The organism is Streptomyces sp. NPDC014882 (genome assembly GCF_043081325.1).
Taxonomy (GTDB): Bacteria; Actinomycetota; Actinomycetes; order Streptomycetales; family Streptomycetaceae; genus Streptomyces.
Genome location: NZ_JBIBWL010000010.1, coordinates 186,908 through 239,304, shown reverse-complemented (window position 1 = coordinate 239,304; position 52,397 = coordinate 186,908). Strand labels below are relative to the sequence as shown.

General features: G+C 73.1%; 50 protein-coding genes and 2 riboswitches. Of the genes, 32 read left to right on the top strand and 18 right to left on the bottom strand.

The window, feature by feature from the left end:
• Positions 1 to 198: 198 nt before the first annotated feature.
• Together ACF09K_RS23420 and ACF09K_RS23415 are read right to left on the bottom strand one after the other, a co-directional pair.
• Entirely contained in the window at positions 199 to 2,064 is a 1,866-nt protein-coding gene (locus ACF09K_RS23420; RefSeq protein WP_392246348.1) for a hypothetical protein, read from the bottom strand.
• A 134-nt stretch (positions 2,065 to 2,198) separates the two neighbouring features.
• On the bottom strand, positions 2,199 to 2,408 hold the full coding sequence (locus tag ACF09K_RS23415; RefSeq protein ID WP_392246346.1) for a hypothetical protein: 210 nt from the start codon (positions 2,406 to 2,408) through the stop codon (positions 2,199 to 2,201).
• A gap of 129 nt (positions 2,409 to 2,537) precedes the next feature.
• Between ACF09K_RS23415 and ACF09K_RS23410 the strand changes: the two genes are divergently transcribed.
• Positions 2,538 to 3,512, top strand: coding sequence for a carbohydrate kinase family protein (locus tag ACF09K_RS23410; RefSeq protein WP_392246344.1), 975 nt, complete (start codon positions 2,538 to 2,540; stop codon positions 3,510 to 3,512).
• A gap of 99 nt (positions 3,513 to 3,611) precedes the next feature.
• Here ACF09K_RS23410 and ACF09K_RS23405 read toward each other — a convergent pair whose 3' ends face one another.
• Positions 3,612 to 4,988, bottom strand: coding sequence for a cysteine desulfurase/sulfurtransferase TusA family protein (locus ACF09K_RS23405; RefSeq protein WP_392246343.1), 1,377 nt, complete (start codon positions 4,986 to 4,988; stop codon positions 3,612 to 3,614).
• Between the two features lie 293 nt (positions 4,989 to 5,281).
• Here ACF09K_RS23405 and coxB point away from each other — a divergent pair, with 293 nt between their 5' ends.
• From coxB to ACF09K_RS23385, 4 genes are all read left to right on the top strand, one after another.
• Positions 5,282 to 6,241: a cytochrome c oxidase subunit II gene (gene coxB / locus ACF09K_RS23400; protein ID WP_392246342.1), complete on the top strand. Its 960-nt coding sequence runs from the start codon at positions 5,282 to 5,284 to the stop codon at positions 6,239 to 6,241.
• Positions 6,238 to 7,974: a cytochrome c oxidase subunit I gene (gene ctaD, locus ACF09K_RS23395; RefSeq protein WP_392246340.1), complete on the top strand. Its 1,737-nt coding sequence runs from the start codon at positions 6,238 to 6,240 to the stop codon at positions 7,972 to 7,974. Before coxB ends, ctaD begins: the two co-directional genes overlap by 4 nt.
• Positions 7,971 to 8,369, top strand: a complete 399-nt coding sequence (locus ACF09K_RS23390) for a cytochrome c oxidase subunit 4 (protein ID WP_392246338.1) — start codon at positions 7,971 to 7,973, stop codon at positions 8,367 to 8,369. Before ctaD ends, ACF09K_RS23390 begins: the two co-directional genes overlap by 4 nt.
• A 130-nt stretch (positions 8,370 to 8,499) precedes the next feature.
• On the top strand, positions 8,500 to 9,756 hold the full coding sequence (locus ACF09K_RS23385; RefSeq protein WP_392246337.1) for an Ig-like domain-containing protein: 1,257 nt from the start codon (positions 8,500 to 8,502) through the stop codon (positions 9,754 to 9,756).
• A 62-nt stretch (positions 9,757 to 9,818) separates the two neighbouring features.
• On the opposite strand, the gene ACF09K_RS23380 is transcribed toward ACF09K_RS23385, so the two are convergent.
• Positions 9,819 to 10,241 (bottom strand): hypothetical protein, encoded by a 423-nt coding sequence (locus tag ACF09K_RS23380; RefSeq protein ID WP_392246335.1) that lies wholly within the window; start codon positions 10,239 to 10,241, stop codon positions 9,819 to 9,821.
• Between the two features lie 179 nt (positions 10,242 to 10,420).
• Here ACF09K_RS23380 and ACF09K_RS23375 point away from each other — a divergent pair, with 179 nt between their 5' ends.
• The 6 genes from ACF09K_RS23375 to ACF09K_RS23350 all read left to right on the top strand — a co-directional run bounded on the left by ACF09K_RS23375 (position 10,421) and on the right by ACF09K_RS23350 (position 17,556).
• Entirely contained in the window at positions 10,421 to 11,041 is a 621-nt protein-coding gene (locus tag ACF09K_RS23375) for a heme-copper oxidase subunit III (RefSeq protein ID WP_366062195.1), read from the top strand.
• A gap of 65 nt (positions 11,042 to 11,106) precedes the next feature.
• Positions 11,107 to 11,919, top strand: coding sequence for a c-type cytochrome (locus ACF09K_RS23370; protein ID WP_392246334.1), 813 nt, complete (start codon positions 11,107 to 11,109; stop codon positions 11,917 to 11,919).
• Positions 11,916 to 12,974: a Rieske 2Fe-2S domain-containing protein gene (locus ACF09K_RS23365; protein ID WP_382781821.1), complete on the top strand. Its 1,059-nt coding sequence runs from the start codon at positions 11,916 to 11,918 to the stop codon at positions 12,972 to 12,974. Before ACF09K_RS23370 ends, ACF09K_RS23365 begins: the two co-directional genes overlap by 4 nt.
• Entirely contained in the window at positions 12,971 to 14,593 is a 1,623-nt protein-coding gene (locus ACF09K_RS23360) for a cytochrome bc complex cytochrome b subunit (protein ID WP_392246332.1), read from the top strand. Before ACF09K_RS23365 ends, ACF09K_RS23360 begins: the two co-directional genes overlap by 4 nt.
• 139 nt (positions 14,594 to 14,732) lie before the next feature.
• Positions 14,733 to 15,797: an anthranilate phosphoribosyltransferase gene (gene trpD, locus ACF09K_RS23355; protein ID WP_392246331.1), complete on the top strand. Its 1,065-nt coding sequence runs from the start codon at positions 14,733 to 14,735 to the stop codon at positions 15,795 to 15,797.
• 118 nt (positions 15,798 to 15,915) lie between these two features.
• Positions 15,916 to 16,032: riboswitch (SAM riboswitch) on the top strand.
• 162 nt (positions 16,033 to 16,194) lie between these two features.
• Positions 16,195 to 17,556 carry an aminotransferase class V-fold PLP-dependent enzyme gene (locus tag ACF09K_RS23350; protein WP_392246329.1) on the top strand — a complete coding sequence of 454 codons (1,362 nt, stop codon included), beginning with the start codon at positions 16,195 to 16,197 and terminating at the stop codon, positions 17,554 to 17,556.
• Between the two features lie 37 nt (positions 17,557 to 17,593).
• On the opposite strand, the gene ACF09K_RS23345 is transcribed toward ACF09K_RS23350, so the two are convergent.
• Together ACF09K_RS23345 and ACF09K_RS23340 are read right to left on the bottom strand one after the other, a co-directional pair.
• Positions 17,594 to 17,875: an Lrp/AsnC ligand binding domain-containing protein gene (locus tag ACF09K_RS23345; RefSeq protein ID WP_363087174.1), complete on the bottom strand. Its 282-nt coding sequence runs from the start codon at positions 17,873 to 17,875 to the stop codon at positions 17,594 to 17,596.
• Positions 17,872 to 18,606, bottom strand: a complete 735-nt coding sequence (locus ACF09K_RS23340) for a rhomboid family intramembrane serine protease (protein WP_392246327.1) — start codon at positions 18,604 to 18,606, stop codon at positions 17,872 to 17,874. Before ACF09K_RS23340 ends, ACF09K_RS23345 begins: the two co-directional genes overlap by 4 nt.
• A 171-nt stretch (positions 18,607 to 18,777) precedes the next feature.
• On the opposite strand from ACF09K_RS23340, the gene ACF09K_RS23335 reads away from it, so the two are divergent.
• The 5 genes from ACF09K_RS23335 (at position 18,778) to ACF09K_RS23315 (ending at position 24,211) form a co-directional block, all read left to right on the top strand.
• Positions 18,778 to 19,017, top strand: coding sequence for a hypothetical protein (locus tag ACF09K_RS23335; protein WP_392246326.1), 240 nt, complete (start codon positions 18,778 to 18,780; stop codon positions 19,015 to 19,017).
• Positions 19,018 to 19,086: 69 nt separating this feature from the next.
• On the top strand, positions 19,087 to 20,430 hold the full coding sequence (locus ACF09K_RS23330; RefSeq protein ID WP_392246324.1) for an NYN domain-containing protein: 1,344 nt from the start codon (positions 19,087 to 19,089) through the stop codon (positions 20,428 to 20,430).
• A gap of 220 nt (positions 20,431 to 20,650) precedes the next feature.
• Positions 20,651 to 21,685, top strand: coding sequence for an NlpC/P60 family protein (locus tag ACF09K_RS23325; protein WP_392246322.1), 1,035 nt, complete (start codon positions 20,651 to 20,653; stop codon positions 21,683 to 21,685).
• Between the two features lie 225 nt (positions 21,686 to 21,910).
• Complete coding sequence (locus ACF09K_RS23320; RefSeq protein ID WP_392246320.1) at positions 21,911 to 22,954, top strand: NlpC/P60 family protein; 1,044 nt, start codon at positions 21,911 to 21,913, stop codon at positions 22,952 to 22,954.
• Positions 22,955 to 23,017: 63 nt separating this feature from the next.
• Positions 23,018 to 24,211 (top strand): hypothetical protein, encoded by a 1,194-nt coding sequence (locus ACF09K_RS23315; RefSeq protein WP_392246319.1) that lies wholly within the window; start codon positions 23,018 to 23,020, stop codon positions 24,209 to 24,211.
• A 62-nt stretch (positions 24,212 to 24,273) separates the two neighbouring features.
• On the opposite strand, the gene ACF09K_RS23310 is transcribed toward ACF09K_RS23315, so the two are convergent.
• Complete coding sequence (locus ACF09K_RS23310) at positions 24,274 to 25,500, bottom strand: glycosyltransferase 87 family protein (RefSeq protein WP_392246318.1); 1,227 nt, start codon at positions 25,498 to 25,500, stop codon at positions 24,274 to 24,276.
• Positions 25,501 to 25,634: 134 nt separating this feature from the next.
• Here ACF09K_RS23310 and ACF09K_RS23305 point away from each other — a divergent pair, with 134 nt between their 5' ends.
• Positions 25,635 to 26,777: a glycosyltransferase family 4 protein gene (locus ACF09K_RS23305; RefSeq protein WP_392246316.1), complete on the top strand. Its 1,143-nt coding sequence runs from the start codon at positions 25,635 to 25,637 to the stop codon at positions 26,775 to 26,777.
• 184 nt (positions 26,778 to 26,961) lie between these two features.
• Here the strand turns inward: ACF09K_RS23305 and ACF09K_RS23300 are convergent, their stop codons facing one another.
• Positions 26,962 to 28,758 (bottom strand): AMP-dependent synthetase/ligase, encoded by a 1,797-nt coding sequence (locus tag ACF09K_RS23300; protein ID WP_392246315.1) that lies wholly within the window; start codon positions 28,756 to 28,758, stop codon positions 26,962 to 26,964.
• A 295-nt stretch (positions 28,759 to 29,053) separates the two neighbouring features.
• Between ACF09K_RS23300 and ACF09K_RS23295 the strand changes: the two genes are divergently transcribed.
• The 6 genes from ACF09K_RS23295 (at position 29,054) to ACF09K_RS23270 (ending at position 34,428) form a co-directional block, all read left to right on the top strand.
• Positions 29,054 to 29,851 carry a metallophosphoesterase gene (locus ACF09K_RS23295; protein WP_392246313.1) on the top strand — a complete coding sequence of 266 codons (798 nt, stop codon included), beginning with the start codon at positions 29,054 to 29,056 and terminating at the stop codon, positions 29,849 to 29,851.
• 150 nt (positions 29,852 to 30,001) lie between these two features.
• Complete coding sequence (locus ACF09K_RS23290) at positions 30,002 to 30,442, top strand: SRPBCC family protein (RefSeq protein WP_392246312.1); 441 nt, start codon at positions 30,002 to 30,004, stop codon at positions 30,440 to 30,442.
• A gap of 185 nt (positions 30,443 to 30,627) precedes the next feature.
• Positions 30,628 to 31,788: an ArsA family ATPase gene (locus ACF09K_RS23285; protein ID WP_392246311.1), complete on the top strand. Its 1,161-nt coding sequence runs from the start codon at positions 30,628 to 30,630 to the stop codon at positions 31,786 to 31,788.
• Positions 31,789 to 31,845: 57 nt separating this feature from the next.
• Positions 31,846 to 32,355, top strand: a complete 510-nt coding sequence (locus tag ACF09K_RS23280) for a DUF5304 domain-containing protein (RefSeq protein ID WP_392246310.1) — start codon at positions 31,846 to 31,848, stop codon at positions 32,353 to 32,355.
• A 98-nt stretch (positions 32,356 to 32,453) separates the two neighbouring features.
• Positions 32,454 to 33,407, top strand: a complete 954-nt coding sequence (locus ACF09K_RS23275) for an ROK family glucokinase (RefSeq protein ID WP_392246308.1) — start codon at positions 32,454 to 32,456, stop codon at positions 33,405 to 33,407.
• 265 nt (positions 33,408 to 33,672) lie between these two features.
• Positions 33,673 to 34,428: an endonuclease/exonuclease/phosphatase family protein gene (locus ACF09K_RS23270; protein WP_392246306.1), complete on the top strand. Its 756-nt coding sequence runs from the start codon at positions 33,673 to 33,675 to the stop codon at positions 34,426 to 34,428.
• 129 nt (positions 34,429 to 34,557) lie between these two features.
• Here ACF09K_RS23270 and ACF09K_RS23265 read toward each other — a convergent pair whose 3' ends face one another.
• Positions 34,558 to 35,181, bottom strand: a complete 624-nt coding sequence (locus ACF09K_RS23265; protein WP_392246305.1) for a hypothetical protein — start codon at positions 35,179 to 35,181, stop codon at positions 34,558 to 34,560.
• Complete coding sequence (locus tag ACF09K_RS23260) at positions 35,174 to 35,953, bottom strand: alpha/beta hydrolase (RefSeq protein WP_392246303.1); 780 nt, start codon at positions 35,951 to 35,953, stop codon at positions 35,174 to 35,176. The genes ACF09K_RS23265 and ACF09K_RS23260 overlap by 8 nt, the downstream gene beginning before the upstream one ends.
• Before the next feature lie 252 nt (positions 35,954 to 36,205).
• On the opposite strand from ACF09K_RS23260, the gene ACF09K_RS23255 reads away from it, so the two are divergent.
• The 3 genes from ACF09K_RS23255 to ACF09K_RS23245 are packed head-to-tail and all read left to right on the top strand — an operon-like array spanning position 36,206 to position 38,904.
• The gene (locus ACF09K_RS23255; protein WP_392246301.1) at positions 36,206 to 36,982 is read left to right on the top strand and encodes a lysophospholipid acyltransferase family protein; all 777 of its coding nucleotides are present in this window, start codon (positions 36,206 to 36,208) and stop codon (positions 36,980 to 36,982) included.
• A gap of 24 nt (positions 36,983 to 37,006) precedes the next feature.
• Positions 37,007 to 38,230 carry a MacS family sensor histidine kinase gene (macS, locus tag ACF09K_RS23250; RefSeq protein ID WP_392246300.1) on the top strand — a complete coding sequence of 408 codons (1,224 nt, stop codon included), beginning with the start codon at positions 37,007 to 37,009 and terminating at the stop codon, positions 38,228 to 38,230.
• On the top strand, positions 38,227 to 38,904 hold the full coding sequence (locus ACF09K_RS23245) for a response regulator (RefSeq protein ID WP_392246299.1): 678 nt from the start codon (positions 38,227 to 38,229) through the stop codon (positions 38,902 to 38,904). The genes macS and ACF09K_RS23245 overlap by 4 nt, the downstream gene beginning before the upstream one ends.
• 312 nt (positions 38,905 to 39,216) lie before the next feature.
• On the opposite strand, the gene ACF09K_RS23240 is transcribed toward ACF09K_RS23245, so the two are convergent.
• Positions 39,217 to 41,106, bottom strand: a complete 1,890-nt coding sequence (locus ACF09K_RS23240) for an anthranilate synthase family protein (RefSeq protein ID WP_392246298.1) — start codon at positions 41,104 to 41,106, stop codon at positions 39,217 to 39,219.
• A 106-nt stretch (positions 41,107 to 41,212) separates the two neighbouring features.
• Positions 41,213 to 41,269, bottom strand: coding sequence for a trp operon leader peptide (locus ACF09K_RS23235; protein ID WP_078912442.1), 57 nt, complete (start codon positions 41,267 to 41,269; stop codon positions 41,213 to 41,215).
• Between the two features lie 175 nt (positions 41,270 to 41,444).
• On the opposite strand from ACF09K_RS23235, the gene ACF09K_RS23230 reads away from it, so the two are divergent.
• Both ACF09K_RS23230 and ACF09K_RS23225 read left to right on the top strand, forming a co-directional pair.
• Positions 41,445 to 42,800, top strand: coding sequence for a class II 3-deoxy-7-phosphoheptulonate synthase (locus ACF09K_RS23230; RefSeq protein WP_392246297.1), 1,356 nt, complete (start codon positions 41,445 to 41,447; stop codon positions 42,798 to 42,800).
• A 156-nt stretch (positions 42,801 to 42,956) separates the two neighbouring features.
• On the top strand, positions 42,957 to 43,181 hold the full coding sequence (locus tag ACF09K_RS23225) for a bacterioferritin-associated ferredoxin (protein WP_392246296.1): 225 nt from the start codon (positions 42,957 to 42,959) through the stop codon (positions 43,179 to 43,181).
• A 118-nt stretch (positions 43,182 to 43,299) separates the two neighbouring features.
• Here ACF09K_RS23225 and bfr read toward each other — a convergent pair whose 3' ends face one another.
• Positions 43,300 to 43,779, bottom strand: coding sequence for a bacterioferritin (gene bfr / locus ACF09K_RS23220; RefSeq protein WP_392246294.1), 480 nt, complete (start codon positions 43,777 to 43,779; stop codon positions 43,300 to 43,302).
• A gap of 174 nt (positions 43,780 to 43,953) precedes the next feature.
• On the opposite strand from bfr, the gene ACF09K_RS23215 reads away from it, so the two are divergent.
• A complete protein-coding gene (locus tag ACF09K_RS23215; protein WP_392246292.1) occupies positions 43,954 to 44,586 on the top strand; it encodes a sulfite oxidase-like oxidoreductase in 633 nt (210 codons plus the stop codon).
• A gap of 46 nt (positions 44,587 to 44,632) precedes the next feature.
• Here the strand turns inward: ACF09K_RS23215 and ACF09K_RS23210 are convergent, their stop codons facing one another.
• The 5 genes from ACF09K_RS23210 to thiO form a co-directional block, all read right to left on the bottom strand.
• On the bottom strand, positions 44,633 to 45,529 hold the full coding sequence (locus ACF09K_RS23210; RefSeq protein ID WP_392246291.1) for a deoxyribonuclease IV: 897 nt from the start codon (positions 45,527 to 45,529) through the stop codon (positions 44,633 to 44,635).
• A 60-nt stretch (positions 45,530 to 45,589) separates the two neighbouring features.
• Positions 45,590 to 47,539, bottom strand: a complete 1,950-nt coding sequence (gene pknB / locus ACF09K_RS23205; RefSeq protein WP_392246289.1) for a Stk1 family PASTA domain-containing Ser/Thr kinase — start codon at positions 47,537 to 47,539, stop codon at positions 45,590 to 45,592.
• Positions 47,540 to 47,785: 246 nt separating this feature from the next.
• The gene (locus ACF09K_RS23200) at positions 47,786 to 48,580 is read right to left on the bottom strand and encodes a thiazole synthase (protein WP_392246287.1); all 795 of its coding nucleotides are present in this window, start codon (positions 48,578 to 48,580) and stop codon (positions 47,786 to 47,788) included.
• 3 nt (positions 48,581 to 48,583) lie between these two features.
• On the bottom strand, positions 48,584 to 48,784 hold the full coding sequence (gene thiS / locus ACF09K_RS23195) for a sulfur carrier protein ThiS (RefSeq protein ID WP_392246286.1): 201 nt from the start codon (positions 48,782 to 48,784) through the stop codon (positions 48,584 to 48,586).
• Entirely contained in the window at positions 48,781 to 49,944 is a 1,164-nt protein-coding gene (gene thiO / locus ACF09K_RS23190) for a glycine oxidase ThiO (RefSeq protein WP_392246284.1), read from the bottom strand. The genes thiS and thiO overlap by 4 nt, the downstream gene beginning before the upstream one ends.
• Positions 49,942 to 50,053: riboswitch (TPP riboswitch) on the bottom strand. It overlaps the preceding gene by 3 nt.
• A 52-nt stretch (positions 50,054 to 50,105) precedes the next feature.
• Here thiO and ACF09K_RS23185 point away from each other — a divergent pair.
• The 3 genes from ACF09K_RS23185 to ACF09K_RS23175 all read left to right on the top strand — a co-directional run bounded on the left by ACF09K_RS23185 (position 50,106) and on the right by ACF09K_RS23175 (position 52,220).
• Entirely contained in the window at positions 50,106 to 50,456 is a 351-nt protein-coding gene (locus ACF09K_RS23185; RefSeq protein ID WP_392246283.1) for a hypothetical protein, read from the top strand.
• A gap of 32 nt (positions 50,457 to 50,488) precedes the next feature.
• Positions 50,489 to 51,730: an NAD(P)/FAD-dependent oxidoreductase gene (locus ACF09K_RS23180; protein WP_392246282.1), complete on the top strand. Its 1,242-nt coding sequence runs from the start codon at positions 50,489 to 50,491 to the stop codon at positions 51,728 to 51,730.
• A 124-nt stretch (positions 51,731 to 51,854) separates the two neighbouring features.
• The gene (locus ACF09K_RS23175; RefSeq protein WP_392246280.1) at positions 51,855 to 52,220 is read left to right on the top strand and encodes an Rv2175c family DNA-binding protein; all 366 of its coding nucleotides are present in this window, start codon (positions 51,855 to 51,857) and stop codon (positions 52,218 to 52,220) included.
• Positions 52,221 to 52,397 lie beyond the last annotated feature (177 nt).

Sequence of the window (52,397 nt, the reverse complement as noted above, 5' to 3'; positions counted from 1 at the left end):
TGGGGGTTTACTCTACCCACCCCCCCCGCGGGGGGGGCGGGGGGGGGGGGGCGCGCGCGGGGGGGGCGCCCCCCGCGGGGGGGGGGGGGGGGGGGGCCCCCCCGGGGGGGGGGCCCCCCCCCTTCCGCGTGTCCGGTTCCGCGTGTCCGGTTCCGCGTGTCCGGTTCCGCGTGTCCGGCACGGTCCGCCGGAGACGCCTCAGCGCGGCAGCCGCGCTCCCGGCTTCTCCAGGGGGACCTGCTTGCCGTCCGAGCCGACGACCGTCCGGTCGCCCAGCGGCTCGTCGAGCCGCACGGTGCGGTGGAAGAACTTGGCGATCTTGATGCAGATGGTGTCCGGCCACGGCGTCTCGGTCACGGTGACCTTCACCCGGTCCCCGCTCTCCACCGCCGTCACCCGGTAGTCGGAGCACACCCCGCCCGTGAAGGCGACGACCAGTTCGTCGCCCTCGGCCGTGTAACCGTCGACCTTCACGTCACGGGTCCCGGTGTCCGGGGTCGGCGCCCCGGACGGCGTGGCGGCCGGGGGCGCGCTCAGGAACCGCGGCTCGACCGCCGGGTGCGTCACCGTGTAGGCGCCCCCCGCCCCGGCCCCGCGCACCGAGAACAGCCAGGAGGGCACCAGCACCTGCCGGCCGCCCGAGGCGTGCGGGGCGAGCCCGAACACCGCCTCCTCGACCGTGAGCGTCTCCTTGTGGGACACGCCCGACGACGTCCCGCACGCGCCCTGCGGCTGTTCCTCCGCCGGCACGGGCGTGGCGCAGCCGCCGATGCCCGCACGGGGGTCGGCCCCCGGCGCCGCGTTCATCCGGTCCAGCGTCTCCCGCGCCCCCAGCACGGGGTACGTCGCCCCCTCGGCCGGCGCCTTCACCTTGCCGCTGCCGGCGACGATCCCGCCCTGGGCGCTCACGGTGACGCCGGTCGTCCAGCCGTAGGTCGGCAGGCCGTCGATCTCGGGGTCGGCGTTCACGACCCGCTGCGCGCCCATGACCTGGCTCGCGTCGATCTCGGCGGTGCCCTGCCCGACCGCCTTCAGGACCGGCGCCGCCGCCTTCCTCGCGGCCGCCTCGCCCACCGGGTCCGCGGACGAGGCGGTGGCGTCCGGTGCGCAGACGTCGGAGCCGCTCTTGCAGGAGTCCGTGCCGGGGACGTACCGGCTGAACGTCCACGCGCCCGGCGCGTCCCTCTCCACCCGGAGCACCGGGCCGGACCCGTCCTTCGCGGAACCGACCCGCCACGTCCGGCCCTCGGCCACCGCAGTGCCCTCGACCCCCAGCGCGTCCGCCAGTCGGGCCACCTCGGCCCGCGCGACCTCGCCCTTCGCCCAGTACACGGAGGCCGAGCCGGGGCCCGCCGGGAGGGTGCCGTCGGCCCGGTAGACCACCCCGTACGGGTTCGGCTCGCCGGGCGCGATGCCCTGCGGGCTCCCCGGGTCCGACGCCGGGGCGTGGTCGTCCAGCACGAGCGCCGGGGGAGTGCCGTCCGCCGCGGGCACCCGTCCGCCGCCGGCGCCGTCTCCCGCGCGGGAGGCGAGATAGGCCCCGCCCCCGCCGACGAGCAGCACGGCGGCGGCGACGGAGGCGACGAGGGCGACGGAGCGCCGGCGGCCGCCCGCGGCGGCACCGCCGTGCCGCTCGTCGGCGTGCCGCTCGGCGCCGGGGGAACGGGCCACGACACCGTCCTCGGCCTCGTCCCGCGGGCCGGGAGCCGCGGGATCGGCGGGAGGTGCCGGGGTGGCGGGAGCGCCGTCGTCGGCCACCGGACCGGCCGCGGGCTCCTCCGCGTCGGTCGCGCCGGACGTGCCGGGACTCCCCGCCTCCCGGGCCGGGCCCGGGGCTTCGGCGGACGTCCCGGGCTCGGCCCTGGACACGCTCTCCCCGGCCCCGGCCCCGGTCCCGCCGTCCTCCTCGGCCTTCCCGCTCTCCCCGCTCTCCGTGTTCTCCGTGTTCTCCTCGGACGAGGTCTCCTCCGCACGCGCCTCCCGCGGCGTACCCCGGTCCTGCGGGGTGCGCCCGTCCTCCGGCCCGCGCGCGGCGTCGTCGTTGTCGGGTCGCTCGGTGTTCACCGCATCGCTCCTTCGGCTGCGCCGCTGTCGTGTCCCACATCCCCTTCACGGGGACAGCGATGGGACGCAGCGGGGGCGCGCGCGGTTCCCCCGCTCGCGCCCCGGCCGGAAGAAGGACCCGCGGGAGCCCCGCGCTAGTTGCCGTACTCCGGCATCGCCTCCAGCAGCCGGGCCGAGGCCGCGGGGACGGTGACGCCGTGGAGCAGGGACAGCGGCACCGGGCGGGACGCGTGCTTCTCCGGGGCGCTCCAGTGCGGGGCCATCCGGGCGCAGTCGCCCCGCAGCGACGCCAGGTCGCCTTCGAGGTCGGCCGGAGCGGGCGCGTGGACCTTGAGGTTCGTCATAACGGCACCGTACGCACCGTCGGGGCCGCGAAGAAAGATCTACTATCGGGTAGTTTCGTCCGCTTCAGCGGTCACGGTCGACCGGGTAGCGTGAACTGTCAATCCCCCTCCTACAGGAGAGTCCACGCCGTGCGCATCGCAGTCACCGGCTCCATCGCAACCGACCACCTCATGACGTTCCCCGGCCGCTTCGCCGACCAGCTCGTCGCGGACCAGCTCCACACGGTCTCGCTCTCCTTCCTGGTCGACAAGCTGGACGTGCGCCGCGGCGGGGTGGGCGCGAACATCGCCTTCGGCATGGGGCAGCTCGGCACGAAGCCCGTCCTGGTCGGCGCCGCCGGCTCCGACTTCGACGAGTACCGGGCCTGGCTGGACCGGCACGGCGTCGACACCGCCTCGGTCCGCATCTCCGAGACCCTGCACACCGCCCGCTTCGTGTGCACCACGGACTCCGACCACAACCAGATCGGCTCCTTCTACACGGGCGCGATGAGCGAGGCCCGCCTCATCGAACTGAAGACCGTCGCCGACCGCGTCGGCGGCCTCGACCTGGTCCTGATCGGCGCCGACGACCCCGAGGCGATGCTGCGCCACACCGAGGAGTGCCGCTCCCGGGACATCCCCTTCGCCGCCGACTTCTCCCAGCAGATCGCCCGCATGGGCGGCGAGGAGATCCGCATCCTGCTGGACGGGGCGACGTACCTCTTCTCCAACGAGTACGAGAAGGGCCTCATCGAGTCCAAGACCGGCTGGAGCGACGAGGAGATCCTCGGCAAGGTCGGCCACCGCGTCACCACCCTCGGCGCGCGCGGCGTGCGCGTCGAGCGGGCCGGCGAGGAGCCGATCGAGGTCGGCTGCCCGCAGGAGGAGCGCAAGGCCGACCCCACCGGCGTCGGCGACGCCCTCCGCGCCGGCTTCCTCTCCGGCCTGGCGTGGAACGTCTCCCTGGAGCGCGCCGCCCAGATCGGCTGCATGCTCGCCACCCTCGTCATCGAGACCGTCGGCACCCAGGAGTACCGGCTCCGCCGCGCCCACTTCATGGACCGCTTCGCGAAGGCGTACGGCGACGAGGCCGCCGCCGAGGTCCAGAAGCACCTGAGCTGACCCGGAGTCCGCGGACCCGGCCCGCGCGAGGTCGGCCCGGACCCGGCCCGTACAGGGTCGGCCTGGCCCCGGCTCGTCCGGAACCCGCGCGGACCCGGTTCAGACGAGCCGGCGGACCAGATGGGCGGAGCCCCGGTCCGCCGGCTCCTCGCCGACGTACTCCTGCCCCCGCATCTGGCACCAGGCGGGAATGTCGAGCCGGGCCGCCTCGTCGTCGGCCAGGACCCGCACGGTGCCGCCGACCGGCACGTCGGCGATGACCTTCGCCAGCTCGATCACGGGGAGCGGGCAGAGCTTGCCGAGGGCGTCGAGGACCAGCTCGTCCCCCCTCGCGGCGGCCGCCGGCGCGGGCCCCCCGAGCTTGTCCCGCACCCCCGCCACCACGCCCGGCAGCACGGCGAGGAACCGCTCCACGTCCTCCCCGGACGTCCCCGGCGGCAGCGACACCCGCACGTTGCCCTCGCTCAGCACCCCCATCGCCCTGAGCACGTGACTCGGCGTGAGCGTGCTGCTCGTGCAGGACGAACCGGAGGAGACGGAGAACCCCTCCCGGTCCAGCTCGTGCAGCAGGGCCTCCCCGTCGACGTAGAGACAGGAGAAGGTGACGATCCCGGGCAGCCGCCGCTCCGCGTCACCCACCACCTCCACGTCCGGCACGACCCGCGCCACCCGGGCCCGGATCCGCCCGGTCAGCTCCCGCAGCCGCGCCGCCTCGGCCGCCGCCTCCGTCCGCACCGCCCGCAGCGACGCCACCGCGGCCACGATCGCCGGGATGTTCTCGAACCCGGCCGCGCGCCCCGACTCCCGCTCGTCGGCGGGCCCTTGAGGAGCGAACCGCACCCCCTTGCGCACCACCAGCAGCCCCACCCCCGACGGCCCGCCCCACTTGTGCGCGCTCGCCGCCAGCAGCGACCAGGGCCCCGCCACCGGCCCCCACCCGAGCGACTGGGCCGCGTCGACGAACAACGGCACCCCCGCCTCCCGGCACGCCTCGGCCACCTCCGCCACCGGCTGCTCGGTCCCCACCTCGTGGTTGGCCGACTGCAGACAGGCGAGCGCGGTGCCGGGCCGCAGTGCCCCGGCGTACGACGCGGCGGTCACCGCGCCGGACCGCAGCACCGGCACCCGGGTCACCGTCCCGCCGGCCGACTCGAAGGCCTCGGCCGAATGGAGCACGGAGGAATGTTCGACCGCTGACACGATCAGGTGGCGTCCGGCGCGTCGCCGGCCCGCCAGCGCGCCCGCGACACCGCTGTGCACGGCACGCGTCCCGGACGGGGTGAACACCACCTCGTCGGGCCGGCACCCCACCGCCTCCGCCGCCGCCTCGCGGGAGGCGTCCAGCAGCAGCCGGGCTCGGCGGCCCTCCCGGTAGAGCCGGGCGGGATCGGCCCAGCCCTCGTCGAGCGAGGCCAACAGGGCCTGACGGGCCACGGGATGGAGCGGGGCGGCGGAGGCGGCGTCGAAGTAGGGCACACGGCAACGGTAGGACGCGGGGGAGCGGCACGGCGGACCGGGGAACGGCGCGAGCGGTCACAAACCCGCACGCACGCGTCCAACAGAGCGCATCCCCGAGCGATTAGGGGCCCTCTCCCACCCCGGGGCATGACCCCCGGCGCGTTGCCCACCCCTCCCCGCGCGACCCCAAAACGCGTCCAGTAGGGTTTGGTCCGCATAAACATCCAAACCCCTGCCCGACGCAGGGCGGCGACCTACCAGCGAGAAGGCCGCAGCCGACCGCGCGGGCGAGACTCTCGGGAAGGCGCTACGTGAGTCCCAACGGCTCCGACCGCTCGCCGCGGCGCCCGATGCGGCGGAAGCTGCTGCAGGCACTGACCGCGGGCCTGGTCCTTGCGACCGCAACCGGTTGCACATACGAGGACTTCCCCCGCCTTGGTATGCCCACCCCGACCACGGAAGAGGCTCCGCGGATCCTCTCCCTGTGGCAGGGCTCATGGGCTGCCGCGCTGGCCACCGGCGTGCTGGTGTGGGGCCTGATCCTGTGGAGTGCTTTCTTCCACCGGCGCAGCCGCACCAAGGTCGAGGTACCTCCGCAGACCCGGTACAACATGCCCATCGAGGCCCTGTACACGGTGGTCCCGATCATCATCGTCTCGGTCCTCTTCTACTTCACCGCCCGCGACGAATCGAAGCTGCTCAGCCTCGACAAGAAGCCCGACGTCACGGTCAACGTGGTCGGCTTCCAGTGGAGCTGGTGCTTCAACTACATCGAAGGCGTCGACGGTTCCACCGGTGACGCGAAGTCCGACAAGAACCTGGCCGCGATCCCGGACCGGTACAAGAAGGACTTCCCGGCCGACGCGGGCGGTGTCTACACCTGCGGCACCCCCGGTGAGCGGAACCCGCAGACCGACAACCCCGGTCCGACCCTCTGGCTCCCCGAGGGCAAGACGGTCCGCTTCGTCCTCACCTCGCGTGACGTCATCCACTCCTTCTGGGTGGTGCCGTTCCTGATGAAGCAGGACGTCATCCCGGGCCACACCAACGCCTTCCAGGTGACCCCCAACAAGCAGGGCACCTTCCTGGGCAAGTGCGCCGAGCTGTGCGGCGTCGACCACTCCCGGATGCTGTTCAACGTGAAGGTCGTCTCCCCCGAGCGCTACGAGCAGCACCTGAAGGACCTCGCCAAGAAGGGGCAGACCGGTTACGTTCCCGCCGGCATCGAGCAGACGAGCCCCGAGAAGAACCGGGAGTCGAACATCCTGTGAGCATCCTCAACGAACCCCAGGGTGCCGCCGCAGCAGGGTCCCACTATGAGGACGAGCTGCCGGTCCGGCGCCAGCGCCGCGGCGAAGTCGCCGTCAAGTGGCTCACCACGACGGACCACAAGACGATCGGCACGCTGTACCTCGTGACGTCGTTCGCGTTCTTCTGCATCGGCGGCGTGATGGCGCTCTTCATGCGCGCCGAGCTGGCCCGTCCGGGCCTGCAGTTCATGTCGAACGAGCAGTTCAACCAGGCGTTCACGATGCACGGCACGATCATGCTGCTGATGTTCGCGACGCCGCTGTTCGCCGGCTTCGCGAACTGGATCATGCCGCTCCAGATCGGCGCCCCCGACGTCGCCTTCCCGCGACTGAACATGTTCGCCTACTGGCTGTACCTGTTCGGCTCGCTGATCGCCGTGGCCGGCTTCCTCACCCCCGCGGGTGCGGCCGACTTCGGCTGGTTCGCCTACTCCCCGCTCTCGGACGCGGTCCGCAGCCCGGGCATCGGCGCCGACATGTGGATCATGGGTCTGGCCTTCTCCGGCTTCGGCACGATCCTCGGCTCGGTCAACTTCATCACCACGATCATCTGCATGCGCGCGCCCGGCATGACCATGTTCCGCATGCCGATCTTCACCTGGAACGTCCTGCTGACCGGTGTCCTGGTCCTGCTGGCCTTCCCGGTCCTCGCGGCCGCGCTGTTCGCCCTGGAGGCGGACCGCAAGTTCGGCGCCCACATCTTCGACGCCTCCAACGGCGGCGCGCTGCTGTGGCAGCACCTCTTCTGGTTCTTCGGCCACCCAGAGGTGTACATCATCGCCCTGCCGTTCTTCGGGATCATCTCCGAAGTGATCCCGGTGTTCTCCCGCAAGCCGATGTTCGGCTACATGGGCCTGATCGCCGCGACCATCTCGATCGCCGGTCTGTCCGTGACGGTGTGGGCGCACCACATGTACGTCACCGGTGGCGTCCTGCTCCCGTTCTTCTCCTTCATGACGTTCCTCATCGCCGTCCCGACGGGCGTGAAGTTCTTCAACTGGATCGGAACGATGTGGAAGGGGTCGCTGAGCTTCGAGACCCCGATGCTGTGGGCGGCCGGCTTCCTGATCACCTTCACCTTCGGTGGTCTGACCGGCGTCATCCTGGCCTCGCCGCCGATGGACTTCCACGTCTCGGACTCGTACTTCGTGGTGGCCCACTTCCACTACGTCGTCTTCGGCACCGTCGTCTTCGCGATGTTCTCCGGTTTCCACTTCTGGTGGCCGAAGTTCACCGGCAAGATGCTCGACGAGCGCCTCGGCAAGATCACCTTCTGGACGCTGTTCGTCGGCTTCCACGGCACGTTCCTGGTCCAGCACTGGCTGGGCGCCGAGGGCATGCCGCGCCGCTACGCGGACTACCTGGCCGCCGACGGCTTCACCGTCCTGAACACGATCTCGACGATCAGCTCGTTCGTGCTCGGCCTGTCCGTCCTGCCGTTCTTCTACAACGTGTGGAAGACCGCCAAGTACGGCAAGCCGGTCCAGGTCGACGACCCGTGGGGCTACGGCCGCTCCCTGGAGTGGGCGACCTCCTGCCCGCCGCCGCGCCACAACTTCCTCACCCTGCCGCGGATCCGCAGCGAATCCCCGGCGTTCGACCTGCACCACCCGGAGATCGCAGCGCTCGAGCAGCTGGAGCACGCCGGTCACGGCGCCGCCGCCGTCGCGGGCAGCAAGGAGGCCGGCAAGTGAAGATCCAGGGCAAGATGTTCATCTGGCTGAGCGTCTTCCTGCTCGTCATGGCGACCGTCTACGGCGTCTGGTCCAAGGAGCCGGCCGGTACGACGGCCCTCTTCCTGGCCTTCGGCCTGTCCATCATGGTCGGCTTCTACCTGGGCTTCACCGCCAAGCGGGTCGACACCGGTGCCCAGGACAACAAGGAGGCGGACGTCGCGGACGACGCCGGCGAGCTGGGCTTCTTCAGCCCGCACAGCTGGCAGCCGCTCTCCCTGGCCATCGGCGGCGCCCTCGCCTTCCTGGGGGTCGCGGTCGGCTGGTGGCTGCTCTACTTCTCCGCCCCGATGATCCTCATCGGCCTGTGGGGCTGGGTCTTCGAGTACTACCGCGGCGAGAACCGCACCCAGTAGCACGCGCCGCGCGCGGCAGAGCCCGGACACTCCGTGAGGAGCGTCCGGGCTCCTGCTTTTGCCCTAACGGGTATCGCCCGTACGTGTCACCCAGCGCGCCGTGGCCGACGCCGCTCCCTAGCGTGAAGCCATGAGCCACGAACCCCGCCCCCGCACCGTCGTCAGCTGCACGCTGCTGGTGATCGCCCTGGTCGCGGGCGCAACCGCCTGCGGCTCGGACGGCAACCCGCTCGCCTCACGGCCGTACGACGCCACGGACCGGATCTCGTTCAACGTCCCCCGCGGCGACGCCGAGAAGGCCGACCCGGACAAGCCCCTGGAGATCAGGGCGGAGGACTCCGGCGAGCGGATCACCGACGTCACCGCCCTGGACGCCGCAGGCCGCTACGTGGCGGGCGAACTCGCCGCCGACGGCCGCCGCTGGCACAGCACCGAACCGCTCGCCGCGGGCGCCCGCTACACGGTCCGGGTGAGCACCGAGGACGAGGACGGCGCCCCCGGTCGCCGGGTCCTCACCTTCGACACCGGCACGCCCACCGCCAAGAAGCGGCTGACCGTCACCTTCGGCCCCGGCACGGGCACCTACGGCGTCGGACGGCCCGTCACCGCCGAACTGAACCGGCCGGTCAAGGACCCCGCCCAGCGGGCCGTCGTGGAACGCTCCCTGAAGGTCGACGCCAAGCCCTCCGTGCAGGGCGGCTGGCACTGGGTGGACGACAGGACGCTGCACTACCGCCCGAAGGAGTACTGGCCCGCCCACGCCACCGTCCGCGTCCGCAGCAACCTCGACGGCATCAAGGTCGGCGACCGGCTCTGGGGCGGGAGGTCGAAGGACATCGCCTTCACCGTCGGCGACCGCGTCATCGCCGTCACCGACGCCTCCGCGCACTCCCTCACGCTCTACCGCAACGGCGAGGAGGTGAAGGAGATCCCCGTCACCACCGGAAAGCCCGGTTTCGAGACCCGCAACGGCGTCAAGGTCGTCCTCGGCAAGGAGTACTTCGTACGCATGCGCGGCACCACCGTCGGCATCGCCGAGGGCTCCTCGGAGTCGTACGACCTGCCCGTGTACTACGCCACCCGCGTCACCTGGAGCGGAGAGTACGTCCACGCCGCCCCCTGGTCCGTCGGCTCCCAGGGCTCCGCCAACGTCAGCCACGGCTGCGTGGGCATGAGCACCGAGAACGCCGAGTGGTTCTTCGACAACGTCCGCGAGGGCGACATCGTCCAGGTCGTCAACAGCGACGGCGACACGATGGAGACCTTCGGCAACGGCTTCGGCGACTGGAACCTGGACTGGAAGAAGTGGCGCGAGGGCAGCGCCCTGACCGCCGACGGCCGGAAGACCCAGGAGGACACCTCCAGGCTCCGGCCGACGGCCGTCTAGGACGCGCCCGACGGGAAGGGCCGGGCGCGCCCCAGGACGCCGCGCGGGGCGCCGCCGTCCTTTCAGGACCCGCCGGCGCCCTCGGGCACGCCCACGAGGCTCCGGCGGCTCAGCAGGGCCGCCAGGGCCGCCGCGAACTCCACGGGCTCCACCGGCAGCGTCACGGCCGCGTCGGCCCGGCTCCAGGTCGCCAGCCACGCGTCCTGCGGCCGCCCGATGAGCAGCAGCACCGGCGGGCAGCGGAACACCTCGTCCTTGATCTGCCGGCACAGCCCCATGCCACCCATGGGCACGGCCTCGCCGTCCAGCACGCACACGTCGATCCCGCCCCGGTCCAGCTCCGTCAGCACGGCGGCGGGCGTCGCGCACTCCAGGAACTCGACCAGGGGCGCGTCCGGGGCCGGCCGCCGGCCGGCGGCCAGCCGCACCTGCTCCCTGGTGTCGGCGTCGTGGCTGTAGACCAGCACCGTGGCGGTCGCCTGCATGGTTCCTCCGCGTCATTGGAGTGGAACTTCGGGGTACCGATGGGGCGGATGCTACTCCCCCGGACACCTCGTCAACACCTGTGGGAACATGCCCGCGATGGGCCATACGGGCAGTCCACGGGGTGCGGACACTCCGAACGGCACCCCCCGGAGTGAGGGCGGGATAAGCGACCGACATAATGTCGGTCGTGGCGACAGCAACGACAGTAGACACCGGGCACGCGCACCCGTCGGTCAATCGGCCGAACCTCACCAGCGTCGGAACCATCATCTGGCTGAGTTCCGAGCTGATGTTCTTCGCGGCCCTCTTCGCGATGTACTTCACCCTGCGATCGGTGACGGGTCCCGATCACTGGAAGGAAATGGCGCACGCGCTGAACCTTCCGTTCTCGGCGACGAACACCACGATCCTGGTGCTCTCCTCGCTCACCTGCCAGCTCGGCGTCTTCGCCGCCGAGCGCGGTGACGTGAAGAAGCTCAGAATGTGGTTCATCGTCACCTTCGTGATGGGTGCGATCTTCATCGGCGGTCAGGTGTACGAGTACACCGAGCTGGTCAAGAAGGACGGGCTCTCGCTCTCCTCCGACCCGTACGGCTCGGCGTTCTACCTGACCACCGGGTTCCACGGCCTGCACGTGACGGGTGGCCTCATCGCCTTCCTGTTCGTCCTCGGCCGCACCTACGCGGCGAAGAGGTTCACCCACGAACAGGCGACCGCGGCCATCGTCGTGTCCTACTACTGGCACTTCGTCGATGTCGTCTGGATCGGCCTCTTCGCCACGATCTACCTGATCAAGTAGCCGGGCCCGATCCCGCACCCGTCCCAGAAGCATCGACGCAGAAGATCCTGACACCGGGGTAATCCGTGAAAAAGCTCTCCGCACGACGACGCCATCCGATGGCGGCGCTCGTCGTCCTACTCCTCGCGCTGGCATGCACCGGGGGGCTGTACGCCGCGTTCGCACCCGCGAGCAAGGCGCAGGCAGACGAAACCGCACAGTCCCTCGCCATCGACGAGGGCAAGAAGCTCTACGCCGTCGGCTGCGCCAGCTGCCACGGCACCGGCGGTCAGGGCACCTCCGACGGTCCGAGCCTGGTCGGCGTGGGCGCCGCGGCAGTCGACTTCCAGGTCGCCACCGGCCGGATGCCGGCCGCGACCTCCCAGGGCGCCCAGGTGCCCAAGAAGAAGAACATCTACACGCAGGCCGAGATCGACCAGCTCGCCGCGTACATCGCCTCGCTCGGCGCCGGCCCGGCCGTCCCCACCGAGGCCCAGTACGGCCCCGAGGGCGCGGACATCGCCAAGGGCGGCGAGCTGTTCCGGACCAACTGCGCCCAGTGCCACAACTTCACCGGCAAGGGCGGCGCCCTGACCCGGGGCAAGTACGCACCTTCGCTGGAGGGCGTGGACCCGAAGCACATCTACGAGGCCATGCAGACCGGCCCGCAGAACATGCCCTCCTTCCCCGACACCACCATGTCGGAGCAGAACAAGAAGGACATCATCGCGTACCTGGACGCGGTCAACAGCTCTGACACGGAGAGCCCCGGCGGCCTCGAGCTGGGCGGCCTCGGGCCGGTCAGCGAGGGCCTCTTCGGCTGGATCTTCGGTCTCGGCGGGCTGATCGCCGTCGCCGTGTGGGTCGCCGCCCGGACCGCAAAGGCCAAGAAGTCATGAGTAGCCAAGACATCCCAGAAGAGAACCTGCCCGCTGAGCAGGACCACGCCCACGGAGCCGTAGGCGTCGCGGACGAGAAGAACCCGTTCGCCGACCCCGGGCTGCCGCCCCACGAGCACCGCGTGCAGGACATCGACGAGCGGGCCGCCAAGCGGTCCGAGCGTGCGGTCGCCTTCCTGTTCACGCTGTCGATGCTGGCCACCGTCGGCTTCATCGCCTCCTACGTGGCGATCCCGCACGACAAGTCGGTCTTCATCTTCCCGCTCGGCCACATCAGCGCGCTGAACTTCGCGCTCGGTCTGACGCTCGGCGCGGCCCTGTTCTGCATCGGCGCGGGCGCGGTCCACTGGGCCCGCACCCTGATGTCCGACGTGGAGATCGCCGACGAGCGGCACGCGATCGAGGCGGCGCCCGAGGTCAAGGCCAAGGTCATGGCCGACTTCCGGGACGGCGCCCGGGAGTCCGCGCTGGGCCGCCGCAAGCTGATCCGCAACACGATGTTCGGCGCGCTGGCCCTCTTCCCGCTCTCCGGCGTCGTCCTGCTGCGCGACCTCGGTCCGCTGCCCGAGGACAAGCTGCGGCACACGCGGTGGTCCAAGGGCAAGCTGCTCGTCAACATGAACACCAACGAGCCGCTGCGTCCCTCGGACGTCGCCGTCGGGTCCCTCACCTTCGCCAAGCCGGAAGGCCTGGAGGAGGAGGACCACGACTTCCAGACCGAGATCGCCAAGGCCGCCCTGATGATCGTCCGCATCCAGCCGGACAACATCAAGGACAAGCGCGAACTCGAGTGGTCGCACGAAGGCATCGTGGCGTACTCGAAGATCTGCACCCACGTGGGCTGCCCGATCTCCCTGTACGAGCAGCAGACGCACCACGTGCTGTGCCCCTGCCACCAGTCCACCTTCGACCTGTCCGACGGTGCCCGAGTGATCTTCGGTCCCGCCGGTCACGCCCTGCCGCAGCTGCGCATCGGCGTGAACGACGAGGGCTACCTCGAGGCGCTCGGCGACTTCGAAGAGCCCGTCGGTCCTGCCTTCTGGGAGCGCGGATGAGCAACAAGGACGACCGCCGCAAGGCACCCGCGGGCGAGCGGGTCGCCGACTGGGCCGACGGCCGCCTGGGGATCTACTCCCTGGCCAAGGCCAACATGCGCAAGATCTTCCCGGACCACTGGTCCTTCATGCTCGGTGAGATCTGCCTCTACAGCTTCATCATCATCATCCTCACGGGTGTGTACCTGACGCTGTTCTTCCACCCGTCGATGAACGAGGTGGAGTACCACGGCAGCTACGTCCCGCTGCAGGGCCAGCTGATGTCCGAGGCCTTCAACTCGACCATGCACATCTCCTTCGACGTGCGCGGTGGTCTGCTCATCCGGCAGATCCACCACTGGGCCGCGGTCATCTTCCTCGCCGGCATGTTCGTGCACATGATGCGCGTCTTCTTCACGGGCGCCTTCCGCAAGCCGCGCGAGATCAACTGGCTGTTCGGCTTCCTGCTGTTCGTCCTGGGCATGTTCACCGGTTTCACCGGCTACTCGCTCCCGGACGACCTGCTCTCCGGCACCGGTGTCCGCTTCACGCAGGGCGCGATCCTGTCCGTGCCGATCGTCGGCACGTACATCTCGATGTTCCTGTTCGGCGGGGAGTTCCCGGGCGGCGACTTCGTCGCGCGGTTCTACTCGATCCACATCCTGCTGCTGCCGGGCATCATGCTCGGACTCGTGGTCGGCCACCTGATCCTGGTCTTCTACCACAAGCACACCCAGTTCGCGGGTCCCGGACGCACCAACAAGAACGTCGTCGGCATGCCGCTGCTGCCGGTCTACATGGCCAAGGCCGGAGGCTTCTTCTTCCTGGTCTTCGGCGCGATCGCGGCCATGGCCGGCATCGCGACCATCAACCCGATCTGGGTGCTGGGCCCCTACCGTCCGGACCAGGTGTCCACCGGCGCCCAGCCCGACTGGTACATGGGCTTCGCCGAGGGCCTGATCCGCGCGATGCCGGGCTGGGAGATCAACTTCTGGGGCCACACGCTGGTCATGGGCGTGTTCGTCCCGCTGGTGCTGTTCGGTCTGTTCCTCGGTGTGATCGCCATGTACCCGTTCATCGAGTCGTGGGTCACCGGCGACAAGCGCGAGCACCACATCCTGGACCGCCCGCGCAACGCCCCGACCCGTACGGCCTTCGGTGTCGCCTGGGTCACCGGCTACCTGATCATGCTGGTCGGCGGTGGCAACGACATCTTCGCCACCCACTTCCACCTGTCGATCAACGCGGTCACCTGGTTCGTCCGGATCGGCTTCTTCGCCGGACCGGTCATCGCCTTCGTGATCACCAAGCGGATCTGCCTCGGCCTCCAGCGCCGCGACAGGGACAAGGTGCTGCACGGTCGTGAGACCGGCACCATCAAGCGCCTGCCGCACGGTGAGTTCATCGAGGTGCACGAGCCGCTCAGCCAGGAGGCGCTCTACACGCTCACCTCGCACGAGCAGTACAAGCCTGCCGAGATCGGCCCGACGGTCGACGAGAACGGCGTCGAGCGCAAGGTGAAGCGCACCGAGAAGGTCCGCGCCAAGCTCAGCAAGGCGTACTACGGCGAGGACAGCCAGATCGCCAAGCCGACCGTCGAGGAGTACAAGGAGATCACGAGCGGCCACGGCCACCACTGATCACTGCGTCGCCACGCACCCCAGAAGGGCCCCGTCCGGTGTACGGACGGGGCCCTTCGCCCTGTCCGCGGCTGGATAGGGTGGAAGCGTCGAGACACGCGTCCCGCGGAGCGGGACCACACTGATCCAGGAGCGACTCATGAGCGCTGTGACCCCCGCCGGAGGCGACACCGCGGCGGACCGTTCCTGGCCCGAGGTGCTGAACGCCCTGCTGTCCGGCCGCGACCAGAGCGCCGACGCCACGGCGTGGGCGATGGACCGGATCATGCGCGGCGAGGCCACCGACGCGCAGATCGCCGGCTTCGTGGTGGCGCTGCGCGCCAAGGGCGAGACCGTCGAGGAGATCAACGGACTCGTCCGCGCGATGTACGAGCACGCGAACGTGATCGAGGTGCCCGGCCCGGCGGTCGACATCGTCGGCACGGGCGGCGACGGCGCGAAGACGGTCAACATCTCCACGATGTCCTCGATCGTCGTCGCCGGCACGGGCGTCAAGGTCGTCAAGCACGGCAACCGGGCCGCGTCCTCGGCCTCCGGCGCCTCGGACGTCCTGGAGAAGCTCGGCGTCCGCCTCGACCTGACCCCGCGGCGGGTTGCCGAGGTCGCCGAGGAGGCCGGCATCACCTTCTGCTTCGCCGTGACGTTCCACCCGGCGCTGCGCCACGCGGGCGCCGCGCGCGGCCAGCTCGGCATCCGCACGGTGTTCAACGTGCTGGGCCCGCTGACCAACCCGGCCAGGGTCCGCGCCCAGGCGGTCGGTGTGGCGGACCCGCGCATGGCGCCGATCGTCGCCGGCGTCTTCGCCGAACGCGGCCACTCCTCGCTGGTGTTCCGCGGCGACGACGGCCTCGACGAGCTGACGACGACCTCCACCTCCCGGGTCTGGGTCGTGCGGGAGGGCCGGGTGACCGAGGAGTCCTTCGACCCGCGCGACGTCGGCCTCGACCTCGTTCCCGTCGAGGCCCTGCGCGGTGCGGACGCCGCCCACAACGCCGAGGTGGCGCGCAGGCTGCTGGACGGCGAGAGAGGGCCGGTCCGCGACGCCGTCCTGCTGAACTCGGCGGCCGCCCTGGTCGCCCTGGAGCCGACCGGGGGACCGCTCGCCGAGCAGCTCCGCGCCGGCATGGCCAGGGCCGCGGAGTCCCTCGACTCGGGGGCGGCGAAGCGGACGCTGGAGCGCTGGGCGGCGGCCACCCACGCCTGAGCCGGGACGGCGGCGGGCGGGGCGCGGTCCGAACCCCTGGTGTCCCGGGACCTCCTGGTGTCTCAGGAAATGGACCGCGCCTTGCGCGCCGGTGATCGTGTGGCAAGATGCCGTACCAGGTCATGAGTGACAGTCATGAGGCCCCGGCCGACTGTCCGGCAACCCTCCGTCCGTGGCGGGGTGCCCCGGGTGAGGACCAGGCCGTGGAGACAGAGCTCCGCGGCAAGCGCGGACCCCTCGTCACGCCAGGGGTCCTGGTCGTCGAGGAGCCTTCCGTGAGCAAGCGAATGCGATAGGGCCGCAGAGCCCCGCCTCCGCATCCCCCTTCACCTTTCCCCGTGCTCGAGCCGTAGCCGCTCGCACGGTGAATTCCCCTGCCTCTCACGGGAGTTGCGCCATGTCCGTCTCCACCGCTGCCACCGCCCCGACCCTTTGCGCCCCTCTGCCCGTTCTGGGCCGGGATGTCACCGTCCCGCTCGTCACCGGCGGCGAGGTCGGCTACGCGGCCCTGGACTACGCCGCCAGCGCGCCCGCCCTCCAGCGCGTCTGGGACGACGTGGCCGCCTACGCCCCCTACTACGGCAGCGTCCACCGCGGCGCCGGGTACCTCTCCCAGCTCTCCACCGACCTCTTCGAGAACGCCCGCCGCACGGTCGCCGGGTTCCTCGACTGCCGGCCCGACGACCAGCTCGTCTTCACGCGCTCGACCACCGACTCCCTCAACCTCCTCGCCGCCGCCCTCCCCGCCGGCTGCCAGGTCTTCGTCTTCGAGACCGAGCACCACGCCGCGCTGCTGCCCTGGAAGGACGCCCGGGTCACCTGCCTCGACGCCCCGCGCACCCCGCTCCAGGCCGTCGCCGCCCTGGAGCGGGCCCTCGCCGACCGGGAACCGCACGGCCCGGCCCTGGTCTGCGTCACCGGCGCCTCCAACGTCACCGGCGAGCTGTGGCCCGTACGGGAACTGGCCGCCGCGGCCCACGCCCACGGCGCCCGGATCGTCCTGGACGCCGCCCAGCTCGCCCCCCACCACCCGGTGTCCGTGCGCGACCTCGACGTCGACTGGGTCGCCTTCTCCGGCCACAAGCTGTACGCCCCCTTCGGCTCCGGCGTGCTGGCCGGCCGCGCCGACTGGCTGCGGGCGGCCGAGCCGTACCTCGCCGGCGGCGGCGCCAGCCGCAGGGTGACCCGGCGCGCGGACGGGGGAGTGGACGTCCAGTGGCACGAGAGCGCCGCCCGGCACGAGGCCGGCTCCCCGAACGTCATCGGGGCCTACGCCATCGCCTCCGCCTGCGAGGCCCTCACCGAAGCGGGCTTCGACTCCCTGGTGGCCCGCGAGCAGTACCTCGTGGAGAAGGTCCGCACCGGCCTCGCGGAGGTCCCCGGGATGAGGATCCTGTCCCTCTTCGGCGACGACGCGCCGCGGGTCGGCGTGATCTCCTTCGTCGTGGACGGCTGGAGCAGCTCCCACCTCGCCGCCGCGCTCTCCGCCGAGCACGGCATCGGCGTCCGCGACGGCCTCTTCTGCGCCCACCCCCTGGTGCGCACCCTCCTCGACGGCGACTCCCGCGACCAGGGCGAGTGCGGCGCCTCCGGGGCGGCCCCCGGCGAGAGGTCCCTCGACGCGATCCGCGTGAGCTTCGGCGCGGGCACCCCCGACGAGCACGTCGACCGCTTCGTGGCGGCGGTACGGGAACTGGTGACCCGGGGCGCGAAGTGGCGCTACCACACGCGGGACGGCCGCTGCGTCCCGGAGGCGTAGCCGCCGCCCCGCCCGCCCCGGGCGGTGTCGCGGCCGGTCAGGAGTCCAGGCCGATGGCGAACGCCGCCTCGAGGTCGTGCTGCGAGTAGGTGCGGAAGGCGACGTGCGTGTCCGTCGCCTCGACGCCCGGGATCTTGCTGATCCGCCCCGGGATCACGTCGGCGAGGTCCTCGTGCTGCCGCACCCGCACCATGGCGATCAGGTCGTAGGTGCCGGTCACGGAGAACACCTCGCTCACGGACTCCAGCGAGGCGATCGACTCCGCGATCTCGGGGATCCGGTCCACGCTGGTCTTGATGAGGACGATCGCGGTGATCACGGCTGGTTCTCTCCCTCGGGGGCCGGGGCTGGGCTGCCGCCCACTCTAGTGGGCCGGGTGAAGCGGACCCACGCGTAGACGAAGCCCAGCCCGAAGCCCACCAGGTGCGCCAGGTACGCCACGCCCGGCCCCGGCCCGGCCCGGCCCGCCGCCACCCACTGCAGCGCGGCCCAGAAGGGCAGCACGACCCAGGCCGGGAAGCGCAGCGGCAGGAAGAAGAGGAACGGCAGGAGACTGGTGACGCGGGCCCGGGGGAACAGGTACAGGAACGCTCCGAGGACCGCCGAGATCGCCCCGGAGGCGCCGACCAGGGACTGCCCGGAGCCGGCGTTGGCGGCGGCGTACCCCAGCAGCGCCAGGGCGCCGCAGCCGAGGTAGAAGAGCGTGAACTCGAGGCGGCCCATCCGGTGCTCGGTCATCGCCCCGAAGACGTAGAGGAAGAGCATGTTGCCCAGCAGGTGCACCCAGCCGCCGTGGACGAACAGGGCCGTGAAGGAGGTGAGGGCGGACCCCGGCGACCCGTCGAACACGTCCGCGGGGATCACGCCCCACCGGCGGAAGTAGGCGCGCTGCGCGAGCGCCGCCGCCTCGCCGGTGCCGTACGCCGGATCGAGGCCCGAGGCCGGGCCGATCACGAAGACCGTGCAGCACAGGGTCATCAGTCCGTACGTCACGGGCGCCACGGGGTGCCGGACGGCCCGGCCCAGGGACCTGCTCCAGTCGCGGATCATGCCTACAGAGCATGACGCAACGGGACGTACCGGACCCTCCCGCCTCGCCGCCGTGGACGGACGGGCGGCGGGGACCCGCCAGGCCGTAGGGTTACGAGCCACATGGTCCGGGGAGCCTTCGGCGCGCCCCGGCCCCCGAAGACCGACACTAGAAGGAAGCGGACAGTCACGATGACGGTTCCCCTGCCGACCGCCGCGACGCGGTGGCGCTGCACCCTCTGCGGCAACCTCACGCGCTTCGACGTGACGCGCTCGTCGAAGGTCGTCGAGTACGTCCACCTCGATCTCGCCGGTGAGGCGAAGGTGGAGGAGCGCGAGGTGGTCAGTGAGACCATCGAGTCGGTGCGGTGCCGTTGGTGCAACGCCGTGGATCAGGTGGAACTGGTGGACCGGCCGGGCGCCGGATCCTGAGGATGGGGCTCCCCCGCCCGGGCGAAGCCGGGGGCGGGAGGGGGTCCGCACGGAATTGGGGTGTGACGGATGGTGGAGACCACGGGCGGGGGGCCGGGCGACGGCGCCGCCGAGGTGCTCGACCGTCCCCTGCCCGACGGAGTGCGGCGCCGGGTCGTGCAGATCGCCTCGGACGGCTTCGGCGGCCTGACCGTCGCCGAACTGCCCGCCCAGTTGCGGCAGTACGCCCGGTTCGCCCCGAACCGGCGGGCCAAGTTCGCGGGCAACGCGATGGCCGCGGCGCTGGAGGGCGATCCGCTGTTCCGGCAGCGCATCGCGGAGAAGCTCAGGGAGGCCCAGCCGGAACTGGCCGGCGCCCTGGACTCCGGTACGCCGCCGCCGGCCGCGGACCCGCTCGACGTGGCCGCCGCGGCCTACGTGCTGCGCCCCGCCGGCTGGGTCAAGCTGGTCACCGCCGCCGGCGAGGAGGCCCTGCGGGCGGACGCCGAGCGGGCCGACGAGGAGAGCCGGGCGGAGCTGGAGCGGCTGCGCGAGCAGCTCGCCGAGGCCCGTGAGCTGACCCGGACCGAGACCGAGCGGCTGCGCGCCGAGCTGGACGCGGCGAAGCGGGAGGCCGAGTCGCTGCACCGCAAGCTGCGGTCGGCCCTCAGCGACGTCAAGCGCGGCGAGGCGGCGCTGCGCAAGCTCCAGGGCGAGATGGAGGCCGTGCGCGGCGAGGGGCAGGCGCAGGTGTCCGCCGCAGAGAGCGAGTCGCGGCGGCTCAAGACGCGGCTCGGCGAGGCGGAGGCCGCGCTGGAGGCCACCCGGCGCGCGGCCCGCGAGGGGCGCAGCGTCGAGGACATGCGGGTACGGCTGCTGCTCGACACCCTGCTGGAATCGGCCCAGGGGCTGCGCCGGGAACTGGCGCTGCCGCCGGTGTCGGTGCGCCCGGCGGAGACCGTCGACGCGGTCGAGCCCGGCCGGATGACCCCGAAGGACATCGCGGCCCGCGCGCTGTCGGAGAACGACCCCGCGATCCTGGACCAGTTGCTGGCGCTGCCGCAGGCGCACCTCGTCGTCGACGGCTACAACGTCACCAAGACCGGTTATCCGCAGATGCCGTTGGAGAAGCAGCGGCTGCGGCTGCTCGGGCAGCTCTCGGCGCTCGCCGCGCAGACCGGCGCCGAGGTCACCTGTGTCTTCGACGGCGCCGAACTGGTCGCGCCGGTGCTGCTGGCGCCGCCGCGCGGGGTGCGGGTGCTGTTCTCCAAGCCGGGGGTCACCGCCGACGAGCTGATCCGCCGGCTGGTGCGGGCCGAACCGTCGGGCCGGCCGGTCATCGTGGCCTCGACGGACCGCGAGGTGGCCGACGGGGTGGCCAGGGCGGGGGCCCGGCCGGTGGCTTCTGCGGTACTCCTGAAGCGACTGACCTGAAGGTCCCGGAGGTCAACGTAAAGGCCCAATGCCCGAATTGGCGCAATCGTCACGCAACGTAGCGTCAATCGCGCGTCACTGCACGTGGATTGAGGGTAAAGAATGCAGTGCGTCACCGACTTTTTCGGCTCCAGGATTTGAAGTGATCACAAGAAGGTCACTAGGGTCTGCCTTCGAACCTCCGCACGAGTGATCACTCACATGAAGGAGCTCGCTCTCCGTGGCGTCCCACCGTCGACCCAAGCAGCCGAGTCGCGCACGCGTGACCTTGCTGACCACCGCGGCCGCCGCCGCTGTTGCCCTCACCTCGCAGGCCGCCAACGCCGCGCCGAGCGAGAAGCCGAGCAAGGACGAGGTCAAGTCCAAGGTCGACAAGCTCTACGAAGAGGCTGAGCAGGCCACCGAGAAGTACAACGGGGCCAAGGAGAAGCAGGAGAAGCTCCAGAAGGAGATCTCCACCATCCAGGACGACGTCGCCCGCGGCCAGGAAGAGCTGAACCAGCTGCGCGAGTCCATAGGCCAGGCGGCGGCGGCCCAGTACCGCTCCGGCAGCATCGACTCCTCGCTCCAGCTGTTCCTGTCCTCCGACCCGGACGACTACCTGGACAAGGCGTCCACCGCCGACCAGCTGAGCGCCCAGCAGGTCGAGTCGCTGAAGAAGATCCAGGACAAGCAGCGCGAGCTGGCCCAGGACCGCGCGGAGGCCTCCGACAAGCTCGAGGACCTCGCCTCCACCCGCACCGAACTGGGCAAGAAGAAGAAGGAAGTCCAGAGCAAGCTCGCCGAGGCGCAGAAGCTCCTCAACACGCTGACGGCCCAGGAGAAGGCCGCGCTGGCCGCCTCCGACGCCCGCGCCAGCCGTGACGCCGGCGAGCGCGTCGACCTCGGCAACACGGGGGCCGCCTCCGGCCGCGCCATGGCCGCCTTCCAGGCCGCCCAGGGCAAGATCGGCTCGCCCTACGTCTACGGTGCCACCGGCCCGTCCTCCTTCGACTGCTCGGGCCTGACCTCCTGGGCCTTCGCCCAGGCCGGCGTCGGCATCCCGCGCACCTCCCAGGCCCAGGCCAACGCCGGCACGCGCATCTACTCCCAGTCCGACCTCAAGGTCGGCGACCTGGTCATCTTCTACGGCGACCAGCACCACGTCGGCTTCTACGCGGGCAACGGCCAGGTGCTGCACGCCCCGCGCACCGGCACCGTCGTGCGCTACGAGTCGATCAACAACATGCCGTACCAGTTCGGCGTCCGGATCTGAGCGTCCTCCCGGCCGCGACACCGGCACGCCCGAACGGGCGAATCACCGCGACGTGAACTGACCCCGCACCCCGCCCATGACCTGCGTCGGAGGCGGGGTGTCACGTTGTGTGGCCGCCGCGGTCTTTGGTGGGCCCCCCGTCGCGCGGCTACTGTCTGCCGCGTTTCCCCGGCACGTGTGCCGGGGGACGGTCCCTGTCCGCCAGAGGAAGGAACGCGGCTTCCCGTGGGGTCCCATCGCCGCCTTGCACCGTCCGGTCGCCGCCTCGCACCGTCCGGGTTCGACCGGGGCGCCCTGTGCGTCCTGTCCGCCGCCGCAGCCGCCCTCGGCGCCGCCGCCACCACCGCACCGGCCACGGCCGCCCCGCACGAGGACACCCGGACCGAGGTGGACCGGCTCTACGAGGCGGCCGAGAAGGCCACCGAGGCCTTCAACGAGGCCGGGGAACGGGCCGGCGTCCTGCGCCGGCAGGTCGGGGACGCCCAGGACCGCGTCGCCCGCAAGCAGGGACGCGTCAACGAGCTGCGCGAGCGGCTCGGCGCGCTGGCCGGCGCCCAGTACCGCTCCGGCGGACTCGACCCCTCGCTGGCCCTGCTGTTCTCCGACGACCCGGACGGCTACCTCGACAGGGCCTCCGTCCTCGACCGCGTCACCGCCCGCCAGGCCGGCGAGCTGAAGGACCTCCGGCACGCCCTGCGCGAACTGGCCCAGGAACGCGCCGAGGCCACCCGCCGGCTCGGCGAGCTGGAGAAGAGCCGCGAGGCCGTCGAGAAGCACAAGCGGACCGTCGAGCGGAAGCTCGCCCGGGCCCGCCGGCTGCTGAACTCCCTGCCGTCCGCCGAGCGCGCCGCCTACGACCGGGCCTCGCGCTCCGGCCGTTCCGGCCTGTCCGGCCCCGAGGACGCCGGCGCCGGCGCCCCCTCGGGGCGCGCGGCCGCCGCCCTGGCCGCCGCCCGCTCCGCACTCGGCAGACCGTACGTCTGGGGCGCCAACGGACCGGCCGGCTTCGACTGCTCGGGCCTGATGCAGTGGTCGTACGCGCAGGCCGGGGTCTCCCTGCCGCGCACCTCGCAGGCCCAGGCGCACGCCGGACGGCGGGTCCCGCTCTCCCAGGCCCGGCCCGGCGACCTCGTCACCTACCGCTCCGACGCCGGCCACGTCGGCATGTACGCGGGCAACGGACAGGTCATCCACGCCCCCCACCCGGGCGCGCCCGTGCGCTACGACCCGGTCGGGATGATGCCGGTGTCGTCGGTGACGAGGCCCTGACCGGGTCGGGCGGCCCACGCCTTCGGGGTTCCGCCCGGGGCGGTCCGCCGTAGGATCGGGCCAATGGCCGGTCACGGGCGGGCGCGCGGATCCGGAGCCGTCGGGCTCGCGGTGCTGCTGCTCGTCCTGCTCGTGGGCTGCGGCGGGCGCCCCGCCACCGACGGCGTCCGGACCGAGGTCCAGCGGGTGCTGGACCGGCGGGCCGCCGCCGTCCTGGCCCACGACGCGGCCGCCTACGCCGCCACCGGGGACCCCGCCGGATACGCCCGGCTGCGGGCCGTACCGCTGGCCGCCTGGTCCTACCGGGTCACCGCCGTGCGGCCCGGCGGGGAGGGGGCCGAGGCCGACGCGGAGCTGAGCTACCGCGTCGAGGGCCACGACCGGGGCCCGGTGACCGTGGCGCGCGCCCTGCGCCTGACCCGCGATGCCGCCGGGCGGTGGAACGTGGCCGCCGAGGAGCCCGCCCGCGGCTCCGGCCGGCAGCTGTGGGACCAGGGCACGGTCACGGTCGTCCGGGGCGCCCACAGCCTCGTCCTCGGGGTCGGCCGCTCCGACGAGCAGCTGCGGACCTTCGCCGACCTGGCCGACCGGGCCGTTCCCGCGGTCTCGCGGGCGTGGGGCACCGACTGGGCCCGGCGGGTCGTCGTCCTCGTGCCGAAGTCGCTCGACGGCATGGCGGCGCTCCTCGGCTCGCCCGCCTCCTCCTACCGCGGGATCGCCGCGGTCACCACGGGGGAGACGGGCGGCGGGGCCGACGCGCCCGCCGACCGGGTCGTCGTCAACCCGGACGCCTTCGGCATGCTCGGCCCGGTCGGCCGGCAGGTGGTGTTCACCCACGAGACCACGCACGTCGCCACCCGGGCCGACACCAACGCGGCGACCCCGCTGTGGCTGTCGGAGGGGTACGCCGACTGGGTCGGCTACCGCGGCACCGGCCGCACCCCGGAGGAGGCCGCGCCCGAGCTGCGGAAGGCCGTCCGCGGGGACGGCCCGCCGGACGGGCTGCCGTCCGACGGCGACTTCGGTTTCGCCGGGGACGCGGCGCGGCTGGCACGGGCGTACGAGGGCGGCTGGACGGCCTGCCGGATGATCGCCGAGCGCTGGGGCGAGCGGGAACTCCACGCCTTCTACCGGGCGGTGGGGGAGCACGGCGAGCGGCCGGGGGCGGTCGAGGAGGCGATGGAGAGCGTGCTGGGGACGACCCTGGAGGACTTCACCGCCCAGTGGCGCCGGTACCTCCACGACGAACTGGGCTGAGCACCGCCGCGCCCCCGCACCGGGAACAGCCGCGCCCCCGCACCCGGAACCGCCGCGTCCCCTCACCGGGAGGGGACCGGCGTGTGCCCGGCGCGGGCGTCCCGGCCGGGCTCGGCGGGCGGGGCGGCGGCCCGCGGCACCGTCGAGCGCCACAGCCGTACGGCCGCGGTGACCGCGGCCGCCACCAGCAGGCCGTTGCGCAGGAACAGCAGGGTGAGCCCGAGGGCGTCGCTCGCGACGACGTGGTCGAACCAGACGGGGAACTCCAGCACCGTCACCGGCGACGCGGCCAGCACCAGGGCGGCCGGCGGCCCCATCCGGCTGCCCGGGAGGCACCGGCAGACGGCGGCCAGACCGATCAGCCACACCAGGTACTGCGGGCTGAGCACGCGGCTGGTGGTGGTGAACAGCAGGACGGCGGTGAAGGCGGCGTCCGCGAGCGTGTGCGGCGCGAACCGCCGCGCCCGCAGCCGCCACAGCAGCAGCCAGCCGAGCGCGGCCGCCGTCAGGCCGAGGGCGGCGTCGCTCACCAGGTCCACGTGCGGACCGAGGAATTCGACCGAGCCGTAGTTCAGCCGCACCTCGCCGCTCCAGCCGAGGTGCCGGGCGACGTGGAACACCAGGGCGCCCAGCGACTCCACCTCGGTGCCGCGACCCCGCTGGGCGGAGAGGAAGGCGAAGGCGCCGGGCGCGGCCCACGCGGACAGGACCGCGAGGGCGCCGACGGTCACGGCCGCCGCCCCCAGGGCCCGCCGCCGCGCCCCGGCCAGCAGCAGCACCGGCCACACCTTGAGCAGGGCCCCCAGAGCGGCCAGCACCCCCATGACCCGGGGATGCCGGACCCCGGCCAGCAGCGCGGCCACCGCGACTGCGGTCACCATCAGGTCGTAGCGGGCGTACACCGTCGGGCCCAGCAGGGGGACGCCCGCCACCCACACCGGGGCGCCGCGCCGGGAGCGGCCGGCGGTCAGCAGGAGCACGAGGACGGCCAGGTCGGCGAGGAGGGCCAGGACGAAGAACGCCGACGCGTAGTCCAGGAAGGGCAGCAGGCCGGGGGAGAGGACCGCGAGGGCGGCCGCGGGCGGGTACTGCCAGGTCACGTCGTCCTGCGGGAAGGACCCGGCGCCCAGCACGTCGTACCAGCCCCGGTAGATCACCGACACGTCGGTGGTGACGTCCGGACCGGGGAAGACGTACACCTTGAACACGCACAGCAGCAGCACGAGCCGGGTCGCGCCCCACAGGACCCACAGGGCCGCCAGGCCGGCCGGGGAGCGCCTGTCGTCCATGAAGCCCACGTGTGCCCCTGTTCGTCCTCTTCGTCGGGGTGTGCGGACCACATGATCTCCCGTCCGGCTGCGCGCGGGCCGTGCGGCACGGCCGGGCGCGGCGGTGAGGGGCGGCTTGGATAGGGTCGGCGGCGATGCACAAGACCCTCATCGTGACCAACGACTTCCCGCCCCGCCCGGGCGGCATCCAGGCGTTCCTGCACAACATGGCGCTGCGCCTGGACCCCGAGCGCGTCGTCGTCCACGCGTCCACCTGGAAGCGGGGCCGCGAGGGCGCCGAGGCGACGGCGGCCTTCGACGCCGAGCAGCCCTTCACCGTCGTGCGGGACTCCACGACCATGCTGCTGCCGACACCCGGCGCGACGCGGCGGGCCGTCGGACTGCTGCGCGAACACGGGTGCACGTCCGTGTGGTTCGGGGCCGCCGCGCCGCTCGGGCTGATGGCCCCCGCGCTCCGGAAGGCCGGCGCCCGGCGGCTGGTGGCCACCACGCACGGCCACGAGGCCGGCTGGGCCCAACTGCCCGTCGCCCGGCACCTGCTGGGGCGCATCGGCGAGGCCACCGACACGATCACCTACCTCGGCGAGTACACGCGCTCGCGGATCGCCACCGCGCTGAGCCCCGAGGCCGTCGCACGGATGGTGCAACTGCCGCCGGGGGTCGACGAGAAGACCTTCCACCCCGGCTCCGGCGGCGACCTGGTGCGCGCCCGCCTCGGGCTCACCGACCGCCCGGTGGTGGTGTGCGTCTCGCGGCTCGTGCCGCGCAAGGGCCAGGACACCCTGATCCGGGCCATGCCCCGGATCCTCGCCGCCGAGCCGGAGGCCGTGCTGCTCGTCGTCGGCGGCGGCCCCTACGAGAAGGACCTGCGCCGCCTGGCCCACGAGAAGGGGGTCGCCGCCTCCGTACGGTTCACCGGATCCGTTCCCTGGTCGGACCTGCCCGCCCACTACGGCGCCGGCGACGTCTTCGCCATGCCGTGCCGCACCCGCCGGGGCGGACTCGACGTCGAGGGCCTCGGCATCGTCTACCTGGAGGCCTCCGCGACCGGCCTGCCCGTCGTCGCCGGCGACTCCGGGGGCGCCCCCGACGCCGTACTGGACGGCGAGACCGGCTGGGTCGTGCGGGGCGCCTCCCCCGAGGACACGGCCGACCGCGTCACCGCGCTGCTGGGCGACCCCGCACTGCGCCGCCGCATGGGCGAGCGGGGCCGCCGGTGGGTCGAGGAGAGGTGGCGCTGGGACCTGCTGGCGGAGAGGCTGAAGGAACTGCTGTAGGAACCCCGTTCGTCACCGTCACCCTCCCGTCGCCCTCCCGTCACCGTCACCGTCGCACCCCGTCGGCGTCGGCGACGGCGTCGGCGTCACCGAGCCCGCCCGCCCGCCGGACGCGCCGCGGCGCGGTGCCCTCGCCGAGGACACCGCGCCGCGGGACGTGCCGGGCCGTGGAACGGCCCGGGTGCTACTTCGCGTAGATCGCCTCGATCTCCGCCGCGTAGTCCTTCGCCACGACGTTGCGCTTGAGCTTCAGCGACGGCGTGAGGTGGCCCGAGTCCTCCGTGAACTGGGCGGAGAGGATGCGGAACTTCCGCACCGATTCCGCCTTCGAGACCGCGGCGTTGCCGTCGTCGACCGCCGACTGGATCTCCGACAGCAGGTCGGCGTCCTCGCGCAGCGACGCCGCGGTGGAGCCCGCCGGCTTGCCGTGGTCGGCGGCCCACCGGCCCAGGAACTCCTCGTCGATGGTGACCAGCGCGCCCACGAACGGCCGCCCGTCGCCCACCACCATGCACTCCGCGACCAGCGCGTGCGCCCGGATGCGGTCCTCGATCACGGCCGGGGCGACGTTCTTGCCGCCCGCGGTGACGATGATCTCCTTCTTGCGGCCGGTGATCCTGAGGTAGCCGTCCTCGTCCAGGGTGCCGATGTCGCCGGTGTGGAACCAGCCGTCGGCCAGCGCCTCCGCGGTCGCGCCGGGGTTGTTCCAGTACTCCTTGAACAGGTGCTCGCCGTGCAGCAGCACCTCGCCGTCGTCCGCGATGCGCACGACCGAACCCGGCAGCGGCTGGCCGACCGTGCCGATCTTCTGCCGGTCCCACGGGTTGAACGCGGTCGCCGCACAGGACTCCGTCAGGCCGTAGCCCTCCAGGACGGTGAAGCCGATGCCGCGGAAGAAGTGACCGAGGCGCTCGCCCAGCGGGGCGCCGCCGGAGATGGCGTACTCGCCCCGGCCGCCGAGCACCGCGCGCAGCTTGCCGTAGACCAGCTTGTCGAAGATCTTGTGCCTGATCCGCACGCCGAGCGACGGGCCCGACGGGGTGTCCAGCGCCTTGCTGTACGCGATCGCGGCGTCCGCCGCCCGGTCGAAGATCGCGCCCTTGCCGTCCGCCTGCGCCTTGGCCCGTGCCGCGTTGTAGACCTTCTCGAACACGCGCGGCACGCCGAGGATCAACGTCGGCCGGAAGGCCGCCAGTTCGTCGGTGAGGTTCTTGATGTCCGGAACCGTGCCCAGCTTGATCGGCGCCATCATCGGGGCGATCTGCACCAGGCGGCCGAAGACGTGCGCGAGCGGGAGGAACAGCAGCACGCTGCACTCGCCGGTGCGGAACAGCGGGCGCAGCCGCTCCACCACGTTGCCGCACTCGGCGAAGAAGCTGCGGTGGGTGAGCACGCAGCCCTTGGGGCGGCCGGTCGTGCCGGAGGTGTAGACGATGGTGGCCGGGTCGTCGGCCTTGGCGAGCGAACCGCGCTCCTCCACGGTCTCGTCGGAGACGTCCGTGCCCAGCCGCCGCAGCTCCTCGACCCCGCCGCCCTCGATCTGCCAGACGTGCTTCAGCGCCGGCAGGGTCTCGCGCACCGACTCGACGGCGGCGCCGTGGGCGTCCAGTTCGACGACGCAGGCCGTCGCGCCCGAGTCGGAGAGGATCCACTGCACCTGCTCGGGCGAGCTGGTCTCGTACACCGGCACGGTGACGGCGCCCGCGCACCAGATCGCGAAGTCGAGCAGCGTCCACTCGTAACGGGTGCGGGACATCAGGCCGACGCGGTCGCCCGGCTGGACGCCGGAGGCGATGAGGCCCTTGGCCGCCGCGTGCACCTCGGCCAGGAAGGCCGTGGCCGTGACGTCCTGCCAGACGCCGTCGACCTTGCGGGCGATGACGGCGACGTCGGGATGCTGCGCGGCGTTTCTCCGGACGATGTCGGTCAGATTGCCGTCCGCGGGGACCTCGTACAAGGCCGGAAGGCTGAACTCGCGCAAGACTGCTGCTCCTCATAGGGCGCCGGCGCCACGACGTTGTGCGATGCGACGGTGCGGTCCAAGGCTCGGGCAAGTGCTCGCGCATCGGTGGTTGAAATGCTGAGCACGACTGGACTGCCCGGACGTTACCCGCCGGTATGGCTTCTTCGACAGGGGGTCCCGGCGAGATGTTCGCTGCGTCACACAGATGGATGTTGCAGTCAGTACGGTAGTCCACCCGAAAACCGACCGGCCAGTAACGGCAGGTTTCGCCGCCACTGTTCACGTATGCCGTACACGCCTACCCTTGATCGACATGGCCTCCACACCGTCCGGGACCCCCGGCACACGCATCCACGTGGTCAGCGACGTGCACGGCAACGCGCGCGACCTGTCCCTGGCCGGCGAGGGCGCGGACGCGCTGATCTGCCTGGGCGACCTCGTCCTCTTCCTCGACTACGCCGACCGGTCCCGCGGCATCTTCCCCGACCTGTTCGGCGTGGAGAACGCCCACCGCATCGTCGAGCTGCGCACGGCCCGCCGCTTCGCCGAGGCCCGTGAGCTGGGCGCCCGGCTGTGGGCCGGGATCGGCGAGGACCGGGCCGCGGTGATCGAGCGGGCGGTGCGGGGGCAGTACGCCGAGATGTTCGCCGCCTTCCCGACGCCGACGTACGCCACCTACGGCAACGTCGACATGCCGGCACTGTGGCCGGAGTACGCCGGACCCGGCACGACGGTGCTGGACGGGGAGCGGGTGGAGATCGGCGGACGGGTCTTCGGCTTCGTCGGCGGCGGCCTGAGGACGCCGATGCGCACGCCGTACGAGATCGACGACGAGGAGTACGCGGCGAAGATCGAGGCCGTGGGCGAGGTCGACGTGCTGTGCACGCACATCCCGCCCGAGGTGCCGGAACTGGTCTACGACACCGTCGCCCGCCGCTTCGAACGCGGCAGCCGCGCCCTGCTGGACGCCATCCGCCGCACCCGGCCCCGCTACTCCCTCTTCGGCCACGTCCACCAGCCGCTGGTACGGCGGATGCGGATCGGGGCGACCGAGTGCGTCAACGTCGGGCACTTCGCGAGCACCGGGAAGCCGTGGGTGCTCCAGTGGTGAACGCCGTCGCGGGGCACGGCACGGGCCGCCGCGCCCCACGGGGTGGAAGCGGGCGGCCGGGCGCGCGGTAGCCTTCACGCTGCACACACGTGCGCACGCTCGCGCACGGGGATCCCTCCCTACCGGCCCGCATCTGGAGGAGCCACCGCGATGGCGGAACACACCAGCTCGAGCATCACGATCGAGGCGGCACCGGCCGACGTCATGGCGGTCATCGCCGACTTCGCCCGCTACCCGGACTGGACCGGCGAGGTCAAGGAGGCGGAGGTCCTGGCGACCGACGCGGCGGGACGCGCCGAACGGGTGCGGCTGGTCATGGACGCGGGCGCGATCAAGGACGACCAGACGCTGGCCTACACCTGGACCGGCGCGCACGAGGTCTCCTGGACGCTGGTCAAGTCCCAGATGCTGCGCTCGCTGGACGGCTCGTACCTCCTCAAGGCCGCCGGAGCGGGGGCGACCGAGGTCACCTACCGGCTGACGGTCGACGTCAAGATCCCCATGCTGGGCATGATCAAGCGCAAGGCGGAGAAGGTCATCATCGACCGGGCGCTGGCGGGCCTCAAGAAGCGGGTCGAGTCGGGGCGGTAGGCGATATCCGGTCGCCGGTCGCCGGTCCCCGGTATGCGGTAGCGGGTGGCCGGTACGTGACAGCCGGTCGTCCGGCGTCGGCGCGGGCCCCTGCGGGGCCGCCGCCCCGGGTCCCGTCCGGCCGCCCCCCCCGGTCCCGTCCGGCCACCGGGGCACCACCCCGACGTCCGTTACCGTTCACCCTCATGCGCACCCTCCTGATCACCGGCCCCGGCGGCAGCGGCCGTACGACCGTCGCCGCGGCCACCGCACTCGGGGCGGCCCGCGCCGGCCTGAGGACCCTCGTGCTCAGCGCCGACCGCACCGACACCCTGGGTGCGGCGCTCGGCACGGCGACGGGCGCGGTGCCGGTGCAGGCGGGCCCGGACCTCACCGCCTGGCGCCCCGACGCCACCGCCGGCTTCCGGGACGACCTCACCTCCTTCCAGGGCCGCGCCGCCACCGTCCTGGACCTGCTCGGCGCCGCCCGGCTCGACCCGGAGGAGGTCACCCCGCTGCCCGGCGCGGAGGAACTGACCCTGCTGCGCGCCCTGCGCGACGCCGCCCTCACCGGGACCCACGACCTCCTCGTCGTCGACCTGCCGCCCGCCCCGCAGGCCCTCGCCCTGCTCGCCCTCCCGGAGGAACTGCGGCGCTACCTGCGCCGGCTGCTCCCCCCGGAGCGGCAGGCCGCCCGCGCCCTGCGCCCCGTCCTCGGCCGCCTGGCGGGCGTCCCCATGCCCGCCGAGTGGCTGTACGAGACGGCCGCGCGCTGGGACGGGGAACTGGCCGCCGTCGAGGCCGTCCTCGCCGACCGCGGGACCTCCGTGCGGCTGGTGGCCGAGCCGGGGCCGGCCGGCGCCGACGCCGTCCGCGACGCCCGCCTCGGCCTGGCCCTGCGGGGCCTGCCCGTCGAGCCGCTCCTCGCCAACCGCGTCCTGCCCGAGGACGCCGTCACCGGCGTTCTCGCCGGGCTCCACGCCCAGCAGCAGAAGACCCTGGGGGAGTGGACCGGGGCCCGGCCCCTCGCCCACCTCGGCCGCGACCCGCGCGGGGACGACGACCTGACCGCGCTGGCCGTGCCCGCCGTCGACCCGGCGGCCTCCCCGGTCGAGTGGCCGGTCGAGGACCGGATCGGCGCGGACGGTGTCCTGGTGTGGCACCTCCCGCTGCCCGGCGCCGTACGCGAGGGGCTGGACCTCGTCCGCCGCGGCGACGAACTCGTCGTCACCGCGGGTCCGTTCCGCCGGATCGTCCCGCTGCCCTCCGCCCTGCGCCGCTGCACCGTCGCGGGCGCCGCCCTGCGCGACGGCGAACTGCGCGTGCGGTTCGCGCCGGATCCCGCGCTGTGGCCGCGGACCCGATGAAGGACGTTCCGCCGTTCGGGTAACGTCGGAGGGACGAACCGTAGTCAGGAGCCCGTCATGAGCGAAGAGCTTCCCCCGTCGGACAGCTCGGGCAGCGGTGAGCACCGGACCGCCGACGAGGTGCCCCGCGCCACCGACGCCGACGCCTGGGCGACCGCCTGCGCCGAGGACATGGCGGCGGAGAAGGCCCGCCGCCGGGCGGAGCAGGGCGCGCCCCAGGGATCGGCGGCCGAGGAACTCCTCCGGCTCGTCGACACGGTCGCCGACAAGCTCTCCGGCCTCCGGTCCCCGCTGTTCGGCGCGGTCGCCGGACCCGCCGCCCAGCAGGTGGTGCGCCAGGTCGTCCAGCAGGCCAGGGCGGCCGTCGAACCGGTGATCGAGCGCAACCCCGACGTCTTCGACCACCTGGCCGCCGCGGGCGGCGAGCTGCTCGCCGCCTACCGTTCCGCCGTCCAGCAGCAGGAGCGGCGCTGGACCGCCCGCGCCGACGAGCCGCGCGAGGACCCCGCCCACCCCCGGGACGACGACGGGGGCACCGGCCCCGGCCAGCGCATCGATCTCGACTGACGGTCCCCGCCCGCACCCGGGCGGCGCTCACGCGGTAGCGGCGCCGCCCCCTCGGGTACGGTTGGCCGTAGCGGGGCTCGACCGAAACTGAGGGATTCATGGGACTCACCATCGGCGTCGACATCGGCGGCACGAAGATCGCGGCCGGCGTGGTCGACGAGGAAGGCAACATCCTCTCGACCCACAAGGTGCCGACCCCGGGTACGCCCGAGGGCATCGTGGACGCCATCGCCTCCGCGGTGGAGGGCGCGCGCGCCGGGCACGAGATCGTCGGCGTGGGCATCGGCGCCGCCGGTTACGTCAACCGCCAGCGCTCCACGGTCTACTTCGCGCCCAACATCGACTGGCGCAACGAGCCGCTCAAGGAGAAGGTCGAGGCCCGCGTCGGCCTGCCGGTCGTCGTGGAGAACGACGCCAACGCCGCGGCCTGGGGCGAGTACAAGTTCGGCGCGGGCAAGGGCCACCGCAACGTCATCTGCATCACGCTCGGCACCGGCCTCGGCGGCGGCATCATCATCGGCAACAAGCTGCGCCGCGGCCACTTCGGCGTGGCCGCCGAGTTCGGCCACATCCGCATGGTCCCGGACGGGCTGCTGTGCGGCTGCGGCTCGCAGGGCTGCTGGGAGCAGTACGCCTCCGGCCGCGCCCTCGTGCGGTACGCCAAGCAGCGCGCCAACGCCACCCCGGAGCGCGCCGAGGTGCTGCTCGCGCTCGGCGACGGCACTCCCGACGGCATCGAGGGCAAGCACATCTCCATGGCCGCCCGCCAGGGCGACCCGGTCGCCGTGGACTCCTACCGCGAGCTGGCCCGCTGGGCCGGCGCCGGCCTCGCCGACCTGGCCTCCCTGTTCGACCCGTCCGCCTTCATCGTCGGCGGCGGCCTCTCGGACGAGGGCGACCTGGTCCTCGACCCGATCCGCAAGTCCTACAAGCGGTGGCTGGTCGGCGGCAACTGGCGCCCGGTGGCCGACGTGATCGCCGCCCGGCTGGGCAACAAGGCGGGCCTGGTGGGCGCGGCCGACCTGGCCCGCGAGCCCGACCCGATCATGTGAGGCCGGCTGTCTGACGCCCGGCCGCTCCCCGCTCCCCTTCGGAGGCGCGGGGAGCGGCCGGGCGCGGCCGTCCGGGAGCCACCGGTCGCGCGCGGCCGGGAGACGGCTGGTCGCGGCCGTCCGGGAGCCACCGGGTGTGGCCGTCCGGGGAGCCACCGGTCGCGGCCGTCCGGGGAGCGGCCGCTCGCGGCCCTCCGGGGAACGGTCGGGCGCGGCCTTCCGGGATCCTCGCGTCCGCCGGGTGATCGGCCCGTATCGTGACGGTATGGTGACGCCCCCGCCGCTCCCGGAGTCCCGTACCGAACCCGACGGCTCCGCCGTCATCCGCGTCCTCGGCTACAACATCCGCTCGATGCGCGACGACACCGCCGCCCTCGCCCGGGTGATCGGCGCCTGTGCCCCCGACCTCGTCCTGGTCCAGGAGGCCCCGCGGTTCTTCCGCTGGCGCAAGAAACTGGCCCGGCTCGCGGCCGCCTCCGGGCAGGTCGTCCTCACCGGCGGCGGCACCGCCGCGGGCCCCGCCGTCCTCTGCTCGCTGCGGGCGACCGTCGAACGCACCGAGGACGTGCTCCTGCCCCTCACCCCCGGACAGCACCGGCGGGGCCTCGCCACCGCCGTGGTCCGGTTCGCGGGCGCCCGCCTCGGCGTCCTCAGCTGTCACCTCGGCCTGGACGGGACCGAGCGGTACGAGCAGGCCGGGATGCTCCTCGACCGGCTCGCGGGGCTCGGCGTGGAGCACGCCGTCGCAGGCGGCGACCTCAACGAGCGCCCCGGCGGACGCGCCTTCACCCACCTGACCACCGTCCTCCAGGACTGCCGTACGACGGCCCCCTGGGGCGGCGGGAACACCTTCCCGGCCGCCGGCCCGGACCGCCGCATCGACGCCCTCCTCGCGACGAAGGGCGTGGAGGTGCTGGGCTGCGGGGTCCCGCTCGGCCTCCCGGGCGTCACCGACACGGATCTGAGGGCGGCCACGGACCACCTGCCGGTCCTGGCCGCCCTGCGGGTGCCCGCCGCCTGAACCCGGTGGCCGGACGACGGCCGGGGGCGGACGAAGGCCGGAGGCGGGGGCCCGGGGACGGGCGAAAGCCGGAGACTGACGGGGGCGGACGGGGCCCGGGCGCGGGCGGAGGCCGGGCCCGCGCGGTCCTCAGACGACCGCGCCCCGCCCCGGATCGTCGTCGTCCTCGTCGTCCGGACCCATGCGCATCACCAGCGTGGCGAAGCCGCCGAGGAAGCCGCCGATGCAGACCGTCGTCAGCCACCAGCTCATCTCCCAGCCCAGCAGGATCGCCAGCAGCAGCAGGACCGGACCGCCGATCACCCCGAGCCAGGCGAACTTGGCCGTCGTGTCGGCCTCGGGCAGCGGCGGCGGCTCGGGCGGCACGAAGTGCCCCTCGTCGTCGCCGTCGGGGTCCGCCCCGGCGGGCTCGGCCGGCGAGTAGTCGCGCGGTCCGACACCGGGGGCGAAGGAGACCGAGCTGCCCAGCGGTCCGGCCGGCTCCTTCTCCCCGGCGGGCTCCTCCACGGGGCCCCCGCCCACGGGCGTGCCACCCGACGGACCCTCGTCGTCGGCCTTCGCCTCCAGGAGCGCCAGGTCCTCGACCGACTTGAACGGCTTGGCGCCCGGCGGGTCCACCGGCTCGTCGCCGTACCCCGCGACGATCGCCGCCCACGCGGCCTCCTCGTCGAAGGGCACGCTCTGCTCCGGCTCGTGGTCGCGGCCGTCCTCGCGGTCCTCACGGTCCTCGCGGTCGGAGTCGTGCTCAGCCACCTGCGGTCGTCCCTTCCTTGCCGACACTGGGTGCGAGCCGGCCGATGAACGCGAGGGTCTCCTCGAAGATCCGGTCCGCGTCGTGGTCCAACGTCGCCACGTGGTAGCTCTGTTCCAGCAGGACCTCGGTCACGTCCGTCGACGACACCCGGCTCAGGATCCGGGCGGAGTCGGCGGCCGGCACCACATGGTCCCGCACACTGCGCAGGAGCAGCAGCGGCTGGGTGACCTGCGGCAGCTCGCCGTCGGTCAGCCGGAGAAAGGTCCGCAGCGAGTGCGCCGCGTGCAGCGGCACCCGGTCGTACCCGACCTCCACCGCCCCCTCCTTCGCGATGTCGCTGACGATCCCCCGCGTCGTGCGCACGAGGTGACGCGCCACCGGGAGCGCGCGGGCGGACAGACCGTGCACCCGGTTCGCCGGGTTGACGACCACGACGCCCCCGACCGCGTCGCCGTGCCGGGCGGCGAGCCGCAGCGCCAGGGCACCGCCCATCGAGAGCCCGGCCACGAACACCCGCGCGCACCGCTCCCGCAGGGCGCGCAGCTCGCGGTCCGCCTCCGCGTACCAGTCGGGCCAGCCGGTGAGCGCCATGTCCTCCCAGCGCGTGCCGTGGCCCGGCAGCAAAGGCAGCGAGACGGTCAGGCCGTGCCCGGCCAGATGGCGCGCCCAGGGACGCAGCGACTGCGGGGAACCGGTGAAGCCGTGACAGAGGAGGATCCCTACCTCCCCGCCCTCGTGGCGGTACGGCTCGGCTCCAGGAAGGACCGGCACCTTCGGTCTCCTGTCTTCGTCGTTCTCGATGGGGGCCTCTCGCCGGGGTTCCTCGGCGGAGTCTTCGGTGGCGCTGCTCGACGGGACTCCCGCCGCGGGACCTCTGCGAGGGGACCTCCGCGACGGACGGACGTGAGGTTCACCGTACGCGACCGCACCGACACCGACCAGGGTCGTCGAAGCCTCGGGCCGCCACTCCGGGTTAAGGTCTGAGCGACACTTACAGGAGGCACTCGGTTGTTGTACGGCGCGATGAAGGTTTCCGTCGGCGGGCCACTGAAGATGATCTTCAGGCCCTGGGTGGAGGGCCTGGAGAACGTGCCCGCCGAGGGCCCCGCGATCCTGGCGAGCAACCACCTCTCCTTCTCCGACTCGTTCTTCCTCCCCGCGGTCCTCGACCGCAAGGTCACGTTCATCGCGAAGGCCGAGTACTTCACCACGCCCGGCGTGAAGGGCCGGCTGACGGCGGCCTTCTTCAAGGGCGTCGGCCAGCTCCCCGTGGACCGTTCCGGCGCCCGCGGCGCGGGCGAGGCGGCGATCCGGAGCGGGATAGGCGTGCTGGAGCGCGGTGAGCTGTTCGGGATCTACCCGGAGGGCACCCGCTCGCCCGACGGCCGGCTCTACCGCGGCAAACCGGGCGGCCTCGCGCGCGTGGCGCTCGCCACCGGCGCTCCGGTGATCCCGGTCGCGATGATCGACACGGAGAAGATCCAGCCGCCCGGTCAGGTGATTCCGAAGATCATGCGGCCCGGCATCCGCATCGGCAGGCCGCTGGACTTCAGCCGCTACCACGGCATGGAGCACGACCGTTTCGTGCTCCGGGCGGTGACCGACGAGGTCATGTACGAGATCATGAAGCTCTCCGGCCAGGAGTACGTCGACATCTACGCGACGGCCGCCAAGCGGCAGATCGCGGAGGCGGCGAAGGCCGACAAGGAAGCGGAGAAGGCCGCGAGGGCCGCGCTCGCGCAGGCCGAGAGGGAACAGGCGAAGAAGGAGAAGGAGAAGTCCGGGCGGAGCGAGCCCTAGTCCGGGCTCAGGGGGGCGGGGGACGTGGCCAAGCGCGAGAGAGTCATGAGGATGTCGGTCGAGCTGCCGCTGTGGCGTGCGCTCACCGCCTACCGGGTGCTGACCATGCTGTACGCGGTCGGCCTGTTCGTCGCCGACCACGCCGAGTACGACCGGCCCGGCGTCGCCGTCGCCTACTTCGCCGTCCTGTGCGGCTGGACGCTCGCCACCCTGCCCCGCGTGCAGAACGCGGCCGCGTGCACCGGGAGCTTCCTCGCCGCCGACCTCCTCGTCGCGCTCGCCGGCATCCTCCTGACCCCGCTGGTCGTCAGCGGCCGGCACATCCAGGACAGCGGTCCCACCCTGCCCTCGATCTGGACGGCCGGCTCGGTCCTGGCGTTCGCCATCAAGGGCGGCTGGCGCTGGGCGGCGTTCGCCTCCACACCGGTGGCCGCCGCCAACCTGATCGAACGCGGCCACCCGGCCCGCGACACCGTCCACAACGTGATCCTCGTCTGGGTCGCCTCCATCGCCATCGGATACGTCGTCGAGGTCGCCCGCGCCTCCGAGCGCACGCTCGCCCGCGCCCTGGAGATCGAGGCCGCGACCCGCGAGCGCGAGCGGCTCGCCCGCGACATCCACGACGGCGTGCTCCAGGTGCTCGCCATGGTGCAGCGGCGCGGCGCGGTCATCGGCGGTGAGGCGGCCGAGCTGGGCCGGATGGCCGGCGAGCAGGAGGTCGCCCTGCGCACCCTGGTCTCCGGCGGCCTCGTCCCCGTCTCCCGGGTCTCGGGGGACGCCGCCGAGGGGGCCCTCGTCGTCGCGGTGGACGAGAGCGACGACGAGACCGGCCCGGTCGATCTGCGTGCGCTGCTCGCGCCCTTCGCCGCGGCCCGGGTCAGCCTCGCCGAGCCGGGCGCCCCGGTCCTGCTGGCCCCGGCCGCCGCCCGCGAGCTGGCCGCGGCGGTCGGGGCCGCGCTGGACAACGTGCGCCGGCACGCGGGGGAGCAGGCGCGGGCCTGGATCCTGGTGGAGGACGAGCCCGACGCGGTGATCGTGACCGTGCGGGACGACGGGCCGGGCATCGCGGAGGGCCGGCTGGCGCAGGCCGAGGGCGAGGGACGGCTCGGGGTCGCCCAGTCGATCCGGGGCCGGCTGCGCGACCTCGGCGGCGGGGCCGAGCTGGTGTCGACGCCGGGACAGGGCACCGAGGTCGAACTGACGGTACCGAAACAGCACGTCAAGCGGGGGAAGGCAGGCACGCGATGAGCAGTGGACAGGACCCGATCAAGGTGATGGTGGTCGACGACCACCCCATGTGGCGCGAGGCCGTGGCCCGCGACCTCGCCGAGTCCGGCTTCGACGTGGTCGCCACCGCCGGCGACGGCGAGCAGGCCGTGCGCCGCGCCAGGGCCGCCTCGCCCGACGTCCTCGTCCTGGACCTCAACCTGCCCGCCAAGCCGGGCGTCCAGGTCTGCAAGGAGGTCGTCGCCGCCGACCCGGCGCTGCGCGTCCTGGTGCTGTCCGCGAGCGGCGAGCACGCCGACGTGCTGGAGGCGGTGAAGTCCGGCGCGACCGGCTACCTGCTGAAGTCGGCGTCCACGGAGGAGCTGCTGGACGCCGTGCGCCGCACCGCCGTCGGCGACCCGGTGTTCACGCCGGGCCTGGCCGGACTGGTGCTCGGCGAGTACCGGCGGCTGGCCTCCGACCCCGGCCCGGCGACCGGCACCGACGAACCGGACGCGCCCCGGCTCACCGACCGCGAGACCGAGGTGCTCCGCCTGGTCGCCAAGGGCCTGAGCTACAAGCAGATCGCCGAACGCCTCGTGATCTCGCACCGCACGGTCCAGAACCACGTCCAGAACACCCTCGGCAAGCTCCAGCTGCACAACCGGGTGGAGCTGGTGCGGTACGCGATAGAGCGCGGCCTCGACGACGAGTGACCCCGCCCCCGGACCACCACGGAGCACCCGGCACCGCCGGGTGCTCCCCGGCCGCCGGCACCGGGGCCGCCGCCGGCGGGATCCTCCGCCGGACGGCCCCGGCCGCACCGGCCCGGGGCGCGTGGCGAACGCCCCTCCCCGGCCCGGCGGCGTCCGGCACGCACTCCCTCGGAGGGGGTGTCCCCGGCAGGGTTGTCGGGGTCGTCCCGACAACCCTGCCGGTGCCGGGGCGGCCCTCCGCCGTGCGATCCCCCCCACCGGACGCCGCCGGGCCCGCCCTTCGGGCGGACGGTGCCACTTCCGCAGGACGTCCTAGAGCACCGGCCGCCGCTCGGACGGCCGGCCGGCGTCCCGCAGCCGTCCCATCAGCTCCCGCACGATCGCCGCCCCGTCCAGCGTGAGCACCGACTCCGGGTGGAACTGCACGCCGGCGAAACCGGGTCCGCGCAGCGCGTGCACCTCCCCGTTCGCCGCCACGCTCACCTCCACCCCGCGCGCGGTCAGCTCCTGCCGCGTGTCGTCGTCGCACCGCGCCACGAAGCTGTTGTAGAACCCGACGGTCTCCTCCCGCCCGAACAGCTCCACCCGCGTCTGCGCCCCCTGGTACGGCACCTCCTTCCGCACGATGTCCAGCCCCAGTTCCGCCGCGATCAGCTCGTGCCCGAGGCACACCCCCAGCACCCCGTGCCGGTGCTCCCCGACGACCCGCGCGGTCAGCTCCCGCAGGAACCGCATCCTGGGGTCGGCCGGGTCGGACGGATCGCCCGGACCGGGGCCCAGCACCACGGGCCCCTCGTGCGCGAGCACCGCCGCCCGCAGCCCCGGTTCGTCGTGGCGCCGGACGGTGACCTCCAGCCCGGACGAGCGCAGGACGTGCGCGAGCATCGCCGTGAAGGTGTCCTCGCCGTCGACCACCAGGGCGTGCCCGGTCAGTTCCCGGGACCGCTCCTGCATCCGCAGCCAGAACGGCGCCAGCGAGGCCCGGCGGCCGTCCAGCGCCGCCCGCACCCGCGGATCGTCGGCCAGCGGGACCCGCCCCTCCTCGGCCCGCGGCCGCCCCGGCCGGACGCCGAGGGCCGCCAGCACGCCCGCCGCCTTGGCGTGCGTCTCCGCCACCTCGCCCGCCGGGTCCGAACCGCGCACCAGCGTCGCCCCGACCGGCACCCGCAGCCGCCCGGCCGCGTCGATGTCGGCGGTGCGGATGAGGATGGGGGAGTCGAGGGTCTGGGCCCCGCCGGCGTCCCGCCCGACCAGCGCCAGCGCGGCCCCGTAGTAACCGCGCCCGCCGACCTCGTGCCGCTCGATGACCCGGCAGGCGTTCTGCACCGGCGAGCCCGTGACGGTCGCCGCGAACATCGTCTCCCGCAGCACCTCGCGCACGTCCATCGAGGACTTCCCGCGCAGCTCGTACTCGGTGTGCGCGAGGTGGGCCATCTCCTTCAGCCGCGGCCCGACCACCACCCCGCCCCTGTCGCCGACGGTGCACATCATCTTCAGCTCCTCGTCGACGACCATCGACAGCTCCTCGATCTCCTTGCCGTCGGCGAGGAAGCCCAGCAGGTGATCGGGCGTCGGGCCCCCGTCGGGATAGCGGTACGTCCCGCTGATCGGGTTCATCACGACCGTGCCGCCCGACATCCGCACGTGCACCTCGGGGCTGGCGCCCACCAGCGTCCGCTCCCCGGTGTGCACGACGAACGTCCAGTACGCGCCCCGCTCGCCCGCCAGCAGCCGCCGGAACAGCGCGAGCGCGTCGGCCCTCCCGAATCCCGGGACCTCGCCCTCGTACGTCCGCCGGATGACGAAGTTCGCCCCCTCGCCCCGCCCGATCTCCTCCCGCAGCACCCGCCCGACGATCCGCGCGTACTCCTCGTCGCCGACGTCGAAGCCGCCGCCCTCGACGCGCACCTCGTGCGCGGGGAGCTGCTCCAGCGCCTCGGCGAGCGGGATCTCGTACCGCTCCTCGGGGATCAGGACGGTCAGCGGCGTGCCGTCGTCGCGGACGTCGAAGCCGCGCTCGCGGATCTGACGGAACGGCACCAGCGCGAGGCCCTCGTCGGGCAGGTCGGCGAGCCGCTCGTGGACGGCGACCGGGCCGAGGAGCAGCTCCACGGTGGCGCCGTCCTCGGTGGCCCGGCCCGGCGAGCGGCGGCGCAGCAGGGCGAACGGGCGGGGATCGGTCAGGAGGTCGGGCAGATGCATGGGATCCGTGTCCTTCTCGGTGGGAGAGTCGACAGGGACGGCCGGGCCCGGAAACACCGAAGGCCGCCCCTTCGGGCGGCCTTCGCGAAGTCGTGCGTACGCGCAGTCAGTGGGCCGCCGGATGAGCGGTCCACCACCAGTTCTGGGTCGAAAGCGCGAACACGGGCTGCACGCTACACGATGTGACGCGTGCGGCTCCGCCCCGTGCGACGGGGCGCGCTCCCCGCGGCGGCGGGGCCGTCGGGTTCCGTCCGCCGCCCGGTGAGCCGGGGCGCGGAGCCGTCTCACAGGCTGAGCGCGGCGATGGACCCCCGGGCCGACCGCGTACTGTGGGGCGCGTGACCGTCAACGCTGATTCCCGAAGTGTCGCCGCCCAGGCGACGTGGCGAAACCTGCCTGCGGCGCAGCAGCCCGAGTATCCGGATGCCGAGGCTCTGCGCGAAGCGATCGCCGAGCTCGAGACGTATCCCCCGCTGGTGTTCGCCGGTGAGTGCGACCAGCTCCGCGCGCGGATGGCCGCGGTCGCCCGCGGAGAGGCGTTCCTGCTGCAGGGCGGTGACTGCGCCGAGTCCTTCGACGCGGTGTCCGCCGAGCACATCCGGGCGAAGCTCAAGACGCTCCTCCAGATGGGCGCCGTCCTCACGTACGCGGCCTCCGTGCCGGTCGTGAAGGTGGGCCGGATCGCGGGCCAGTACTCCAAGCCGCGTTCCAAGAACACCGAGACCCGCGACGGCGTGACCCTGCCGACGTACCGCGGCGACTCGGTCAACGGCTTCGACTTCAACGAGGCCGCCCGCGTCCCGGACCCGCAGCGCCTGAAGCGGATGTACCACGCGTCCGCCTCCACGCTGAACCTGGTGCGCGCCTTCACCACCGGCGGCTACGCCGACCTGCGCCAGGTCCACGCCTGGAACCAGGACTTCGTGAAGTCGTCCCCGTCCGGCCAGCGTTACGAGCAGCTCGCCCGCGAGATCGACCAGGCGCTCAACTTCATGCACGCCTGCGGGGCGGACCCGGAGGAGTTCAAGACGGTCGAGTTCTACGCCTCCCACGAGGCGCTGCTCCTCGACTACGAGGGTGCCCTCACCCGCGTCGACTCCCGTACCGGCCGCCTGTACGACGTCTCCGCGCACATGGTGTGGATCGGCGAGCGCACCCGCCAGCTGGACCACGCGCACATCGAGTTCGCCTCGAAGATCCGCAACCCCATCGGCATCAAGCTCGGTCCGACGACGACGGCCGAGGAGGCGCTCCAGTACATCGAGCGCCTCGACCCCGACCGGGAGCCGGGCCGGCTGACCTTCGTCGTCCGCATGGGCGCCGACAAGGTCCGCGACAAGCTGCCGGAGCTGGTCGAGAAGGTCACCGCCTCCGGTGCGACCGTCGCCTGGGTGACCGACCCGATGCACGGCAACACCTTCGAGGCGGCCTCCGGCCACAAGACGCGCCGCTTCGACGACGTACTCGACGAGGTCAAGGGCTTCTTCGAGGTCCACAAGGGCCTCGGCACCCACCCCGGAGGCATCCACGTCGAGCTGACCGGCGACGACGTCACCGAGTGCGTGGGCGGCGGCGACGAGATCTTCGTCGACGACCTCCACCAGCGTTACGAGACCGCCTGCGACCCGCGGCTCAACCGCAGCCAGTCGCTCGACCTGGCGTTCCTCGTCGCGGAGATGTACCGGGACCAGTAGGGCGGGCCGTGCGGCGGACCGGTGACGGGTCCGCCCGCCACCGGCGCCGAAGTGGGGCGCGGATCACATGCGATCCGCGCCCCTTCTCCCTTTTGCGACATCTGGACGCCAGGTAAGGTTAGGTAAACCTAATCGATCTCGGCGGGAGGTGTCCGCGTGTACGTCTGCAGCTGCTTCGGAGTGACGGAAGCGCAGGTCCAGCAGCATGCGGACGACGGCGCCTGTACGCCCCGCCAGATCGCCTCCGCCTGCAAGGCGGGCACGGACTGCGGCTCGTGCGTCCGCCGCATCCAGGCGATCCTCGGCCGGGGCGCCTGTCCGCGCCGTGACCTGGCGGACCAGGGCCGGCCGGTCCTCACCGCGCTCGACGAGGCCGCCTGAGCGCCCGGCGGTTCCCGCCGGGTCCTCGCGGGGTCCGGGCCTCTCCGGCGTTCGGCCCTTCCGGCTCCGGTCCCTCCCGGCTTCGGATCCTTCCGGCGTTCGGCCCCTCCGTCGCGGCTCAGCCCTCCGGCTGCTCGATCAGCTGCGCGATGTACAGCGCCTCGCCGAGCTTCTCCACCAGGGCCAGCTGGGTGTCGAGGTAGTCGATGTGGTGCTCCTCGTCCTCCAGGATCGCCTCGAAGATGTTCGCGGACGTGATGTCGCCCTTCTCGCGCATCACCTTGATCCCGCGCTTGAGGCGGTCGATCGCCTCCACCTCGACCTGCCGGTCGGCCTCGAACATCTCCGTGACCGTCTGGCCCACGCGCACATGGAACAGCCGCTGGTAGTTCGGCAGGCCGTCCAGGAGCAGGATCCGGTCGGTCAGGACCTCCGCGTGCTTCATCTCGTCGAACGACTCGTGCCGCGTGTACTTCGCGAGCTTCGTCCAGCCGAGGTTCTCCTGCATCTTCGCGTGCAGGAAGTACTGGTTGATCGCGGTCAGCTCACCGGTGAGCTGCTCGTTGAGGAACTCGAGGACCTCGGGGTCGCCCTGCATCGCAGAGGCTCCTTCCGCGCGGGGATGGGGGAGATTGCCGCCGCATGATGTCACCGGCGCGGAGGATCGTCCAGTAAGTCGGCACTTAGTAAATTGATCCATGCTTGACGTATCTTGTCCGATTTCGGCCATGCCTGGTCATTCGCACCGGCCGGGGTCTGTCAGGATGGAGCCATGGGTCATCCGGTGGAACGAGAACCAGGGGAAGCGGCAGCGTCCGAGCTTCCGCCGGGGCAGCGACTCCAGCGGGGCTGGCCCGTCACCCACTACGGCCCGGTGCCCAAGTTCCGGCCCGAGCGCTGGGAGTTCAGGGTCTTCGGCGGTACCGCCGACGGTGACAAGCGCTGCTGGACCCACGAGGAGTTCACGGCTCTCCCGTACGCCACCGTGGTGGCCGATCTGCACTGCGTGACGAAGTTCAGCATGCTCGGCGCCGAATGGGGCGGCGTCCCGGCCCGGACCATCCTGGAGGCCGTGCCGCCCGCCGCCGACGTCACCCACGTGATGGTGTGGGCGGAGTACGGCTTCAGCTCCAACCTGCGGCTGTCGGACTTCGTCGCCGAGCACACCCTCTTCGCCACCCACAAGGACGGCGAACTGCTCACCGCCGAGCACGGCTTCCCGGTGCGCCTGGTCGTGCCCCACCTCTACGCCTGGAAGGGCCCCAAGTGGGTCCGCGGTGTCGAGTACATGACCGCCGACCGCCGCGGCTTCTGGGAGGAACGCGGCTACCACAACATCGGCGACCCCTGGAAGGAACAGCGCTACTCCTACCAGGAGGAGCCCGGGGACGGCCCCGAGCTCTGAGCCCCGGCGCCCCCGGGGCGTCCGGGGGCCGCCCCGGGAGGGCGGATCAGCCGTCCCGCAGCTTCTTCAGCCGCGCCACGTCCGCCGCGTGCCCCTCCTTGCCGCCGGGCGTCTCGATCACGAGCGGTACGCCCGCGGTCGCCGGGTGCGTCATCAGCGCGCGGAACGGGTCCTCGCCGATGTGACCCGCGCCGATGTTCTCGTGCCGGTCCTTGTGGGCGCCCGCCACGTCCTTGGAGTCGTTGGCGTGGATCAGCTTCAGCCGGCCCTCGCCCACCGTGTCCACCAGCAGATCGAGGGTCTGGTGCATGCCCGCCGGACCGGTCAGGTCGTGCCCGGCCGCGAAGACGTGGCAGGTGTCCAGGCAGACGCCGAGCCTCGGATGGGCGTCCAGCGCCTCGAAGTACGGCCCGAAGTCCCAGGTCCTCGAACAGAGCGAGGCGCCCTGCCCGGCCGTCGACTCCAGCAGCAGGAACGGGTCGTCGTCGTGGGTCAGCTCGTCCAGCAGCGGCAGCAGGTACTCCCGGACCTGCTTCAGGGCCACGCCGCGTTCCCGCCCGCCCGTCGCGCTCCCCGTGTGCACGACCACGCCCAGCGCGCCGATCTCCCGCCCCCGGCGCAGCGAGTGCCGCAGGGACTCCACCGACCGCTGCGCCGTCGCCTCGGTGTGCGAGCCGAAGTTGATCAGATACGGCGCGTGCACGTACACCGGGACCGACTCCGCCGCGCAGGCCTCCCGGAACGCCGCGTCCTGCGCCGGGCTGCCCGCCGGGGTGGCCCAGCCGCGCGGGTTGGCGACGAAGACCTGGACGGTCTCGGCCTCGATCTCACGGGCGTAGGACAGACCCACGGAGTGCAGGCCGCCGGCCACCGGGACGTGGCTGCCGACGGGATTGCGGGAGGGGAGGGGATCGCGGGAGGGGAGGGGGTGCGCGGAACTCACCCGTTCAGGGTGTCACGCCCCCGGCGCCGCCCGGTCACCGGAGGGCGCCGGGCGGCACCGTCACCGGATGGTGATCGTGATCGTCGATCCCTTGGGGGCCGTCTCGCCGCCGTCGACGGACTGGCCCTTGACCGTGTCGCCGAACAGGCCCAGCAGGCCGCGGTCCTCGTCCACCCGGAAGCCGGCCTCCTCCAGCTCGGCCCTGGCGTCGTCGACGCTCGCGCCCACCACGTCCGGGACCTCGACCATCTCCGGGCCCTTGGACAGGGTCAGCGTCACCGTGTCGCCGTCGGCGACCTCCTCGTCCGCGCCCGGCGACTGGGCGGCGACCTGGCCCTTGTCGAACTCGGAGGTGACCTCCCCGGCGGAGACCTTCACCTCCAGGCCGGCCTCCTCCAGCTCGGCCCGCGCGTCGTCCAGGTCCTGGCCGGTGACGTCCGGGACCTCGACGGGGCTGCCCTTGCTGACGACGAGGGAGACCGCCGAGCCCGCCCGCCGCTCGGTGCCGGCCTGCGGGCTGCTGCTGATCACGAAGCCCTTGAGGACGTCCTCGCTGAACGCCTCGGTGACCAGGCCGGGCTCCAGCCCGTCCGTCTTCAGCAGGTCCTTGGCCTTGTCCAGCCGCGAGCCCTTCACGTCCGGCACCTTCACCGTCCGGGGGCCGTCGGAGACGGTCAGGGTCACCGAGTCGTTGGCGCGGATGCGGGCGCCCGGCTCCGGGTCCGTGCTGATGACGGTGCCGCGCTTCACCGTGTCGCTGTAGGCGTGCTTCACCCCGCCGACGTCCAGCCCGGCACCCTCCAGCCGCTCCCTGGCCTGCGCCTCGGTCTGCGTGAGGACCCCCGGGACCTTGGTGAACTGGCCCGAGTTGATGTACCAGACGCCCGCGCCGACGCCGAGCACCAGCAGGACGGCGGCGACGACCGCGACCACCTGGCGGCGGGGCCGCACCGGGCGGCGCCGGGGCGGCGGCGGGGGCTCCGCCGCGAACCGGGACGTCCGGTTCATCGGGTCCCCGTCGAGGCCCGGTTCGTCCTCGCCCTCGTCCCCGTCGACGGGCAGGGGGCGCGGGACCGTGAGCGAGCGCGGGATCACGCTGGTGCGGTCCTCGGCGATGTCGCGGTCCGCCGACAGGGCCTGCGGCGGCAGCGCGTCCAGCTGCGCCTCGTCGAGCGCGGCCCGCGCCTCGCGGACCTGCGCGAGCAGGACCACGGCGTCCGCCGGACGGACGTCGGGGGTGCGGGCGGTGGCCGAGGCCACCAGCTCGTCCAGCGCGAACGCCATGCCGGGGACGGCGGCGGAGGGCGGCGGCACGTCCTCGTGGAGGCGCTTGTAGAGCACCACGGCGGGGGTGTCGCCGTCGTGCGGCTTCTCGCCGGTCAGCATCTCGTAGAGCACGACCCCGCAGGCGTAGACGTCCACGCGCGCGTCGGTGGTGCCCTGCTCCAGCTGCTCGGGCGCGAGGTAGGCGACGGTGCCGAGGACGGCCCCGGTGGTGCTGGTCACGGTGTCCACGGACCGGACCAGCCCGAAGTCGGCGACCTTGACCCGGCCGTCGTCCCCGATCAGCACGTTCTCCGGCTTCATGTCCCGGTGCACGAACCCGGCGCGGTGCGCGGCCCCGAGCGCGGCGAGCACCGGCTCCAGGATGTCCAGCGCGGCCCGCGGCTGGAGGGCGCCGCGCTCGCGCAGCACGTCCCGCAGGGTGCAGCCGGCGACGTACTCCATCGCCAGGTAGACGTACGGCCCGTCGGTCCCCTGATCGAACACCTGGACGACGTTCGGGTGTGCCAGCCGGGCCACGGACTTGGCCTCGCGGATGAAGCGCTCGACGAACGACGCGTCGGCCGCGAGGGCCGGGTGCATCACCTTGAGCGCGAGGACACGGTCGAGGCGGGTGTCCACGGCCCGGTAGACCGTGGCCATCCCGCCGACCGCGATCCGCGCGTCCACGCGATAACGCCCGTCGAGCACCTGCCCGACCAAAGGGTCCTGAAGGGTCGTGTCCACGCAGGCGAGTCTACGAGCCCGCACCGGCACCCCTCACCGCTCACACCGGTATCGCAGCGGGACTGAAGCGGACCTGTGACGAGCGGCACGGCCGGGGCGGCGGGTCCGCCAGCGCGGGAGCCGTCACCCCCTCCCGCCCCGCCCGTCACGTCCACCGCCCCGGCCGTCACGGAGGGTGCGGGTGCGGGGGCAGGGACAGGGACAGAGGCAGGCGCGGGGGTGGGGCGTCGTCGGGAGGCCGGACGCTCAGAAGGCCGGCCGTTCCGGGTCGAGGACCGCGCGGCCCTCGCCCGGCGACGACGCCTGCGCGAAGTGACGGCGGGGAATGCGGCCCGCGAGCCGGGCCAGTCTCCCCGCCTCCACGGCCCCCCGCATCGCCCGGGCCATCAGCACCGGCTCCTGCGCCCGCGTCACCGCCGACGCCAGCATCACCCCCGCGCACCCCAGTTCCATCGCCAGCGCCACGTCCGACGCCGTACCGGCGCCCGCGTCCAGGATCACCGGCACGCGCGCGTGCTCGACGATCAGCTGGAAGTTGTGGGGGTTGCGGATGCCCAGCCCGGACCCGATCGGCGAGCCCAGCGGCATCACCGCCGCGCACCCGACGTCCTCCAGCTTCCGCGCCAGCACCGGATCGTCGTTCGTGTACGGCAGCACCGTGAACCCGTCGTCGACCAGCGTCTCCGCCGCGTCCAGCAGCTCGATCGGATCGGGCAGCAGCGTCCGCTCGTCGGCGATGACCTCCAGCTTGACCAGGTCGGTGCCCAGGGCCTCCCGCGCCAGCCGTGCCGTCAGGACCGCCTCACCGGCCGTGAAGCACCCCGCCGTGTTCGGCAGCACCCGGATGCCGAGCCGCTCCAGCACCGACAGCACGGACCCGTGCACCGAGGGGTCCACCCGCCGCATCGCGACGGTGGTCAGCTCGGTGCCGGACGCGACCAGCGCCCGCTCCAGCACCTCCAGGCTGGGCGCGCCGCCCGTCCCCATGATCAGACGGGACGAGTACGCCGTACCGCCGAGGACGAAGGAGTCGTCCGCCATGGCTCAGCCTCCCTGGACGGCGGTGAGGACTTCCACGCGGTCTCCGTCGGAGAGGGCGGTGGCGGACCACCGCGCGCGCGGGACGACGGTTTCGTTGAGGGCCGCGGCCACCCCGGAGGACGCCGGGGCCAGGGACCGCACGACGCTGTCGAGGGCCGTGCCGGGAGCGACGTCGCGCCGCTCGCCGTTCACCGAGATCTTCATGCGGACTGCTCCGAGAGTGCGGCGGCGCGGAAGCGCCGGGGGGTGAAGGGGCGGGCCTCGGCGGGGAGTTCACCGGTGGCCAGCGCGTGTGCCAGCGCGTCCCCGGTGACCGGTGCCAGCAGCACGCCGTTGCGGTGGTGCCCGGTCGCCAGCAGCAGTCCGTCCAGCCCGGTCGGTCCGAGCAGCGGCGCGTTGTCCGGCGAGCAGGGGCGCAGCCCCGCGCGGGTCTCGGCGAGCGGCAGTTCGGTGATCCCGGGAACCAGCTCGTGGGCGTCCCGCAGCAGCTCGTACACGCCGCCCGCCGTCACCGTCGTGTCCCAGCCCATTTCCTCGCTCGTCGCCCCGACGACCAGCTCGCCGTTCTCGCGCGGCACCAGGTAGACCTGGCTGCCGCGCACCACGGCCCGCACCGTCCGGGTCAGGAACGGCGCGTACCGCCGCGGCACGGTCAGCCGCAGCACCTGCCCCTTCACCGGCCGCACCGGCGGCAGCACCTCCGCCGGGACGCCCGCGAGCCGCCCGCTGAGGCTGCCCGCCGCGAGCACCACCTGCCGCGCCGTGAGCGTCGTGCCCGCGCGCGTGCGCACTCCCGCGGCGCGCCCGGCCGACACCGTCAGCCGCTCCGCCCCGTCGCGGTGGAAGGCCACGCCCGCCCGCTCGCAGGCGGCCACCAGCACCGCCACCAGCCGCCGCGGATCGACCTGGTGGTCCCCGTCCACCCGCAGCCCGCCCCGCACCCCGGGCGCGAGCAGGGGCTCCAGCCGCCGGCACTCCCGCCCGGACAGCCACTCCGAGGCCAGCCCCGACCGCCGCTGCAGGGCGTGCAGTTCCCGCAGCTGGGCGCGGTCGTCGGCGTCCAGCGCGACCGCGAGGGTCCCGGAGCGGCGGTAGCCGACGTCGTGGCCGGTCAGCTCGGTCAGCTCGGCCACGAAGTCCGGGTAGCGGCGGGCCGATTCCAGGTTGAGGCCGAGCAACGTGTGCTCGCCGTGGTGCAGTTCGGTGACGGCGGCGAGCATCCCGGCCGCCACCTGCGCGGCCCCGCCGCCCGGGGCGGGGTCCAGCACCGCCGTGGCGAACCCGCGCTGCGCGGCCCGCCACGCGGTGACCAGCCCGATGATGCCGCCCCCGACGACGAGGACGTCCGACGTGCTTGAGGACATGGGTGTCCAGCCCCTCCCTTCGCCGGAATGACCCGGATCAGGTTCGTACGGTCGGAGGCCGCCAGCCTCCCTCTCAGCCCGGTGCGTCCGGGCTCCCGCGAGTGCTCTAGATTGGCAACCCTAGCCCCCCGTCCTCCGTCCCGGTAAGGGAGCCTCCTCTCGTGGCCCGTTCGCTCGACGGCCTGGTCCTGGCCCCGGTGGCCGATCAGGCCCCCGGTCAGGTCGGCACCCGCACCCGCTTCACGTACCACGAACGCGACGGCGTGGTCTGGGCCGACTACGCGGGCGGCGACGTCGTCCGCGGGCACCTCGTGGGGACCCGGCGGGGGGACCGGCTGGACTTCCGGTACGTCCAGCTGCGGCACGACGGGACGACGTCGTCCGGACACTGCGTGTCCGCGGTCGTCGAGCTGCCCGACGGGCGGCTGCGCCTCGACGAGACCTGGGAGTGGGAGTCGCGGGCCGGCAGCGGGAGCAGCGTGGTGGAGCAGATCACGGAGCGGGACGGCTGACTGACGGCGCGTCAGCTGTCTAAGGTGACCGGGTGAGCGAGCAGACGCGGGAAGAGGACGGGCGGACGGCGCGGCGGGTGGTCGTCGTCGGCGCGGGCATGGCCGGGGTGCAGACCGCGGTCGCCCTGCGCGAACAGGGCTTCGACGGCACGGTCGTCGTCGTGGGCGCCGAACCCCACCAGCCCTATGACCGGCCCCCGCTGTCCAAGGCCGTCCTGCTGGGCAAGGCCGAGCACTCCGCCTTCGACGTCGACTTCGAGAGCCTCGACGTCGAACTCCGGCTCGGCAGCGAGGCCCTCGGCGTCCGCCCCGCCGACCACGAACTCGACACCGGGGCCGGGCCCGTCCCGTACGACGTCCTCGTGCTCGCCACCGGCGCCGAACCGATCCGGCTGCCCGGTGCCGAGGGCGTCCCCGGCGTCCACCTGCTGCGCACCCTGGACGACGCCGAACGGCTGCGGCCGGTGCTCGCCGGCCGGCACGACATCGTCGTCGTCGGCGCCGGCTGGATCGGCGCCGAGTTCGCCACCGCCGCGCGCGGGGCCGGCTGCGCGGTCACCGTCGTGGAGGCCGCCGACCGGCCGCTGGCCGGCGCCCTGCCCGCCGACGTCACCGCCGCGATGGCCGCCTGGTACGCCGACAGCGGCACCGACCTGCGCACCCGCACGCGCGTGCGGCGCGTCGAGCCCGGCGCGGTCCTCCTCGACGACGGGTCCCGGCTGCCCGCCGACGCCGTCGTGGTCGGCATCGGAGCCCGCCCCGCCACGGCCTGGCTGGCCGGCTCGGGCATCGAGCTGGGCCGGCACGGCGAGGTCGTGGCCGACGCCGGTCTGCGCACCTCCCTGCCCGACGTGTACGCGGTCGGCGACTGCGCGTCCTTCCCCTCCGGGCGGTACGGCGAGCGCCTGCTGATCCACCACTGGGACAACGCCCTCCAGGGCCCGCGCACGGTCGCCGCGAACATCCTCGGCACGGCCGCCGGCGGGGTCCCCGCGGTCTACGACCCGGTCCCGTACTTCTGGTCGGAGCAGTTCGGCCGCTTCGTCCAGTACGCCGGGCACCACAGCGGCGCCGACACCACCCTGTGGCGCGGCGACCCCGCCGGACCGGCCTGGACGGTCTGCTGGCTGCGCGACGGCCGCCTGGTCGCCCTGCTGGCGGTGGGCCGCCCGCGCGACCTCGCGCAGGGCCGCCGGCTGATCGAGTCGGGCGCGCCGCTCGACCCGGAGCTGGTCGTGGACCCTGAGCGGCCGCTCAAGACGGCGACGGCCTGACCGGGGCCCCGCGGGCACGACCGGTGCTCCGTCCGGAGGAGTCCCGCGGCGTCTGGCGGCGGCTCCGTCCCCCCGGGGGGAGCCTCGGGTACCGGCTGCCGGTCCGGGATGGCAGTCTTGAGGGGTGACCGAGATTGACGCAAAGATCGATGCTCTCGTCCCCGCCTGGCTCACCCTGCCCGACATCGCGGAGATGCTCGATGTCGACGTGACGCGTGTACGGCAGCTGGTCAAGGAAGGCCAGCTCATCGCCGTACGCCGTGGGGAGAACAGGGCGCTGCACGTTCCCGCCGCCTTCATCGACGAGGACAAGGTGACCAAGGGCCTGTCCGGGACCCTGACCCTGCTGCGGGACGACGGCTTCACGGACGAGGAGATGCTGGAGTGGCTGTTCACGCCCGACCCGTCCCTGCCCGGGACCCCGGCGCAGGCACTGAGTGAGAACCGCGGCACGGAGGTGAAGCGCCGCGCCCAGGCGCTCGCCGTCTGAGCCGCGGACCCGCTCCACGGATCCGCCGCGCGGATCCGTCGTCAGAACCACCAGGTGTGGGGGCGCGGGCCGCCGCGGCCGCCCCCCCCCCCCCCCGGCCGGACCCCGGGGGCCCCCCCCCCCCCGGGGGCCCCCCCCAGTGCGCCACCGCCCCCGCCCCCCGCGCCGCCCCCCGGC

Bases quoted from the DNA above. Each gene is read 5' to 3' on its own strand.
- ACF09K_RS23415 (WP_392246346.1), bottom strand. From the start codon at position 2,408: ATGACGAACCTCAAGGTCCACGCGCCCGCTCCGGCCGACCTCGAAGGC.
- ACF09K_RS23385 (WP_392246337.1), top strand. From the start codon at position 8,500: ATGAGCCACGAACCCCGCCCCCGCACCGTCGTCAGCTGCACGCTGCTG.
- ACF09K_RS23380 (WP_392246335.1), bottom strand. From the start codon at position 10,241: ATGCAGGCGACCGCCACGGTGCTGGTCTACAGCCACGACGCCGACACC.
- ACF09K_RS23375 (WP_366062195.1), top strand. From the start codon at position 10,421: ATGTCGGTCGTGGCGACAGCAACGACAGTAGACACCGGGCACGCGCAC.
- ACF09K_RS23365 (WP_382781821.1), top strand. From the start codon at position 11,916: ATGAGTAGCCAAGACATCCCAGAAGAGAACCTGCCCGCTGAGCAGGAC.
- ACF09K_RS23360 (WP_392246332.1), top strand. From the start codon at position 12,971: ATGAGCAACAAGGACGACCGCCGCAAGGCACCCGCGGGCGAGCGGGTC.
- trpD (WP_392246331.1), top strand. From the start codon at position 14,733: ATGAGCGCTGTGACCCCCGCCGGAGGCGACACCGCGGCGGACCGTTCC.
- ACF09K_RS23350 (WP_392246329.1), top strand. From the start codon at position 16,195: ATGTCCGTCTCCACCGCTGCCACCGCCCCGACCCTTTGCGCCCCTCTG.
- ACF09K_RS23340 (WP_392246327.1), bottom strand. From the start codon at position 18,606: ATGATCCGCGACTGGAGCAGGTCCCTGGGCCGGGCCGTCCGGCACCCC.
- ACF09K_RS23335 (WP_392246326.1), top strand. From the start codon at position 18,778: ATGACGGTTCCCCTGCCGACCGCCGCGACGCGGTGGCGCTGCACCCTC.
- ACF09K_RS23330 (WP_392246324.1), top strand. From the start codon at position 19,087: ATGGTGGAGACCACGGGCGGGGGGCCGGGCGACGGCGCCGCCGAGGTG.
- ACF09K_RS23315 (WP_392246319.1), top strand. From the start codon at position 23,018: ATGGCCGGTCACGGGCGGGCGCGCGGATCCGGAGCCGTCGGGCTCGCG.
- ACF09K_RS23310 (WP_392246318.1), bottom strand. From the start codon at position 25,500: ATGGACGACAGGCGCTCCCCGGCCGGCCTGGCGGCCCTGTGGGTCCTG.
- ACF09K_RS23305 (WP_392246316.1), top strand. From the start codon at position 25,635: ATGCACAAGACCCTCATCGTGACCAACGACTTCCCGCCCCGCCCGGGC.
- ACF09K_RS23295 (WP_392246313.1), top strand. From the start codon at position 29,054: ATGGCCTCCACACCGTCCGGGACCCCCGGCACACGCATCCACGTGGTC.
- ACF09K_RS23290 (WP_392246312.1), top strand. From the start codon at position 30,002: ATGGCGGAACACACCAGCTCGAGCATCACGATCGAGGCGGCACCGGCC.
- ACF09K_RS23285 (WP_392246311.1), top strand. From the start codon at position 30,628: ATGCGCACCCTCCTGATCACCGGCCCCGGCGGCAGCGGCCGTACGACC.
- ACF09K_RS23280 (WP_392246310.1), top strand. From the start codon at position 31,846: ATGAGCGAAGAGCTTCCCCCGTCGGACAGCTCGGGCAGCGGTGAGCAC.
- ACF09K_RS23275 (WP_392246308.1), top strand. From the start codon at position 32,454: ATGGGACTCACCATCGGCGTCGACATCGGCGGCACGAAGATCGCGGCC.
- ACF09K_RS23270 (WP_392246306.1), top strand. From the start codon at position 33,673: ATGGTGACGCCCCCGCCGCTCCCGGAGTCCCGTACCGAACCCGACGGC.
- ACF09K_RS23255 (WP_392246301.1), top strand. From the start codon at position 36,206: ATGAAGGTTTCCGTCGGCGGGCCACTGAAGATGATCTTCAGGCCCTGG.
- ACF09K_RS23245 (WP_392246299.1), top strand. From the start codon at position 38,227: ATGAGCAGTGGACAGGACCCGATCAAGGTGATGGTGGTCGACGACCAC.
- ACF09K_RS23240 (WP_392246298.1), bottom strand. From the start codon at position 41,106: ATGCATCTGCCCGACCTCCTGACCGATCCCCGCCCGTTCGCCCTGCTG.
- bfr (WP_392246294.1), bottom strand. From the start codon at position 43,779: ATGCAGGGCGACCCCGAGGTCCTCGAGTTCCTCAACGAGCAGCTCACC.
- ACF09K_RS23215 (WP_392246292.1), top strand. From the start codon at position 43,954: ATGGGTCATCCGGTGGAACGAGAACCAGGGGAAGCGGCAGCGTCCGAG.
- ACF09K_RS23200 (WP_392246287.1), bottom strand. From the start codon at position 48,580: ATGGCGGACGACTCCTTCGTCCTCGGCGGTACGGCGTACTCGTCCCGT.
- thiS (WP_392246286.1), bottom strand. From the start codon at position 48,784: ATGAAGATCTCGGTGAACGGCGAGCGGCGCGACGTCGCTCCCGGCACG.
- thiO (WP_392246284.1), bottom strand. From the start codon at position 49,944: ATGTCCTCAAGCACGTCGGACGTCCTCGTCGTCGGGGGCGGCATCATC.